General features: G+C 59.6%; 34 protein-coding genes, 9 pseudogenes and 1 riboswitch. Of the genes and pseudogenes, 14 read left to right on the forward strand and 29 right to left on the reverse strand.

The window, feature by feature from the left end; genetic code table 11:
- Positions 1 to 99 precede the first annotated feature (99 nt).
- Positions 100 to 390 (forward strand): annotated as a pseudogene (locus IVA87_RS31855) (IS701 family transposase); the annotation flags it as partial.
- 98 nt (positions 391 to 488) lie between these two features.
- On the opposite strand, the gene ltrA reads toward IVA87_RS31855, so the two are convergent.
- The gene (ltrA, locus tag IVA87_RS31860; protein ID WP_346658386.1) at positions 489 to 1,811 is read right to left on the reverse strand and encodes a group II intron reverse transcriptase/maturase; all 1,323 of its coding nucleotides are present in this window, start codon (positions 1,809 to 1,811) and stop codon (positions 489 to 491) included.
- Positions 1,812 to 2,912: 1,101 nt separating this feature from the next.
- A pseudogene (locus IVA87_RS31865) lies at positions 2,913 to 3,236 on the reverse strand (ISNCY family transposase); the annotation flags it as partial.
- A 243-nt stretch (positions 3,237 to 3,479) separates the two neighbouring features.
- On the opposite strand from IVA87_RS31865, the gene IVA87_RS31870 reads away from it, so the two are divergent.
- Positions 3,480 to 3,776 carry a hypothetical protein gene (locus tag IVA87_RS31870; RefSeq protein ID WP_247336907.1) on the forward strand — a complete coding sequence of 99 codons (297 nt, stop codon included), beginning with the start codon at positions 3,480 to 3,482 and terminating at the stop codon, positions 3,774 to 3,776.
- A gap of 269 nt (positions 3,777 to 4,045) precedes the next feature.
- Here the strand turns inward: IVA87_RS31870 and IVA87_RS31875 are convergent, their stop codons facing one another.
- Complete coding sequence (locus IVA87_RS31875; RefSeq protein ID WP_247336910.1) at positions 4,046 to 4,339, reverse strand: hypothetical protein; 294 nt, start codon at positions 4,337 to 4,339, stop codon at positions 4,046 to 4,048.
- A gap of 2,006 nt (positions 4,340 to 6,345) precedes the next feature.
- On the opposite strand from IVA87_RS31875, the gene IVA87_RS31880 reads away from it, so the two are divergent.
- Positions 6,346 to 7,413: a cytochrome-c peroxidase gene (locus IVA87_RS31880; protein WP_247336913.1), complete on the forward strand. Its 1,068-nt coding sequence runs from the start codon at positions 6,346 to 6,348 to the stop codon at positions 7,411 to 7,413.
- Between the two features lie 248 nt (positions 7,414 to 7,661).
- Here the strand turns inward: IVA87_RS31880 and IVA87_RS31885 are convergent, their stop codons facing one another.
- The gene (locus tag IVA87_RS31885; RefSeq protein ID WP_247336916.1) at positions 7,662 to 8,153 is read right to left on the reverse strand and encodes a transposase; all 492 of its coding nucleotides are present in this window, start codon (positions 8,151 to 8,153) and stop codon (positions 7,662 to 7,664) included.
- Between the two features lie 601 nt (positions 8,154 to 8,754).
- Between IVA87_RS31885 and IVA87_RS31890 the strand changes: the two genes are divergently transcribed.
- Complete coding sequence (locus IVA87_RS31890; protein ID WP_247297495.1) at positions 8,755 to 9,513, forward strand: hypothetical protein; 759 nt, start codon at positions 8,755 to 8,757, stop codon at positions 9,511 to 9,513.
- Between the two features lie 141 nt (positions 9,514 to 9,654).
- Here IVA87_RS31890 and IVA87_RS31895 read toward each other — a convergent pair whose 3' ends face one another.
- Entirely contained in the window at positions 9,655 to 10,044 is a 390-nt protein-coding gene (locus IVA87_RS31895; RefSeq protein ID WP_247336919.1) for a caspase family protein, read from the reverse strand.
- Between the two features lie 588 nt (positions 10,045 to 10,632).
- Here IVA87_RS31895 and IVA87_RS31900 point away from each other — a divergent pair.
- Positions 10,633 to 13,308, forward strand: coding sequence for a PD-(D/E)XK nuclease family protein (locus tag IVA87_RS31900; protein WP_247336922.1), 2,676 nt, complete (start codon positions 10,633 to 10,635; stop codon positions 13,306 to 13,308).
- Entirely contained in the window at positions 13,305 to 16,598 is a 3,294-nt protein-coding gene (locus IVA87_RS31905) for a UvrD-helicase domain-containing protein (protein ID WP_247336925.1), read from the forward strand. The genes IVA87_RS31900 and IVA87_RS31905 overlap by 4 nt, the downstream gene beginning before the upstream one ends.
- A 75-nt stretch (positions 16,599 to 16,673) precedes the next feature.
- Here IVA87_RS31905 and IVA87_RS31910 read toward each other — a convergent pair whose 3' ends face one another.
- From IVA87_RS31910 to IVA87_RS31960, 11 genes are all read right to left on the reverse strand, one after another.
- The gene (locus IVA87_RS31910; protein WP_247336928.1) at positions 16,674 to 18,884 is read right to left on the reverse strand and encodes a restriction endonuclease; all 2,211 of its coding nucleotides are present in this window, start codon (positions 18,882 to 18,884) and stop codon (positions 16,674 to 16,676) included.
- Positions 18,885 to 19,051: 167 nt separating this feature from the next.
- Positions 19,052 to 19,672 carry a hypothetical protein gene (locus tag IVA87_RS31915; protein WP_247336933.1) on the reverse strand — a complete coding sequence of 207 codons (621 nt, stop codon included), beginning with the start codon at positions 19,670 to 19,672 and terminating at the stop codon, positions 19,052 to 19,054.
- A complete protein-coding gene (locus tag IVA87_RS31920) occupies positions 19,650 to 20,810 on the reverse strand; it encodes an XRE family transcriptional regulator (protein WP_247336936.1) in 1,161 nt (386 codons plus the stop codon). Before IVA87_RS31920 ends, IVA87_RS31915 begins: the two co-directional genes overlap by 23 nt.
- Positions 20,811 to 20,814: 4 nt before the next feature.
- Positions 20,815 to 22,197 (reverse strand): 7-cyano-7-deazaguanine synthase, encoded by a 1,383-nt coding sequence (locus IVA87_RS31925; RefSeq protein ID WP_247336939.1) that lies wholly within the window; start codon positions 22,195 to 22,197, stop codon positions 20,815 to 20,817.
- Positions 22,194 to 22,772: a hypothetical protein gene (locus IVA87_RS31930; protein WP_247336943.1), complete on the reverse strand. Its 579-nt coding sequence runs from the start codon at positions 22,770 to 22,772 to the stop codon at positions 22,194 to 22,196. The genes IVA87_RS31925 and IVA87_RS31930 overlap by 4 nt, the downstream gene beginning before the upstream one ends.
- 299 nt (positions 22,773 to 23,071) lie before the next feature.
- Positions 23,072 to 23,698, reverse strand: coding sequence for a hypothetical protein (locus IVA87_RS31935; protein ID WP_247336946.1), 627 nt, complete (start codon positions 23,696 to 23,698; stop codon positions 23,072 to 23,074).
- A 41-nt stretch (positions 23,699 to 23,739) separates the two neighbouring features.
- The gene (locus tag IVA87_RS31940; protein ID WP_247336949.1) at positions 23,740 to 24,087 is read right to left on the reverse strand and encodes a hypothetical protein; all 348 of its coding nucleotides are present in this window, start codon (positions 24,085 to 24,087) and stop codon (positions 23,740 to 23,742) included.
- 19 nt (positions 24,088 to 24,106) lie between these two features.
- Complete coding sequence (locus IVA87_RS31945; RefSeq protein ID WP_247336952.1) at positions 24,107 to 24,667, reverse strand: phage exclusion protein Lit family protein; 561 nt, start codon at positions 24,665 to 24,667, stop codon at positions 24,107 to 24,109.
- Between the two features lie 187 nt (positions 24,668 to 24,854).
- Positions 24,855 to 26,456 carry a DUF6538 domain-containing protein gene (locus IVA87_RS31950; protein ID WP_247336955.1) on the reverse strand — a complete coding sequence of 534 codons (1,602 nt, stop codon included), beginning with the start codon at positions 26,454 to 26,456 and terminating at the stop codon, positions 24,855 to 24,857.
- Between the two features lie 903 nt (positions 26,457 to 27,359).
- The gene (metE, locus tag IVA87_RS31955) at positions 27,360 to 29,675 is read right to left on the reverse strand and encodes a 5-methyltetrahydropteroyltriglutamate--homocysteine S-methyltransferase (protein WP_247336958.1); all 2,316 of its coding nucleotides are present in this window, start codon (positions 29,673 to 29,675) and stop codon (positions 27,360 to 27,362) included.
- Between the two features lie 99 nt (positions 29,676 to 29,774).
- Positions 29,775 to 29,975: riboswitch (cobalamin riboswitch) on the reverse strand.
- Between the two features lie 176 nt (positions 29,976 to 30,151).
- Complete coding sequence (locus IVA87_RS31960) at positions 30,152 to 30,424, reverse strand: hypothetical protein (RefSeq protein ID WP_247336961.1); 273 nt, start codon at positions 30,422 to 30,424, stop codon at positions 30,152 to 30,154.
- A gap of 455 nt (positions 30,425 to 30,879) precedes the next feature.
- Between IVA87_RS31960 and IVA87_RS31965 the strand changes: the two genes are divergently transcribed.
- Positions 30,880 to 31,035, forward strand: coding sequence for a hypothetical protein (locus tag IVA87_RS31965; RefSeq protein WP_247336963.1), 156 nt, complete (start codon positions 30,880 to 30,882; stop codon positions 31,033 to 31,035).
- A gap of 21 nt (positions 31,036 to 31,056) precedes the next feature.
- Here the strand turns inward: IVA87_RS31965 and IVA87_RS31970 are convergent, their stop codons facing one another.
- The 8 genes and pseudogenes from IVA87_RS31970 to IVA87_RS32005 all read right to left on the reverse strand — a co-directional run bounded on the left by IVA87_RS31970 (position 31,057) and on the right by IVA87_RS32005 (position 40,356).
- Positions 31,057 to 31,260 carry a 4Fe-4S binding protein gene (locus IVA87_RS31970; protein ID WP_247297430.1) on the reverse strand — a complete coding sequence of 68 codons (204 nt, stop codon included), beginning with the start codon at positions 31,258 to 31,260 and terminating at the stop codon, positions 31,057 to 31,059.
- 618 nt (positions 31,261 to 31,878) lie between these two features.
- Positions 31,879 to 33,093, reverse strand: a complete 1,215-nt coding sequence (locus tag IVA87_RS31975) for an EAL domain-containing response regulator (protein WP_247336966.1) — start codon at positions 33,091 to 33,093, stop codon at positions 31,879 to 31,881.
- Between the two features lie 1,564 nt (positions 33,094 to 34,657).
- Positions 34,658 to 35,556: pseudogene (locus tag IVA87_RS31980) on the reverse strand (SMP-30/gluconolactonase/LRE family protein).
- Positions 35,553 to 36,380 carry a citryl-CoA lyase gene (locus IVA87_RS31985; RefSeq protein ID WP_247336981.1) on the reverse strand — a complete coding sequence of 276 codons (828 nt, stop codon included), beginning with the start codon at positions 36,378 to 36,380 and terminating at the stop codon, positions 35,553 to 35,555. The pseudogene IVA87_RS31980 and the gene IVA87_RS31985 overlap by 4 nt, the downstream one beginning before the upstream one ends.
- Positions 36,381 to 36,435: 55 nt before the next feature.
- The gene (locus tag IVA87_RS31990) at positions 36,436 to 37,701 is read right to left on the reverse strand and encodes a CoA transferase (protein WP_247336968.1); all 1,266 of its coding nucleotides are present in this window, start codon (positions 37,699 to 37,701) and stop codon (positions 36,436 to 36,438) included.
- 53 nt (positions 37,702 to 37,754) lie between these two features.
- Positions 37,755 to 38,777, reverse strand: a complete 1,023-nt coding sequence (locus IVA87_RS31995; RefSeq protein WP_247336971.1) for an ABC transporter substrate-binding protein — start codon at positions 38,775 to 38,777, stop codon at positions 37,755 to 37,757.
- A gap of 33 nt (positions 38,778 to 38,810) precedes the next feature.
- Positions 38,811 to 39,584 (reverse strand): ABC transporter permease, encoded by a 774-nt coding sequence (locus IVA87_RS32000; RefSeq protein ID WP_247336973.1) that lies wholly within the window; start codon positions 39,582 to 39,584, stop codon positions 38,811 to 38,813.
- Entirely contained in the window at positions 39,568 to 40,356 is a 789-nt protein-coding gene (locus tag IVA87_RS32005) for an ABC transporter ATP-binding protein (protein ID WP_247336976.1), read from the reverse strand. The genes IVA87_RS32000 and IVA87_RS32005 overlap by 17 nt, the downstream gene beginning before the upstream one ends.
- 164 nt (positions 40,357 to 40,520) lie before the next feature.
- Between IVA87_RS32005 and IVA87_RS32010 the strand changes: the two genes are divergently transcribed.
- From IVA87_RS32010 to IVA87_RS32025, 4 genes are all read left to right on the forward strand, one after another.
- Positions 40,521 to 41,210 (forward strand): IclR family transcriptional regulator, encoded by a 690-nt coding sequence (locus IVA87_RS32010; RefSeq protein WP_247297409.1) that lies wholly within the window; start codon positions 40,521 to 40,523, stop codon positions 41,208 to 41,210.
- 142 nt (positions 41,211 to 41,352) lie between these two features.
- A complete protein-coding gene (locus IVA87_RS32015) occupies positions 41,353 to 41,526 on the forward strand; it encodes a recombinase family protein (protein ID WP_247297407.1) in 174 nt (57 codons plus the stop codon).
- Positions 41,527 to 41,637: 111 nt separating this feature from the next.
- Positions 41,638 to 41,802, forward strand: a complete 165-nt coding sequence (locus IVA87_RS32020) for a hypothetical protein (protein WP_247297405.1) — start codon at positions 41,638 to 41,640, stop codon at positions 41,800 to 41,802.
- On the forward strand, positions 41,799 to 42,062 hold the full coding sequence (locus tag IVA87_RS32025; protein ID WP_247297403.1) for a hypothetical protein: 264 nt from the start codon (positions 41,799 to 41,801) through the stop codon (positions 42,060 to 42,062). Before IVA87_RS32020 ends, IVA87_RS32025 begins: the two co-directional genes overlap by 4 nt.
- Positions 42,063 to 42,271: 209 nt before the next feature.
- Here IVA87_RS32025 and IVA87_RS32030 read toward each other — a convergent pair.
- A pseudogene (locus IVA87_RS32030) lies at positions 42,272 to 42,685 on the reverse strand (Glu/Leu/Phe/Val dehydrogenase dimerization domain-containing protein); the annotation flags it as partial.
- Positions 42,686 to 43,297: 612 nt separating this feature from the next.
- The gene (locus IVA87_RS32035; protein ID WP_247336984.1) at positions 43,298 to 44,731 is read right to left on the reverse strand and encodes an MATE family efflux transporter; all 1,434 of its coding nucleotides are present in this window, start codon (positions 44,729 to 44,731) and stop codon (positions 43,298 to 43,300) included.
- A gap of 860 nt (positions 44,732 to 45,591) precedes the next feature.
- On the opposite strand from IVA87_RS32035, the pseudogene IVA87_RS32040 reads away from it, so the two are divergent.
- A pseudogene (locus IVA87_RS32040) lies at positions 45,592 to 45,846 on the forward strand (6-carboxytetrahydropterin synthase).
- Between the two features lie 99 nt (positions 45,847 to 45,945).
- On the opposite strand, the pseudogene istB reads toward IVA87_RS32040, so the two are convergent.
- Positions 45,946 to 46,577: pseudogene (istB, locus tag IVA87_RS32045) on the reverse strand (IS21-like element helper ATPase IstB); the annotation flags it as partial.
- Between the two features lie 26 nt (positions 46,578 to 46,603).
- Between istB and IVA87_RS32050 the strand changes: the two are divergent.
- Both IVA87_RS32050 and IVA87_RS32055 read left to right on the forward strand, forming a co-directional pair.
- Positions 46,604 to 47,704: pseudogene (locus tag IVA87_RS32050) on the forward strand (ABC transporter substrate-binding protein); the annotation flags it as partial.
- Positions 47,705 to 47,807: 103 nt separating this feature from the next.
- Positions 47,808 to 48,235: pseudogene (locus IVA87_RS32055) on the forward strand (ABC transporter permease); the annotation flags it as partial.
- Between the two features lie 95 nt (positions 48,236 to 48,330).
- Here the strand turns inward: IVA87_RS32055 and IVA87_RS35450 are convergent.
- Positions 48,331 to 48,408: pseudogene (locus IVA87_RS35450) on the reverse strand (hypothetical protein); the annotation flags it as partial.
- Between the two features lie 483 nt (positions 48,409 to 48,891).
- Positions 48,892 to 49,387 (reverse strand): efflux RND transporter permease subunit (locus IVA87_RS32060; RefSeq protein ID WP_247336978.1); only part of this gene is annotated, 496 nt, incomplete at its 5' end.

Below are 49,387 nucleotides of genomic sequence, written 5' to 3' on the forward strand. Positions count from 1 at the left end.
CCTGAACTGAGTCGCTGCATAAAACCCCCGTTCTGACCGTGTCGCGAGGGGGTCAATTCCTCGTGTCGTCAGGGGGTCAATTTTCCACGTCGCCCGACAACCATAAAAGCACGATGGATCTGCGAGCAGGCGCATCAGCAGTTGAAAGAGGAGCTTGGACTTGATCACTTCGAAGGGCGATCATGGCAAGGTCTTCATCGTCACGCACTAATGACCATGATCGCCTACGCCTTCTTGCAATACCGTCGCCTCGCACACGCGGGGCGGAAAAAAAAGAATCAACGGGCCTCCGCCTCAGCCAACCATGCCCGCAGTACGTCACGCCATCGCCGATCTCATCCTACGGCGGCCATCGCAGCGATGCCCCTACTGCAGAAGACGTATCCGTGAAAAACTGCAGCACAAACCAATTCTGTTCGCGGTAGGGACACCCATCACTGGGCGCCCCCCGCGCAGATCCCGGCGAGCCCAATTAAGGCACCGGGCTCCTACCTCGGGTGTTTGACGGCGAAGCGCAGCTTCGGCCATGGATGAAGGATGCGAGCCTTGGGGAGCCAGTCGTCGGTGATCTGCGTTATGCGATCCCAGGTCAGACAGTTCCGCTGACTGCGCCGCCGAAGCGTACGCCTCCAGAGGTCGGTCAGATAGAACCGAAACGCATTGAGCGCTCGGCCATTCGTCGGGACAGCAAAGTACGCAAAGTGGCCGGTCACGACCTGCCTGAGCCATCTCCCCTGTGCAGGGATCGGCCAGTGCATTCGGCGCCTCAGCTCCTCCTTGATCTCGCGGAGTTTGGTTCGCATGCGGTCGCTACGGGTCTTCCGTTGAAGCTGGAAGCGCCCTTGGCGTGATTTGCCGCAGATGAATGTGAACCCCATGAACGCAAAGGTTTCCGGCTTTCCGAGTCCGCGCTGCTTACGTTGAACCGCCGCATGGCGACCAAACTCAATCAGGCGGGTCTTGGCCGGATGGAGCGTCAGCTCGAACTCCTCCAGTCTCGCGCGCATCGCATCGAGGAAACGACGTGCGTCGTCCTCGCGCTCAAAGCCGACCACTACATCGTCCGCGTAACGCACGATGATCATGCCGCCGGAGGCCTCGCGTTGTCGCCAGCGCTTGGCCCACAGGTCGAGAGCGTAGTGCAGGTAGATGTTGCCGAGGAGCGGTGAAATCACCGAACCTTGACCCGTTCCCCTGTCATCAGCGGTTACGACGCCGTCTTCGAGAATACCTGCCTTCAGCCATTTCTGGATGAGGCGGATGATGCGCTTGTCGCCGATCCTATGTTCCAAGAAGCGCACCAGCCAAGATTGACTGACTGCGCCAAAGAAATTTTGGATGTCGGCGTCAACGATCCAGTTCACCTGCCGCGTCTCGATCGCTGTGCAGAGCGCGTCCAACGCATCATGTGGCCCTCTGCCGGGCCGAAACCCGTAGGAAAAGCCACAGAAGTCTCCTTCGTAGATGGCGTTGAGCACGATGACGGTGGCGCCCTGGACGATTTTGTCGTCGAGAGCCGCGATCGCTAACGGCCGCTGCTTGCCGTCTGCCTTTGGTATGTACGTCCGGCGAGACGGTTGCGGGCGGTACGTTCCTCGTTGGACCCGTTTGTGCAGATCGGCGAGCTGGGGCTCGAGATCTTCCTCGTAGTCCTGCCACGTCATGCCATCCACTCCGGGAGCGGCCCTGCGCCTGAGCGCAAAGAACGCCGCCCGCAGAGTATCGACATTGATGTGGTGAAGGAGCGCGGTGAACCGGTCCTTCTTCCTCAGCCTTGCGGCTGTCCGTACGCGGTCCAGCGACTGGGTCATGCGAGCCCGGCCCTGTGTCCGGTGTATGCGCTGCTGTTCCGCGTTTCCCTTGGTCCCCAGCCTTGGCTCCACCCACTCCGCCGCCGGTAATCCGGCTTTGTTCGTCGGCTTCTCAGCTACTATGCCAGAGTCAGACTTCTCCGTGTCGTGCATCAGCGGCTACGGCTCCTCGCCTTCCCGCTGCGGACCATATCCTCGGAGGAGGAAGGTGGCCGACCCGGAGATATCCCGGTTCCCGTACAAGGGGCTTCCATGCATGCCAGGGTCTACGACCACGCCGGGCTGGACGGGTGCTCGCGCTTGCGCACTCGCCCATGTTGCCTTCCGCTCTTTGGACAGCGTCGACGCCCGGGATAACACTGTTTCGCGGCTCAATGGCTGGCCTGCATGCTCCCCTACCGACGCTTCGCCGACCCCCTCGCGGAGGCCTGCGCACGGCTCGGGGCCGATGTAGTTCGCTACACCTTCATCGCAATGGACTTTCACCATCTACTCTTGCCGGTCTCCCGGCGCACCCAAAGTAGTGCTAATGTGGCGACACCGATCTCGTGGAGAGCATGTGGGGCTGATCGATTCTCAACCCGCGATAGCCTTAAAGGCGCAAGCTCGTGGCCCTTCGTCGTTCGGGGTAAAGGGGTCGGCGTTCTACAATGGCCCCGTTCTTGTCATTCGGCAGTCCAGTTGCAGCTCGCTTCAGCATCTCGGTCAGACACGCCACGACGCAATTCGGCACTTTGATTGGGCGCGCGTCGACTTTTTCTGTCGCCGCTTGCGGAAGCGTGACACGATGAGCCGAAGCCGGCACCGAGTGCAGCGACAACGAGGGCGGTCTGCTGATGAGCGCGAGGCCCTCCAGACGGACACCGCTAGAGCGGCTCGATCAGTGCGGGCTACCCTCAATTTCGCGTTGAGGGTTCATCGCATATTCTCCGTTCGGCAAATAGTGCCCGTGGATAGCCCACTTTTGTCTATTTCCCGGCGCGAAATTGATGTTTTCCAGCCTTTGGCCAACGCATGGACCAAAACAAACCCGGCCGGGTGGACGGCGGGGGTCTGAAGCGAGCAATGATGGGGGCGAGGTCTACGGAGCGGCTCGCCTGCTCATCGTCCGGCCGATGTTGACGAGGTTGAGATCACGACGAGGACGACCCAGCGCTGCATTCCGGCGTCATCCTTCTGTCAGCATCGATTGAGACCGTTTCGCCGCTTAACCACGCTGATGCGTCCCTCACATCGCGTGCGCCATTTTTGGCCATCGCGGAACCAGCGCTTCTTCTGTTCGCGCTTGCGCTCAGGGCTTTTGCTCGATCGATTGGGAATGCATACCCCTTGACCCCATTGCTCTCGCAGCGGCCTCGTTCCTGGCAGAGTAGAACCCGCCGTCAGTACCATCAGCCGCGGCACGCGCCTCAGCTTGACCTGGTGGTTGCGATCGTGCCGAGCCGACCACGACTGCGGCTCTTCGGGCACCGCTTCGCTAGTGCTTCGCGCACCGCGGCCACGATCTGCTCGTTCGCCAGCATCTGATCGGCGTGCTGTATCCACTCTTCGCGAAGATCACTCACTTGCTAGGCGATCAGCCCATCGCCAAAGCTGAGTTGCGCCCGCCGCATCTCAATCATCTCGCCGCCCCGCGCGCCTTCGATGCGGCTCTGGACGTAGCAGCTCATGATTGAGTTGGCAGATGCCCTCGATCGCCTGCTTCAGCTTCTGATATTTGTCGAGCCAGCGACGAACCTCGGCGACCCGTTCGTGACGTACGCTGAACTGCTGCGTGCGGCCGCCGGCGTATGTCACGGTGAGCACGAACACCTGGTGCCCTTCGCCGCGCGCGCATTTAGAACAGCCTTTGGTATGTCGGACGGTGCGCTCCAGCTACGAACCGCGCAGCAACTCGCCGGTGGCCGGCAGCTTGCCAACGAGCTTGTCGCGCGCTTTAACGGTTCGCTCACGAATGATTCATAGGAATGAATCAATGGCAGCCTAACAAGTCAAGCGCTGATCCGTTCGACCTTGCAGTTTTCCGCCGACCGGCCGACTCTGAATTCAGACTGCGTCGACCTAATGTGCGCTGGGAAGTAGTAAGTGCCTTCGGAGTTTGGGCTCAACCTTTGTTGCGGTGTGCTCGTCTTTGAGGACGGCACACAGGCCGGAGCGGCATTCATCGTGTGGAGTTAAGAGTCGACAGTGGCTCGTCCGCCCGAGCGCTCGCGGAAATCAGCGTGAGACACGAGTCACTTCCAAAAAAGAGATTCTGGCCAATCCGTGAACTCCAATTCGAAGCTACGTAGGCCAGTAAGTTTGGTGGTGAATTTAAGGGTCTTCCCTGAAAGGGCTGCCAATGAGCCAGATGCGAACTTGAATACTGTCGTGCCGGAAGTTGCGACCGCAATGCCTTGCTCGCCTTCCATGCTAGAGAAGCCGGTCGCCTCGGAGAGTTGCCCAATTGCAACTCCCTCCAGCGCGCGGTGCAATTCCAGGGACGCTAGGTACGTTCCTTTATCAGCAGCCCACTCGCTGACCGACACTGCTGTAATCCCCGCGTCCCTCGAGAGACCATCCGCGATCCGGCAGCCATATTGAACCGTGAGAATGACCCGCTCGTTCCGAACTCCGGCCGGCTCCCTACCGGCGGCAGTGATCGTGCACGCGTACCGCCTTGTGTCCGCAACCGCGCCCGTGCTTAGCCCGAGCAACTCGAGAGCGGAACATAATACAAAAGCGATAACGGGTCTTCTCATTCGGCCACACCTAGTCTGGAGTATCGTTCGCGTGCTCTGTACAATCTGACGCTACGGCCGATTCAAGCTTCTTCGATCGCTCTGTCGGATGAAAGCTACTCATGGTGAGCGCGGTTTCGCAGACAACGGCGCAATCGGTGTCCCCCAGCCGTGGTCCTGGATGGGCGGCCCGAACGTTTTCATTATCGACGCTCACGGTGCGCCGCGGGCCAGCACATCGGTGAACCAAGGCCGAGGACCGGCGCATTTCAGTTCAGCGGCGGCCATGATGAGCGCGGCGGTCCGCGGCGACGGAGCCTACGTTTCTGACGCGCATGCGTTCTATGAGCCGACGCCATTTTGCGCGCCAATGACCCGCGGCAGGTCCCGAATTTTGCTTGACAGTGTCAATGCAAAAGGAAACGTGGTCGCTAGGAGCCGTTCAAAGGCAGATTGCCGCTCAAGCAGGCGATCTTCGAGAACCTTACGCTCGAGATCACTTAGCTCGCTTTTAAGCTTTCTTCGACAGCGCCAAATGTCATTCCGCACGTTTCGGATCTCATTCAATCGATCGTCAATTGAAGCCATCACGGACACCATATTTAACTTGAACCAGCCATGGACAATTGGTCAATCACGTCGTTCCCTCGGTAAGATGCCGATGAGATCTCACGACGTGGCCATCTGCGGACATGATGTAAAGATCTCCTACCAACATGTCCTCTTGTACCGAAGTCTTTTCAACGCAAGAGCACGAAGTGACAATTGCTTCTGCAGAAGTTCAGCGATTTTGCGATCAGCGCGCAGGATTTCAAAAGCTGCCACTCGGCCGTGAGTGGGTCGAAATGGTTCTTATCCCAACCCACAGGCGGCCCGATCAGGTGTCAGGCCGGCACTTAAGCTGGTGTCGAATGGGAGTATCCGAGTAAATCGGACGGTCGTACCGTCATACTCTGGGTAACAGTTTTGACACCGGCAACTGCCATGCCAGCGAACCCAGACAAGCCATGTCAGCTTCGGGGCTCGTCTGTTACAAACGAGCGGGATTTCGGCGGCGGCGCGCAAAGAGCCGGCCCGGATATGAGGTCGGAGAGCCTTCAATTGGCAGGGCGAGGCGAAATCGTGAGCGATGCGCACCGCCGGGCGCCTCGGCTCAGTGTCTCGCCGTAGGCCAGCGTAGATCTTTGTACCGCCGTCGCACGTGTGGCCGGCAAGCCTGGCGATTGGATCTCATCACAAAGCTTTCTGTGCGATGATGTCTAGCCGGGACTGGCGTTTGTCGCATCTGTGACACTGTATGTATTCATCAAAACAAGACATCCGACGTTGTTCGGTAGCCCGGATTCGTTTGGTAACTAAATCAGCAGCTTGCATGTCAGATGCAACTGGCATGGGGGTTGCTATTGTCCAGCGGCACCGTGAGCGCTGAGCGCGACCAGCGGTGCAACACGGATAGATCAACTTCGCTGGAGCGTATTGGCCACCCAATCGCTCAATGGAGAACCGATGCGGCCACCGGACAGATTATCCTTTTTCGGCACGCTTGTTGTTGTCAGATCGGCCGTCATTCCGAAGGTTGAGGCGCTAGTCTGATCTACCAAGGTCGTGATCTAAGCTCAAAGCGAACTCGCGAATCAAATAACGGCTTAAAGCCTCTTGGGCGAGCGCCGGCAGCGAGCACCTCGAAATCGAACATTTGATGTAGCCTCGCTTCACAGGATCCGGTGCATGCTGCGCCGGCCCGTTGAGGGAACAGAGTGTGGCGTCGCTTTCGACTGTTTCCTTGATTCAATCAGAACTGATGAGGCGGGTGTATGAACAAATCGATCCGGGAGCTTCGGCTTGTCGCTGAAGCATCTGTTTTGGCGATTGGGCTGCTGATGTCGTCAGGAGCTAGCGCGGACGATGATCTGATGAGAACTGCCAGGCAGATCTTCCATCCGATCCCCTCAGTCATTCCTGCGGTAAAGGACAATCCAGTCACGCATGAAAAGGTCGAGCTTGGCAAGATTCTGTTCTTCGATCCGCGGCTATCGGCAAGCGAGATCATTAGCTGCAATACGTGCCACAATCTCGGCAGCGGCGGAGTCGATGCCGGTCCGACCTCAGTCGGTCACGGCTGGAAGGTCGGCCTACGTCGGGCCCCAACCGTCTACAACGCGGTGTTCAATGCGGCGCAATTCTGGGACGGACGCGCCGCGGACCTCAAGGCGCAAGCAACTGGCCCTGTGCAGGCGAGTGCCGAAATGAATGCGACTCCGGATCATGTGCTCGACACTTTGAACTCAATGGCCAGCTATGTCGTCTTGTTCAAAAATGCTTTCCCGAACGAGGCGAGCCCGGTCAGCTTTGAAAACTTTGCGAAGGCAATCGAGGCTTTTGAAGCCACCCTCATCACACCTGCGGCCCCGTTCGATCAGTATTTGGAGGGCAATACACATGCTCTCGATGATCAGCAGAAGTCAGGGTTGGCGCTGTTTATAGAGAAGGGATGTTCCTCTTGTCACAATGGAATCAATGTCGGTGGACAGGCCTACTTCCAGTTCGGCGTGATGAAGAAGCCGGACGCAACCCTGCTTCCGAAAGCCGATAAGGGCCGATTCGCGGTCACCAAGGCGGTCGGCGACGAATATGTCTTCCGCGCGGCGCCGTTGCGGAACGTTGCTTTGCGAGCCCCTTACTTCCATTCGGGCCAGGTTTGGAGCCTGAAGCAAGCTGTTGCCCTGATGAGTGAAATCCAGCTCGGCGCCAAGCTTAGCGACGGGGAAGAAAACGACATTGTCGCGTTTCTGAATTCGCTTACCGGGCGGCTACCTAAGATCGAGTATCCAATACTACCCACCCGTACAAACACGACGCCAAAGCCTTCAATAGACAGATAGGATTAACAGAGCCGGCCTCATGTCTTGCCGAATACTAACAGATGATTGGCACTTCGAACGACTTGGACGGCTGCGATCGTATGTCCGGCCTTTAGCGCGGATCATATCTCCGCGGGTCCTGATGAAGTCCGACAACCAAGGGTTCACATCAAGGATCCGAGCTTTAGAGCTCACACGACTGGTCGGGTTTTCCTGGTTTTCGGTGGCGACCGTTGTCTTTCATCATGCCTTTCTTGCACTTACCAAGCTTAGAACTCTTTGATTTGGATGCGGCTGGCTGCAATTACCGAGGCAACAAGCTTGCCAACGCCGGGAATTTCTCCGAGCGAACGGCTCGTCTCGCTTCGCGCGTGGGCCTTGGCGATCTCCCTCTCCAAATCATCGAGCGCGCTTCCGAGTGGATCAATTTGCTGACCGAGAACCCTTGCAGCCATGACAGCGGCGTCCGGAAGAGTCGTGTCGGCTTCTGCGAGGTCTAAAAGCTCGTCGACGCGGCCGGTGCCCTTGGCGACGACAAGACCGAATTCGGCTAGGTGGCCGCGTAAAGCGTTCACGCTCATCGTTCGCTGTTTGACGAGCAGCTCGCGCGTCTTGTGCAGCATCAGTGTCGCTTGCTGATCAGCGCTCTTGATCGGCACAAAACGCATGGCAGGTCGCGAGACCGCTTCACAGATGGCCTCCGCATCGACGGCATCGTTCTTACCCCGCTTGACATATGGTTTTGTGTAGGCGGGCGGCATCAGAGACACATCATGTCCCATCGCCTTTAGTTCGCGCGCCCCAATAGTGCGCTGAGCCGCAAGCCTCCATGCCAACGCGGCACGGCTCGATCTTCGAGAAAAACTCGCGCATTGTTCGGCGCGTCAGCTTGCGCTTTACGGCCGGCGCAGCCTCGCTAGATAGCGCGTGAATCTGAAAATAGTTCTTGGTGAGATCAACGCCTACAGGTTTGATCAGGTCATTAGGAAATATACGGGGTGCTATGTCCCCCTCTTAGATCGCTCCAATGGCCATGGCGTCAGCGAAGTGCAAAAAAATCACACTGCGGGCCAACATTATGAGATGTGTTCTTTTCACACTCCCTTACACTTGTGCTTTAAGCGATCATACCCTTAGGTTGCATTCGAGCCTACGCCTGACTACACGCCTTCGGGCATTTGGGGGTGCGACATGAGAATAATTGGGGCTGGCGCCTGCGTGTTTGCACTAGCTGGCTGCACGGCATTTCCGCAGTCAGCTGACCACGCAAAAGTCGAGATAGGCGCAATCGTCGACTCGATCGAATGTGAATTGGCTGCCGTCGCGATGAGCAGGGACCCTGAGGTCCGTAGCCGAGACATCATGAAATGGATCGCTGCGACGGACGTTGATCTGACGTTGGTGAGGTCGATCAGCGCCGACGGTAGTGTCAACGTTGCCGGTCCTTGGGGTCTCGCCACTGTTTCCGGGACACCGAGCGGCAGCATCAGCGATGCGGACACGCGGACCAATTCCATCAAATTCGCAAATTCGTTCCAGAAAGCCGTGGAGCATTTTGGCAACACCTGCTCAGGGCCAGATCCGTCTGAAACGCATATGGGCCTGGCATACTGGTTCGAAGGAAGCGTCAAGGCGATCGACAAAGATTCCTTAGTGAGCCTCAGCTTCACGAAGCAATTCAAGATCGTTGCCACCGCGGGCGCCCGGTTTGGCTACACTTTGATACCTGTTACAAATCCGGTCTCGGCCGGTGCAGGACTCGGCGGATCGTCCGACTACACAAATCGCTTCACCGTTGCCCTTACCCCACCACCGCCACCTGCTCCTCCGCCTAAACCACTGCTGGTCTACGTGACGAATTTTCCCAAAACAGCACCGCCGCCGCCCCCGCCGTCACCTGACGTGGGGCGCAGTGACGAAGGTCGTTTTAAACCTCAAGCGGTTCCTTCCTCGCCCGACGCGGCTGAAACCGCGCCGCGGGTTGTTCGCCGACGGGGGCCGCCCCGAAGCGTGTCTCAACCCGCGCTCACGCCAAGGGAGCGGGTTTTACAGGACCCCGCGCTTAATCAGATGCTGCAGCGGCAATCGCCGGTGATCTTGTCGCCCGGCTCGATTCGTTAGATGGTTTTGACGCCGCCGATGGTAAGACTGCGTGTCTGCCATCCGTGGAACAGCGATCAGCGGCGGCGTCAAACCACTCGATTAGAAACTATGGTCGAGCCGACTTGATAAAGGCCTTGCTGACTTGAAGATTGACCGACCTCAGACTGACTGCTTCGCTCTCAACTCACCGTCCGTTGAAATCAGCCAGTCTTCTCCTCCGGCTTTCATTCCATGGCCGGCATAGAAATCAACCGCCATCACTGAGCCTTCCGCAGAACGGCCAAAATCGACTAGCGCCTTGCGCATGTCGGCAGCGGTCCCATTACTCAGCTGAGTGACCTTGAAGTCTAGGCGTTCCAAAGCACGAGCGATGTCGGTCGCATCTCGTGTCGGGTTCGGGACGGTTGCAGGTACGCGCCATCGCCGATGACCAGCGCGACCCGCTCGGCGGCAAAGTGCGGGCACTCCGGCCAGCTCAGCAACCGTCACGTGCAGACTGGGCAAAACCACGTTCTCAGACACTTCGGACGATTCATCGTGCACGGCCATACGCCCCTAAGAAAAGGCACGCCAGATCTTCGTACGAACCGGGTCAATGTCGACACCGGCGCGGTACTCGGGCTTGCCCTAACCTCCGCAGTATGGGGCGATCGGACCGCCGCGCCGGACCGCTTCCTTTCGGTAACCTCAGATCCGACTTAACTACCTAGCTCATGCGTGCTGGCTCGAGACAATCTCAAGCTCGAGAAGCAGCCGGGGAAATTCTCGTCTTATCATTGCTCTATACGACGCAGACAGTCGGCGCATTGACGCCAGACGTCATCATCGAAAGTGCATTCGGAAAGCAGCTTGAGCGCCTCAAGACCGTGGGCGCGGCCCGCAGATGCGAACGTCGCCAGTACGAATGCGCGACAGATACTCGCGATCATCCGAATCGTTCTAGAATGCTGCATTCAGATCGAGACGAACGCCGGTCCATCAGCCATTTGGCTGTCGACCACTTTAGATTGTCTATAGAGTTAATTGTCCCAGTCTGCGAGACTGGTACCCTGTTTTACGGTCCATCGTCCCGCTAGGCGCCCGCGCGGAAGAGAGATCTGACTTCGCCTTTTTCATCGCCATGATCGACCAGCAACAATGAAACGACGCGTCATCATCGTAGACGGGCCGCTGATCTTCTCGCAGCCTTGCTGTGCGCTGGCGACCCTGGGCATGAGGCGCTTTTGGGCCGCCAAGGCGAACGAGGTGGGCTCCGATATCCTAACGCTGCCTCTGCTGGCCGCTCGGCTGGCCGGAGGCTTCCGCCGCGCCGCCGACAGAGAAATGCTCTCCGCGGCCGTCGCGGCGGCACTTCGCGGCGACGGGTATTTGCAGATCGATAAGGTCAAGGATCTTCCTGGGATGGTCCGGGCCGCAACGCAAACGCTGGAACGCGCATGGGATTCGGATCTGGACCTGACGGCTCTTGCGTCAACATCCGAGCGGCTCGCCGACCTCGCCCTCTTGGAGCACAGAGCAAGCGAAGCGCTGCCTTATGGAGCCATGCTGCCACGCCCATTGCGGAATGCCGCGGTCGAGCGGGTCCGCTTTGCCGCCGCCCTCTTTGGTAGCATCTCGCTGGAGGGTCTCGTCGACGTCGCACCGATATGGCGCCCTCTCCTGGTTGCACTCTCGGCGCATTTGGAGGTTTCGTGGAGTGCGCCGGCGAAACTGGGGCAAGACTGGTCTCCCGGACAGGTATCGGTGGCCACGGCGGAGTCTCCGAAGGTCATCCGCGGCGAGTTGAGTGCAGATCCCAGGGCCGAGGTCGTCGAAGCGCTCAGGTGGGCGCGCCAGCTCCTCAGCCGGGGCGTCAGTGCCAGCGACATTGCCATTACCGCCGCGTCGACACAGACCTGGGACGAGCACATGTTGGTGTTGGCGGGCCACGCCGAATTGCCAATCCATTTCTCGCATGGACTACCCGCGCTCGGCTCCTGGGAGGGACAGTCATGCGCGGCCCTCGCCGACGTACTCGGCAACGGCATCAGCCAAGAGCGCCTCAGGCGGCTGCTCGCGCATTCTTCGTCGACCAAGGCGGCCGCCGTGCCCGCCGACTGGGCCGCTGGCCTTCCGCGCAAAGCCGGACTTTTCAATGTCGACCAATGGCGGCGCGCACTGTGCTACGCGCGAGACCACCGGTCAGATCCGGGCGCAGCCGAGCGAACGCTTCTTCCGTTGCTCGACGCGCTGGCTCCTGGGCTTGCGAATGCAGAACAGGCAGGAAAGGCGTTTCTTGGTGGGGCGAGCCTGGGTCTGTGGCGTGACGCGCTCCGAAATGCACCTGCGGCAGCCGTCGCTCTATCGCTCGACAGCCTGCGCATCCGAGACTCTCGCCATCCGGCAAATAGCGTCGTCTGGTGCCCGGCTTCCCATCTGATCGGTACCCCCCGGCGCTGGATGCGCTTGCTGGGCGTCGCCGGAAGAAGTTGGCCGCGGTCGGACGCGGAAGATCCTATTCTGCCGGACCATGTGCTTCCACGCCGTCGCCTCGTACCCATCTCGACCGCCGAACGAGATCGCTTGTACTTCGAGCTGCTCGTTTCGCGCCCCGCCGAAGAGATCGTCCTCTCGCGCAGTCGTCGCTCGACCGAGGGCGCCCTCCAATCCGCCAGCGCGTTGTGGCCGGCCACTCTTCCGGTCCGGATATGCACACGAAGCCGCATCCCGGAGCATGCCTTCAGCGAAACCGATCGGCTGCTGGCGCGAGCGGTCGAGGCTGGAAGGTCCGAGCGCATCAAGGCCGCCTCGAGTTGTTGGCGCGACTGGAACAGGGAGGACGCGACTGCCCACGACGGTACGGTTCGCCCGGGACATCCAGCGGTCCGTCGCGCGGTGACGCGACTCCATTCGGCGACCTCGCTGAAGCTCATGGTGCGTGATCCACTCGGCTTCCTTTGGAAATACGCCCTGGACATGCGTCCCGTTGCGCTGTCCGAGGTGCCTCTGGCCCTGGATCACCTCGCCTTCGGCGAACTAGTCCACGAATTGCTCGCGCGCACGATCAACGCGCTAGAGCCTGCGCCAGGCTTCGTCCGCGCATCGAGCGACGAAATCGAGCTCGCACTGGCAGCCGCGGTCAACCATGTTTTCCGGCAATGGCCACTGGAACGCCCGGTCCCTCCGGCCCTTCTCTGGAATCATTCGCTGGAGGAGGCCGCCCGACGTAGCCTGCGAGGACTGACGATCGACACGAGCTTCAAGAAAGATACCGCGAGCTGGAGCGAGGTGAGCTTCGGCCTTCCTTCGGCCGACGAAGGAACGCAGTCCCCTTGGCCGTCCGGCGGCGAGATTTTCGTCGGATCCTCAAAATTGAAGCTGACCGGAAGGATAGACCGCGTCGATATCGCTGCCGGCGGCCGCGGCGTGAGGATCTCCGACTACAAGACCGGCGCGACGCCCCGCCGCCCCGATAAGGTCGTGCTCGACCGAGGCAAAGAGTTACAGCGCGTACTGTACGCCATAGCCGTCAAGCAGCTCGTTCCGGACACGTCCCAGATCGTTTCGCGACTCATCTATCTCGACGGCGCATCGCCGCCGCTCGCGCTCAGCCGCGATGCCTTGGAGGCAGCTGCAGACGATGTCGCACGCTTCCTCGACAAAGCCTGCGAACTGCTCGAACGTGGACATGCATGTCCAGGACCGGCCGCACGTGAGCCATACAACGACATGCGTCTTGCTCTGCCGGCCGAACTCGACGCCTATCTCGCACGCAAGGCCAAGGCGTTCGGAATCCTCGCCCGCGATCTGGATCAACTCTGGAGCACGCCATGAAGCTTGCGGATCGCGAGCAACGGCTAAGAGTGTTGACGGATCTCGATACGACGCTGTTGGTCGAGGCGGCGGCAGGCACTGGCAAGACCTCACTCATCGCGGGTCGCGTAGCCATGCTGCTTGCAGGCGGCGCGAAGCCCTCCCAAGTGGCTGCCATCACGTTCACCGAACTCGCGGCGGGCGAGTTGGCGCTCCGCATTCGAGGGTACGTGGCGCGCCTACTCGCGAAGGAAATCCCCGACGTGCTGAAAGACGCACTGCCGGAAGGCTTGAACGAAGCACAGAGGAAGTGTCTGACTTCCGCGGCCAAGCATCTCGACGAGATCAGCACGTCGACTATCCACGGCTTTTGTCAGGAGATAATCCGAAGTTACGCCATCGAGGCGGCCCTCGATCCGGGGTCGCGCGTCATGGATGCGCCAAGCGCCAACGCGATGTTCGAGGGTGTGTTCCGGTCATGGCTTACCGACCGTCTCTCCGGAAAGGTCGGATCGGACGATCCGGTCGTCGTGCTGTCCCGACACAATCCCTTGAATGTCGTCGAACTGATTAAAGGCCTGGCGGATCTCAAGCGTGACCATCCGAGGGCTACCACGAGAAGAGCCGACTTCACACGTCGCACCGACATCGAATTGGCCGAAGCCGTCGACGAATTCGTCCGATGGTTCGCCGCCAATCCGGAAGAGACTCGCACCGCAGCGCTGCTGGCGGATCTTCGATCCCTGTCCGCTTTTTACTTCGACTGCTTCAAGTCCGAACCCACGTTCCGCGATCTGTGGCGACTGGCTCATCCGCCGCGGGTCGATGCCATGGAGAAAAAGAGTTTCAGGCTCCTGTCCTACCGTCGAAAAACCGCTTGGGTCCGGAGCTATGGAGCGGGCCGGGGCGAAGCGCTCAATCGCAAGGCCGAAACTCTCTTCGCCAACGTTGAGCGGACCTATCGCGAGCTGCTGGGTCAAGTCGCGGATGGCCTGGTGAACGCTCTTTCCATCGCGCTCGATGATGTCGTCGCGGCCTACGCACGCCGCAAGCAGGAAGCCGCGGTGCTGGATTTCGACGATCTTCTCGTCATGGCTCACGGGCTGGTCCGACAACATGAGCCCGTACGAGCGGCACTGAGTCGCAGGTTCCAGCACATACTCGTCGACGAATTCCAAGACACCGACAGGATCCAGGCGGCGATCATCTTTTCGATCGCCGCAGAAGATAGACCTCAGCGCTGGCAGGACGCCGCGCTTCGACCCGGCTCGCTATTCCTGGTGGGCGATCCCAAGCAAGCGATCTATAGATTTCGCGGAGCCGACATCGAGGCATACAACGAAGCACGCGCAACGGTGGCTGCCCAGACGGGGGGAGCCATCGTCGAGATCACCGCGAACTTCCGCTCGCAGAAGCGGATCATCGAGCACGTGAACCATTGCTTCGAACCGGTTCTGCAAGCGCGGGGCCAGCCTGGTTACGTAGCTCTCACTTCCACGCTCGGCCCTGCCGAACACGGCCTACCATGTGCGGCGAAAGTAACCGTCGCGCTGCCACAGGCCCCATCCGCCGATAGTCAACGCGATGCGGAGGCCGCCCTCGTCGCGGACATCTGCCGCGGTCTAATCGGCTCGATCAGCGTGAAGCGAGCGGATGGATCGATCACGCTTCTCGAGGCCGGAGACATCGGACTCCTGGCGCCGACTGGCAAGGACCTGTGGCGATATGAAAGGGCGCTCGAAGCGCAAGGACTGACCGTCGCCTCGCAGGCGGGTAAGACGCTGCTGTTGCAGCAGGAGACGCAAGACATCCTTGCATTGCTTCGTACGCTCGCCGATCCACGCGACACGCTTGCGTTCGGCGCATTCATGCGCGGGCCCATGGTCGGACTGACCGACGAGGAATTGCTGGATATCGCCGAAGAAGTCCTAGCCGCCGAGGACGGAGTCGGCATGGCCAACTTCGACGTCAGGACACCACTGGACCGGATCTCGAAGTCGGTCGCGAGGAAAGTGCAGGAGGTCCTTCAGCATCTTCGGCGTCGCGCAGCCAGGACCACCCCGCGCATACTGCTTTCCGAGGCGATCGAGCGCCTGCAACTCCGCGTCGTTCTCGCCGCCAGGCATCGAAGTCGCAGCGCACGGGCGCTCGCCAATCTCGACGCCCTGATCGAGATGGCACGCCCCTACAATGTGTCGGGTCTTCAGGCCTTCATCAGGGACCTTCAGTCGGATTGGGAGACCCGCGAGCAACGCTCTGAGGGCCGCATCGACGCGTCGAACGAGGCGGTGGAGCTGGTCACGATCCATTCCTCGAAGGGGCTGGAATGGCCGGTCGTGATTCCGATCAACACGTCCACGGAATTTCCGCCGCCGCCGCGCTTCATCCATCGCCGGTCCGACGACACGCTGCATTGGGTTCTCGGGGGTGTGATGCCGCCGGAGCTTGCTGCCGCCCGAGACGAGGAAAGGCGGGAGCAGACGCTGGAACATCAACGCATGTGGTACGTAGCGTGCACGCGGGCGCGCGACCTGCTCATCATTCCACACTTGCCCGAGGCTTCGGCACAATCGTGGTCCAAAATCGTGGATCTGAGCCACGGCTCGCTGCCTGAAATTGACCTGACGGCCCTCTCGCCGTCGACTTCACCGAAGGAAATCCAGCCGCGGGACGCGTTCGAGAAAGAAGCAAGGGCCGTCGCGACAGCGTCGCCGCCATTGTCTTGGAGAACTCCGAGCACTCATGATCGCGATCGAACGGAGGCCTTGGCGGCCGTCGAGCGCAGCCTGGACGATACATTCCAATTCGTCCCACCGATCGCCGGCGGTCGCATTCGCGGCATCGTTCTGCACAAGCTGATGGAGGAGTTCCTGACGGGAGAACTGGGCGACGAGGATATTGGCGTAGTCGAGGCCCGTGCGGCGGACCTGCTCCTAGAACTCAAGAGTATGGAAGAGCCGACATCCTCGCCAGATCCGGATCCTGTAGAGATGGCGCGGACGGCAATCCGTACGCTCAAGCTTGATGATGTCGCGGCATTAAGGCAGCATCTAGTTCCCGAGATCTCCCTCTGGTCTGATTCAGGCGATGGTCAGTTGGTTGCCGGGCGCGCGGATGCTGTAGCGGTACGAAGCGACGAACCTTTCGCTATCCTGGACTGGAAGAGCGATGTAACTCCGGGTCGCCAGGACAGATCCGACCACATCGCCCAATTGTCCGACTACGTCGCCGCGATTGGCGTCTCAAGGGGCGCTATCGTCTACATGACCCTTGGCGAAATCGTATGGGTGGAGCGCCGCTCAGCGCACTGAGCAATGCCGAGGACCTAGCGCAATTGATCGCGAGACTCATCAGTCTTATCCGATTCAGATCGGCGTCGCTTGCGGCTAGTGAGAGAGGCCGCTGAACATCGATCTGATCTCATCGTCCGAAACATCCGGTTCATCATCAGATTGATCATGCCTTCCATAATGAGAGCCGGAGCGCCGTACCTCGCCTTCGTAGATAGCCCGTCTTCGATACTCTATATCTCGAACGACGCGAACGTCCTCGTATCCGAACTTCGTCATGAGCGCCTTGAGGTCTTTCTCAAAGTCGTCAAGTTCGTCCGGATCGTCTATATCTCCCAAAGACTCATCAATTCGATCGATGAACTCCTTTAGTGCCATTCGAACGTTTGCAACGGCGTCCGACGGCAACGTGCCGAACTCCCGCAGCGATTCTGCTGCCGCATCGAGGTCCTCCAGGGGCATGTAGCCGCCCCAATAGCCCAATACGCGCCCCATAGCCTGCGAAACCGCGTCGCGTACTTCCTGTTTTTGGGCGTCCGGCAGCGCCGAATGAAGCGCTCCTTCGAGCAATGACCGGCATAAATCGGCATCGTCCTGATCCAGATCGGCATCGCACAGATCGGCTGCCGCCGCCGTTACATGCGGAAGCAAACCCGCGCTCCCAAGCGTTTCAAACGACTCCTTGACTAATGCGAGACGCTGAAGTTCGTTTCCCGTGCCGCTTTGGACCATGCGCGACATCGCATCCGACCAGACCTGCGCGAAAGCAGGGCCTGCACGTTCCGGCCCACGGCCGTATAGGCTCCAGCATTGCTTCAGCTCGGTATAATCGGTCAGCACGCCCGCCGCCGCCAGCAAGAAGCGATCCTCGGCGATGGCGCGATCAAGAAAGTCCCTGACGCCGGGGTTGGAGAACCGTATCTTGCGATCCTGTATCGCCAGCACCGAGCCCTCCAACTCTTTGAGTGCCATGCGAAATGCGGCGGGCCGTTCCGCTGCCGAGAGGCCACCGCCGAGCGCATCAAGCATTCTCCCAAATGTTCGCTCCAAATCCGGAAACTCGGTCAGCGGTTCGTTGAAGTACAGCGCCAGCATGAGCGCTCGAGCTTCTCGCCCGAGTTGCGTGCGATAAGGTCGCTCCCAGAGTTCCGACGGATTGTCCAGAACTGACTGGATCATAGCCTGCGTCGGCTTGGCGATGGCGAGATAATCGGGCGATGTGAGAAGATCGATGAGGCGCGGATTGAAATTGCGATGGTCGATGACCTTGAGGAAGAAATCCTGACCCAGCATCGTCTTGAGGTCTGCCCTGCTCATCTCCGAAAAATAGAGATGATTGTACAACATCTTCGCCCTGACCGACCTCGTATAGCGACCGACATCGAGAACGAACTCGCTGGTGTTGATCGCCGGCTCCGCGAGGCGGCCGGAAACCGCTTGCGCTTGCCTCAAGATGTAATTCCGCGTGGTCAGGACGAAGCGAAGATTGTCATGCGATCGCACTTTCTGCAGGAACGGCGGAAAGCGTTGATCGGTGCTTCGCACAAGGTCGCTCGAAAGTGCGACTTGTCCGAGGAAGTCGTCGAAGAAAACAAGTCGCTTCGTTTCATCGAGCGGGATCTCGAAAGCCTCCCGGATGTCGTCAATCACCGAGATATTCCATCCCTGCTCCGCGTGAAGCCAAACAAGCATCCGCGCAAGGGTGGTTTTGCCGACCCCCGGTTCTCCGGAGACAATCAATGATCCGGCCCTGGCCAGTATTGCTTCGGCCGCCGGAACGCTTTCGTTGTGGACGAACTTTTGCGTCATATTCTTTATGAGCGCCATCTCGGTTTCGGTGCGATTATAGACGCCGCTATGCAAGAGGCGTTCGAGCACCGCCGAGCTGGCGAGCCATAGCTTGAAATGTTTGCGTTCAATCTGCGGATGGCGACCCAAGAAATTGTTAAGGTCTTCAGGGCCGAGCACATCGGCATCAGCTAAAGGTGCCGATGGCATTGCCGCCCTTATTTTCGACTTCTGAGACAATGACAACGGCACAGAAGTGGCCAACAGATAGCGGCGAGGACGAATCTTGGCGACCTTCGCATCCTCCGCCTTGCATGCTCGAATCAGGGCCGGAAACGTACTGCCAACGAGGTGCTTGGCCTGAATAACGGCATGACCGGCGCCGCTGGCGAACCTGAAGTCGACACCTTGATCTTTTCCGGGCTTGAAGCTTTCGAACCTGACGCCGAGTTCGGCCTGCAGCAGATCGCGCGTAAGCTCTTCGAAGTCTATCGGGGAAAGTGTTTTGAAGTCGTACACGTAGGAGCCAATCCAATTTGTCACAGGTCAACGGTGATCGACGCTCGAGAAGCGCAGATTAAATTGGTTAAGATCTACGCCACTATCACGAGATGCTCGACCAGGTCGTGACACAATCCGATCCGCGGAAGCGGCACGACGTCGATTGGCTTCCATTCGAATCGCTCCTAACCTGTGCTGGCGCTCGCTCTGAACGCCAACGGGATGGAATCACAGCGCGCTGCACGTTCTGGCCCGATCAATCGAAGCACCCAATCCATTGCCGAGCGAGGGACCCGCATCCGGGCAAAGCGAAGAGCGTTGAAGACGGCGTCGCCTGTTCCATCATGGCCCAGCTCCCCAAGGACAGCGCTGTGAGCGAGCACGTCGAAGGAATTGCCGACGAGGAGCTCCGGATACTGCTCGCCACATATTCTCCCTGCCTTTCTTTCATCGATCAACGCGACCGCCCTTTTCTCGACGCCAAAGGCAATCGTAGCAGCCTCTCCGTCATCGAGGGTCGCGTTCCCTCGACCGATGACCAGATCCGCAAAATGCATCTCGGAAAGCTCATCGAGCTTCGCGACGGATAACAGGCCCTCCGAAATGAGCTCAGCTACGAGGCGCCCGTCTTGTCGGCCATTTCGCCGGTCTTCGCGCAACTCCTCTAGCACGACGTCCATAACGACGAAGGGATTCGGAATCGCTCTCAGAATCCGCGGTCCGAAGGCCGTGGCGTTCAGATTGATGACGGTGCTCGCATCGAGAACGACCGGTGCCGTGGGGTCAATCAGGCATGAGAGCCCCATCGGACTCGCTCCCTTCAATTTCCAGGCCGTCGAACATACGCCGGAGTTCGACGCGATCCAGATGGAGCATCCGTGCGAGCTGGCCTTCGCTCAGAACCCCGCGTCGCCATGCTTCCCCCGCCAGGAGCCCGAGCCTAAGCGTGGTAGGTCGGTCCGCATCAGCGCGATGTAGATCCGCACTGTTCAGGTCTCCCAGCACCTGGGCCGCCTGCTGATCGGTGATGCCTCCGTTCGCCTGAAACCAATCCCACGTTCCGGATTTCGCCAGCTTTAGCTCCTCCAACCGCCGGACGATGGCCTCGCGCGAGACGCCAAAGAAATGCGCAAGCACGATAACGTGCCGTCGGGTCAGCTTTTCCGATCCGAGAGTGACCTCCTTGAGTTTTTGCATCACCGCGCGCGCAGGAGTCATAAATGCTCTACCGAACGTGTTCGCGTAGCGCTCCTCGCGCGAGTTTTCAGTGATGCCTTCTTCCAAGACCTCTGGTTCACGCCGCGTTGACACGAGATGACCCAATTCATGGGCTGCAGTTTGCGCGCGGCGATCGCGGGGGTGATTCCCGTTGAGGAGAATGCATGCTCCTAGCGCGTCGTCGTACGCGAACAGACCTGAAATTCCGCCATCGATGCGACGGATGTAGACCCGCACACCAAGCTCGAGCTCCAACAGCGTCACAATGTCGGAGATCGGACCGAGGCCCAATCCCAGTCTTTGTCGAAGTTCGAGCGCATCTTGTTCCGCCTGCGCCCTGACATCGCCCGGAAGAATCGGACGTTCTGGCGGATAGTTGCGTGGCGGCTGGATGCCGAGGAGCTGTTCCAACTCCGCCTCGGCCTTCGCCAAGCCCTCGAGTTGTTTTACGGCACGTTCGACCGCATCATCTTCCTGTTGGAACAGTTTGCGAAACTTCGGAGTGAGGTTCGCGTGGATCGCCTCCTGCCGCATCAATTCGTTGATAGACATTCGGTAGAGACTAGCGAGGTCGCGCAGCTCATTGATGCGCACGCGCCGCTGGCCTTGCTCGATCGCGACCAGCGTGGTCCGCGAGAGCCCAACCGACTCCGCTGCGTCAGCTTGCTTGAGCTTAACGCGCTCGCGCGCCTCGCGGAGACGTTCGCCGACTTCCGTCAGCGACATGGTATCAAGTAGGCTGACCATTGGCGGCCCACTGAGCAACGAATGACTGTGGTCCCAGTGAATCCATGAAAGATTTCCATTCCTTTTGATGTTGGGACAGCAGCCTGTCCAATTTCGGTCGAACGACTGCTTCCGGCTCCTCTAGCGCGCGCGCCAGATGAAAGACAGCAAGGTTGAGCGGACGCTCTGCCGTGCCCGATTGTCTTAAAGATGCAAGATGATCGAGGTGCAACGAACCGGCGATTGCATATTGTTTGTGCGAGTTCTTGGGCCCATCGAACCCTTCTGCGACGGCGTCGTTGAAATTATTCGCCGAAAGATTCGGCCAAAGATAGGCGTCGTCACGCTCCCGGAGATCTGCCGCATGCACACTCAAGCGGCGGAGCATGCAAGCCGCACAGATTCCACACTGACGACGAAGACCATCGACGGACGCGTGACGATTGTCCCGCCAGCACGATCTCGTTTCCGACCATTCCGTGTCCTTGTCACCGGTCAATTTGACGTACGCCGCAAGGGTCTCGCCCTTGGTGAACCACAGGCGCGGGAATATGAAGTCGATATCAACGCCAAGGAGCGAGCCGAAGAACTTCGTCATCTGCTTCATGAAGCGTGGATGATTGCGATAGTCCTCGTACGCCTGCCCGACCGGGACAAGCGTCGGGCCGATGGCGCCTTGCCCGCTCTCCGGCACGATGACCTTGCGCGCTTTGGCGAAGTATGCTGCCGCGCCGCTCAGCACGGCGAATTTGAACCCACGCGATCGCGCACTCGATTCGATGAAGCGGGAGCCGCCCGGCTTCACTTGATACGGTAGAGTCATAAAGGGCTGCTTTCGGCCCGCCGAATCTTTCGGCTGATCCTTCTTTTTCGAGCCGAGCCGCACACGTATCAACCGGCCGCCGTACTCTTCCGCCATCAGAGCACCAACCGCGCGCGAATCGAGGCCGTCGCTGAAGGGAATAACGGCCTCGGCTCCCGTATCCAGACGGAACAGCCGCTGCACCGGTTGGTCGGCCGGGATTCTGCGCCTCTTAAAGGTGACTCTCCACCGATCGCCCGTCAGCAGCTCGAGCGCTTCATGCAGGTGGTCCGATACGTCCTTTCGGCTCCAGACGTCGGGGTCATGCACCGGGACACGCAGCTCGAAGGCGCGGCCCCAGGCTAACCCCGGACGGCGCTTTATGCGATCACAGAATTCGATGGACGCCGCGAGCAGCATCAGATCGAAGACGATCGGCTCCCAAGTCGTGAAAAAATAGGCCGCAAGATCGTGCGTCTTGAAGATGAGGTTGGTTTCGATTTCGCACGAAACCCGTCCGACGCGGGCGCGTCCGCCAGCTTCATGCACATCGACCTTCATTCCAGTGGGGTCATCATCGTTCATGGAAGCATCACGCCATCTTCGAGGCCCTGTTGCTTACCCAGCACCGATTGAGAGGGAGCGTCGAGGCCCGACAGGCGGCGCGCAAGCGCCGCAATCGGGGCGCTCGCGATGGCGTCATCCATGCGAAGTCTGACGCGGGTCGCCTCTGCATCGGGACTTTGCTTGCGCAAATAGTGCTCTTCCACTTGTCTGCTGCCGCGAGCTGCGCGGTCGCGCAGGGCGCTTTCGACGCCTTCAGATACCGGGTCGACGCCAGGCTGTGGATTGGAGACCGATTGCGTTACGTGATCGAATAAGAGGCGACGCATCGGACTTCCGGCCGAAAGCTCCCTGCGCACAGCTTCGAGTTCGGCCGATTTGTCGTTGCCAAACATATCGATCTGTCGCGGGTCGCCTAGGATTTGGCGAATGGCCCGAACGACTTCGCTGCAGCCCTCCTCACGCCACGTCTCTTCCAAGGCAGGAACAACACGTCCGGCAACTTCGAGGGGCTCAAACGCCGCCTTGTGCGCCCACTCTGCCAATTTCTTCCAAGCCGCCGTCATACTGAGGCTTTTGTACGGACCATCACTCACGGGCGATCCTCCATGTCAGAAATAATTGCAAAAAAATCTGACAATGTCAAATATGGGAACGTCACGTTTGCTGCTGCCTCCGAGGGCGTGGAAAATCCGTCGATTTGCGATTTCCGCTATTTTTGCCGCCCCGTCGCTGAAAAGAACGACTGACGACCTCGCAGAGACGCGTTGGCCGGCCGCAGGGAAGCTTATCTCGACGTTGCGCCGCCAATCACGAGCATCCGCTTACTTCCTATCGGCTCGATGTTCATTCGCCGGCGTCAGCGCCGCATACGAAACCCGGCGCACGATTCTGACTAGCCGTCCGTCGCGCCAGTCGGAGCAGCCTGGAAGATGGCCTGCAAGACTTCTTCGACCGAACCGGCCGCACAAAAAATATCGCCGGTTACGCGATGCGCATGGCCGCTGATTTCTTCGAAGCGATAGCTCGCTTCGAAATCCTCGTAAGATTCCGACTTCGGCCTCAGATCAGCCGATGCGACCGCCTCAAATACGTCGACCGCGCCATTGAAAACACAGGGCTGAATGTTCACGACTTTTCCGTACCATTTGAAAGCACCTCTTATCGCGTCCTGTTGCTCGGCCTTTTCTCGTGACACCGTCCGGTTCACGACAGCGCCATCGACAAGGCACACGACGCCGAGATCCGTCACGATTTGCGGCATCCTGGTCGTCGGAATTATTTTGATCTCGTGCAACAATTCCGTTTCGTGGTGAAACAAATTGCGAAGCGCCTTGAGCGCCATAAAATTGGAGGAGCCGAACAGGCTCCCCTTTCCGGCCTTCCTCAGTTTGTCGTTGAAGCTATGAAGCGCATCGAGGAGATTGAAGAGCGAGTCCTCGTCGGGCTCTACGCAATGGCGAGCGTAAGCCCGAAAAAACCTATCGGCTGCGGCGTCAATCGTCTGGAGAGAACTCGTCATTTCCAACCTGATAGGATAGATCGACCAAGCGTGCACGCTCCTTAGCTGCTTCCTGATTCACTTTCGTCGAACAATTTCACCAAGCTAAGGGCGAGCTCACGAATGGATCCGAATTCGATCGGTTCCGTTATGAGGCCGTAATGGCGCGCGAAGACTGCGAGCAGTCCCGCGCAGACCCCCCACAAGCCCGGCGGTGCGTCGTCGTCGATTTCCATGATCAGTTCCCGAATGCGGTCTCCGACCGAAGGATGGTCATCCGATGACGCCCAAATCGGCTTCGGCGTGATTGCGACGATGACCAGCTTCGCGAAAAGTATTCCGATGATCCGCTTTGCCCTCACGAGCGGGTGGCCCGCGACTTCCGCGTACTCGGCCACCTTTCCGAGCATCGTTTCGCGTGCGTATGCATCAGGCCTTCTCCTCGGCGATCGGATCGAGTCCATCGCATTCCGGGTCGGCCTGGATCAGCCCGTGCTTGATCTCGTGAAGGATGACGTAGGCCCCGGCGAAGCATACGAAGTCGAAAGCGAACTTCTGGTTCAGGTCCGTAAACCTCGCACCGAAATCGGGGGCGGGAATGTTCGACGGCCAATCGAATTCCGAAATCGTCAGCGCCTCGTTCAGCCGCCGGACCCGCTGCAAGGCTTCGGCGAATTCTCCATCATATGCGCCCTGTCCGGGGATGCTGTCGAGCAGCTCAAGATCGAACGGCTTGCGCGCGGCCAGAAGCGCCGGAATTGCGTCGCTGTAGGCCTCCAGCGCCTTCCAAGCCGCGAAGCCCACCAGCCAGATCGACTTGAGCGCTGTTTCGTTGACCTGGATGGTGCCGTAGTTCTGCTGGAGCTTGAAGCCCTGTCCGTCCTGAAGACGGACGCGGTCCCGCTGCTCACCCCAGGCCTGTTTGAGTTCCTGCGTTCGCTCCGGAACGGCCCCCTCGAGCAAGAGATCGGCTTCCCGCGAGATATCCATCGATCGACTCCGCTATCGGCCACGCATCCGGTGGATGCTTCTCATGCTTACCCCGCGCTTACTTTTAGAAGATCGCGGTAAGCGAAGCAGGGGAAATACCAACTAAGGAATTGAAAATACCGGGGCGCCCGGAACGATTCGAACGTCCGACCCTCAGATTCGTAGCCTGAATCCGTCGGTTGAAGTGCTAGCCGACGTCGATGTTTGGAAATCGCCCGACGGCCTTAGCCTTTGCAGTGATTGTTACATCTCCGTAGTCCTCAGAAGCGTTGCGCGGCGCGTGCCCCTGGATAGCATCGAGCACACGCATGGCCACCTCCTGTTCAATGCCAACAGTCTTGAAGCGATGACGCCAGCCGTGGCTCGGGTCTACGTTCGGGTCCTTCACGACCTCTCGCACGAAAGCATTGACCTTATTTCGCGCGGTCTTCACCGCCTTGCGGACGCCAAGGTCGCCGGCTTTGGGGTCTATGAAGAGATAGCCACTCTTTGACTCCTCAAAGAACTCCGAAAAGCCCTCTTCTATGATTTGCCGGTGCAGAACGACGTCTCTGGCTTCATCGGTCTTCACGGGGCCAGCTTCGGGCGTTACGTGCACGACCCAATGCTTGCCTTCGCGTCGGACATCCTCCTTGCGAAGCTGAAGCATCTCGCCAACCCGCGCCCCCGTGAAGGCGCACAACCATGGCACCCACCGTTTGGCTGCCGTCAGCTTCGGCGCCTCCCTGCCCGCCGCCAAACTCCGGGCGTGTTTGAGAATGGCGGATGCCTCCTGGTCGTAGAAGCCCTTCGACCTGAGCTTGCGTGACTTGCCCACCTTGATGGTGAGTCCTTCGGCAGGATTGCTGGCCATCCGTCGATTCATGACTGCCCAGCCGAAGACCGTCTTTAGCCCCGCGAGGTCACTGTCCTTTACCGTCTTCGCGCTGGCGCCACCCTGAAACCTGTGATCCTTGTACCGAACAATGTCCTGCGGCGTCACGCGGCTCGCTTGGTCATGCTTCAGGAACCCCACAAGCTTTGCCACAGTGTTGCGATAGCTCTCGTAGGTGCTCTGCTTGCGACCAGCAGCCTTCGCCTCCTTCCACCAATGCTCGACCAGTGCCGATAGTGAATCGGCGGAGGCGCCGCCCTTGGCATCATTCTTCGCTTGCTCTGCGCGAGGGGGCCATTCCGGGAACCGAATCGCCTGGGGTTCGGGCAAGTCTTGGCCTTGCCCTCTTACGAGTTTCGCCAAAGTCAAACTTGCACGTTGTATGGCCGCGCCCAGGGCACGGGCCATGGTTCGGCGGTTCTGATCGTCTATGACAATCCCATTGGTCGTCAGATAGCCGTTTGCAGCGTCCAAACACGCTTGCTCCATCCGGAAAATCTTGTCCTCTGGCAGCTCTGGGGCACCATCTAACGCCCGCTGAGAGGCAGCCAGGATCTCTTTCCTGGTCTGCGGGGGACCAAATAGGCGATCGCCAGCCACGGTATCCCAGTTGGTCTGCTGGCTTGGATTGTCCCTGTACTGCTCTAGCCATTGATCGTGGGCGACCGTGGCGAAACGGTGCGCTTCTCGCTCGGTCAGGGGTACCGGGCCCGCGCGCAAATTCGCCCAGCGAGCCTCTAGCTCGGCGAGCGCGTTCGCATGCCGCACCTTTGCCTCCGCAGGATCGCGGGTCTGGAGGCTTACCTTTTCCTCGCGCTTGCCAACAAGCTTACGCAGATCCTCCGGAACGGCTTTCCGGAGCTGATAGATTCCAGTTTTGGGGTGCTTCCACGGACGCGACATGGCTAACGGCATTGTACCACTCTTCTGTACCACTGAGGAGCGGGTAAGCCGTTGAATTTGCTGAATTGCTTTGGATATCAGGCTCTTAAAAGAGCGGTGGTGCCCAGGAAAGGACTCTGACCTCCAAGTCAGGACCGGAAACTACTCCGGTCGAATCGCGCCAGTCACGCGGTCCGCGCCATGCCTGGCGCACCAAAAAAAGCCCGGCCTCCTCCGGAGGCCGGGCGAAAGTCACGCAGGAACGACGCTGCTTTATGCATCGCACCAGCTTTCGTCGGTAGGGAGGACTTACCGGCGATCGATTTCGGCGAGGGCATTCGCCGTCAAAAAAGGAGAAACGGATATCACTCCGCGCGAAATCTGGAGCCGCTTGCCTTCCGCTCCTGTCGGAAACTTCACGACTTGTCCACCACTCGCCCGCTGTCCGGTTGGGACGTCAGTGCCTTGATCGAGCTGGGATCCTTCGCGCAAGCGGTTTGGCTGCCGTGCCCTGAAACACAAGCGGCAGTTTGCCGTCGCGCAGCAGCATTTGGCACGCCCCCCAAAAACCAACAACGCTCGATTACCTTTCCCGGAGCGCGTGCCAGGACGCGAATTTCGTATGACGTTCCGTAAGGACGGTAAAATAGATTGTTGTGATGGGACGCATCCACGCGATGGATAAATGAAAAAGTAGGGCTGTGCTTCGCGTGGAGCGTTAATGACGTCGCAATATGTGACCTGATCGGACGTCGCCGGCATGCTGTCGGCCGCCGGGTCGAGAATCGAGCTTGTCGCCGGCTGTATGCGACCGCCTCCGCCGACGCCCGGCGGCATTCCGAGGCGCTGGGAACTTTGGGAGCTCGCAAGGACATCGTAAGCCCCCAAAGCGCGTGCATCTTGTTCACAAACGCGTTTGCGAAACGCTCCGCACCATCATGGCTCAGCCCGCAACTCGCGTGCGGCGGCCACCATATTGACGAGCGCGGGACGCACCTCCTCCCAGCTTCGAGTTTTCAGTCCGCAGTCGGGATTGATCCAGAGCTGCCGATCGGAAACTCGCTGCCGCGCCAACACAATCAGCTGTTTGATTTCCGCCGCTGCGGGAATGCGCGGTGAATGAATGTCATAGACGCCGGGCCCGATCTCGTTGGGATATTTGTAGCTCTTGAAGGCCTCGAGCAATTCCATCTTAGAACGCGACGTCTCGATTGAAATGACGTCAGCATCCATTGCTGCGATCGCATCGATGATTTCGTTGAACTCGGAATAGCACATGTGGGTATGGATCTGAGTTCCGTCGGCGACAGCGGACGAGCAAACGCGGAAGCTGTCCACTGCCCAATCGAGATAGTTCCTCCACTGCGATTTGCGTAGCGGCAATCCCTCCCGCAACGCAGCCTCGTCGATCTGGATCATAGTCGCTCCAACCGCCTCAAGATCGATCACCTCATCTCGGATCGCAAGAGCGATCTGACGGCATGTCTCGCTCCGCGAGATGTCGTCGCGGACAAACGACCAGTTCAGGATCGTCACCGGTCCGGTCAGCATAGCCTTGACGGGTTTCTTGGTCAGAGACTGCGCGTAGCGCCACCATTCAACGGTCATCGGCTTCGGCCGGGAGACATCTCCGAACAGGATAGGCGGACGAACGTACCGCGACCCATAAGACTGAACCCAGCCGTGCTTGGTGAAAGCGAATCCCAACAGCTGCTCGGCAAAGTATTGAACCATGTCATTGCGCTCGAACTCACCGTGTACGAGCACGTCCAGGCCGATATCTTCCTGCCACTGCACGGTACGGGCTGTCTCCGCTTTCAGAAGCTGCTCGTACTGCGCGTCATTCAGCGCTCCCCGCGCATGAGCCGCACGCGCATTCCGGACGTCGACCGTTTGCGGGAAGGATCCGATGGTTGTCGTTGGAAACATCGGCAATGCGAACGCGGCCCGCTGGACGTCGGCACGCTCGGTGAACGCACTGCGACGGCGACGCATGCTATCGTCGATCGCGGCCATTCGTCCGGCGACATTCGCATTGTGGATCTCGGGCGATGTTTCGCGGGTCACGGCGGCGTCCTCGGAAAGCGCAAGTTCATCGGCCACCTCGGCAGCATGGCCGGCCAGCGCTTTGCCCAATATCGAAAGTTCCTTGATCTTCTGAACTGAGAACGCCAGCCACGTCTTCAGATTGGGATCGAGATCGGTCTCTAGCTCAATGTCGATCGGAACATGAAGCAGCGAGCAGGAAGGAGCAATCTGAACACGGTCCCTACCCAGCTTTTTGACCAAAGGGGCAAGTTGGTCGAGCAGCGCCGCAAGATTGGAGCGCCAGACGTTGCGACCATCAACGACGCCTAGCGAGACCACGAGATCTCTGCGGGCTGTGGCGACAATTGCGTCCAATTGGTCGGGTGCCCGAACCAGATCGACATGAAGCCCGGCAACGGGCAAGGCAAGGGCTGTTTCAAGATTGTCGCCGATAGCCCCGAAATAAGTGGCCAACATGATTTTAAGGGCCGGCACAAGCTTTGCGAAATGAGCATAGGCCCGGCGGACGGCCGCCCGCGACGCTTCGTCGACGTCCATCACCAGGCATGGCTCGTCGAGCTGAACCCATTCCGCACCGCGCGAGGCTAGTTCGCGGAGAACATCGACATAGACTGGGAGGAGCCTATCAAGCAGCGACAGCGGATTGAATGCGGGATTTGCGCTTTTGCCGAGCTTCAGGAAAGTGACTGGGCCAACTAAGACGGGGCGCGTTTGGTAGCCGAGGCTTTTTGCCTCCTCATATTCCTCGATCGGCTTTCGAGAGGAATACTTAAAGATCTGATCCTGGTGAAATTCCGGCACCATGTAGTGGTAGTTGGTATCGAACCACTTCGTCATTTCCTGTGCTGCTACGCCAGGCCCATGCTGAGTGTGATCACCGTCCTGAGCGCCACGTGCCATGGCGAAGTAGGTCTTGAGCGACACAGGACCTTCGGTCCAGCCGTAGACGTCGGGAATGGCTCCGACCATTACGCTGGTATCGAGCACCTGGTCGTAGAGCGAGAAGTCATTGGAAGGAATGACCGTCACACCGCAGGATTTCTGCCGTGCCCAATTAGCGGCACGAAGTCCACTCCCCGCCTCGAGGAGCTCGGCTTCGCTGGAGTTTCCCGCCCAGTAGCTCTCGAGCGCGAACTTGAGTTCGCGTCGTGGGCCGATGCGTGACGTCCCCAATGTGGCAACGGGAAGCGAAAGAATAGACATAGATCAGACCCCATAATTGGGGCAAAGGCCATGGCGGACGCGTGCAGCGAATATCGCGTGAGCGACAGCTGCTTGGCGCACACCGGGACACCCCGCCCGTGGACGATATATTGTCGAGGCAGGTCTCCTGGCTCGCGGGTCGTCGCTGCTGTCCGGCCTTCCCAAAGCCGCATGGCTTCAGTGACTTCGTTGGACATCGGCTCGCCGCTTACAGTTGCGGGGGCAGCGCCGGCATTGCACCGGCTTCCCTCTTAGCTCCGGATCAAACGAAATCCGAAGACCACGACGGCTGGCATTAGACGCACGAGGATCGATCCGTCAACCTACTAAGTGTTGCCGCGATATTGCCCAAGCGATTGCCAGCTGTACCAGGTAGGGCACAACGGTCTTACTCCCGGCCTGGTAAAAACGCGTGGATCTGTGAAGCCTCCGCTTATGAATGCGTCCGCTCAACGCCCTCTTGGCGTAGTCGTGAGCTAACGCGAGCAGAACGAATGCGCTGGGCGCTTCGACATCTGCGTGATCGCGACAAGCCTGCTCTTTTCCGTCAGCAGCTTCTCGAACTCGCCCGTGAGGAAGTTGCGATCATGCTCGGCCGACATCCGCTTGAACACAGCGCCATGAGGCTCCTTAGGAATTGCCAAGGCCGGGATTGCTCCAGGATCGCACGGATGATCAGGTCGGACTGCCTGTGTACGGCGGACCCCGCGCCGAGCCGCGAGCTCGATCGCCTCCATGGCGTTGGTCAAGATGATCTCCTCGGTGCGCCAAGCACTTACGTGCTGAGCGACTTTGGCGCGCCTTCGTTGTTTCCGTCGCCGCTGGCGAGTAGTGCAGCCTGGACGTTGGCATGCGCGACATCGCGGGAACAGTTCCGGACCTCAGGATGCACGCTGACTTGCGAAACTGGAGTAAGCGGCGAGAGCGCGGGCGGCGGGGATCTGCTATGACCCTAGGCTCCATGCACTCGTGCATGGTGCGCGGATGCCGAGCTTCTCGTATGTCTTCAAGATCTCCGGACCGATCTCGTCGCGCGTGGAGACCGTCTCTTCGGCTTCGGCCGTGACGTAGCTTTAGATATCCTGCAAGTCGATCTTGGGATGTCGACGCCCGTCCACCTCGCCTCGTCTCCTCAGCCAGCGACGATAAGCCCCAACGCGGCGACTGGAGCATCGAGGCGGCTTTGTCCTTATTCGAGACAAATTTGACGGTGTTCTCTGACAGAGCCCTTCGATGGTTTCTCGGAGTCGATCAGCGCCTTAAACTCATAACGATGTTGATCGAACTCGATGCGCCGCACGCGGTCGGCGGCCTTCTCAAGCGCGACATCTATTACTTCGTTCGCAAAATCGAGCGGTGAAGCCTTCTGGACGCGGGCTGCTTATGCTGTCTTAGACTGGACACAGGTGTCAGGCACCGGACAGACCACCGCGCATTGCGGCGTGTCGGAATGGCCCTCGCACTCCGTACACTTTTTGGCATCGATAACGTAAATGTCGCGCTTGAGGCTGATCGCCGCGTTGGGACACTCGAACTCACATGCCCCACAAACGGTGCATTGCGAAGCGACGATCTTGTAAGCCATGCCTTCCGACTCCTTAGGCGAGCGATGCCATTGGCGATCCCTTTCAAATGCCGTGCCAAGGACAGACGCGCTCAATGATGGTCAATTTGCCCAGGGGTGCTGTCCCGGGTCTGAGACCATGTTGCATCTGCGACAGCAACGGGCCACTTCAATTTCAAGCTATGCGAGCCCTCAGGCCCTACTCCGAGAGTCACTCGCGACTCGACCGCTGGGCGCTTCCGTCGTTTGTCTTGCATGGCAGCGCGGGGCCAAGCGACGCTCGACGATTCCGAAACCGGCGGCGCGACTAAAAGCCGCGAGCCGACGCACGTCTACACCGGATCTCGGCAAACCTCCGGTCACACGCCCTGACTGGAGGTTTTGTGCAAGCCTCGCTCACGGCTGCAACGTTAACTCCGCGGATTGACTCGCTGGAGGCCTGATAAAAAGGGTTTGTGCTACAATAACTTTCGGCATCGCTTCGGAGGGAAATGAAGTTCCGCCGGGAGAAGCGTTACTGGCTTTGCAAAGTGACCGATTTAATTGCAGTCAGCCGCATGCCTGGTGCCGAGTAGGCATGGCGGCGCGGGCGAGCGCTGGTACGTTTTGCCTGGCTCTGCTCAGCCACTCCTCATGCAACTATTTTGGACGAAGTGGAACAGGGCTGAAAGATGACTGTGCAAATTGCTTCAGCCGCATGGCCTTTCCGAACAGATGGCCCTGCGCAAGGTCGAATCCGAGTTCGGTCACAGCGATCAGGTCGGCGTGGCTCTCCACACCTGCGGCGACGGTGCGCACGCTGTACTCTTTGGCTAGATCGACGATATGGCGGCACACCGTTCGCTTCAGGGGTCCATTTCCGCAACCGGCGACGTACTGCCGGTCCACTTTTAATTTCATGAACGGGAATTTTTCCATCCCCATCAGCTGCGGCCAATTGGCGCCGACATTGTCGATTGCAAGGCCAATGTTGTGAAAGCGAACCTCACGTGCGACCTCGATCAGGAGATCTAGGTTCTGGATCGCTTCCTCGCTATCGATTTCAATCGTCAAGCCGCCGAAAGCGGGGTGCGAGGGCATGCGCTGACAGAGATCGCGTACCGCTTGCGGGTCAATCAGGAATGCTGCCGGGAGATTGATGGAGAGATCGATCGAAGTTTGCTGCTCCAGAAGATACTGCCAATCTTTGATCGCGCGGTCGATCACGAACTGCGACAACTCCCTGAAATGCGGATCGTGAGCCTCCGCGATGAAATAGGCCGGTGGAACAACGCCCCAGGTCGGGTGCCGCATTCGCACAAGCGCCTCGGCGCCGCGGCGGCTGAGGGTACACGCGTCAAACTTCGGCTCATACCAGAGCTCAAGCCAGCCAGCGTGTAAGGCTTCCCCGACATGGACCGCGGGACGGGGCGCCGGCTCTCTGGGCAAGAGCATGGCGACCCGATCGCGCAGCGTCTCGGCTGCAAACGGCGTCCTCAGCGGCGGCAGCATATCAAGTCCATATTCGCCCCCGACCTGCTGCACTGCCGTCATGATGATCGACTCGCGGGCGCCGAACGCCAGCACTCCGCCTGCAAATCCTTCGCGTACGAGTATCTCGAGCAATCGTCCAGGCTCGATGCGATCCGAGCCAATGCCGAGCAGGATCAGATCAGGGAAGTCCGTGCCGAGTACGTGCGACAGCTCGTCAGCAGTCCCGCATTCGCTGATAACAAACCCCATATCCTCCAGCACATCCCGAAGAAAGGCGCGCAGATGCCGCTTGCCGACGGCCACGCACGCTCGCGGCCGCACCTTACGCTGTCCGAAGATTACAGGTTTTCCTCCGACTAGTTCGGCCTGCCCATGCTCCATTGCAACCACTCCCGTTCCGTGACGGTCCCTTAAACGAGGAGGGAAGGTAAACAAGCTGTGCTTGCCATTATCTTTCGATTCTTCGAGGTAAGCTTAAGATAGTGCATTAGCGTGCAAAATCTTTCGCGATGTTGTTCAGACGATTTTGTCGGGCGCACGCGTATGATACCTCTCCCGCCTCGCGCAACCTTGTACGAGTGACGCACACGAGTGTGGGGAATCTCACCTTCGGACGCGCGGAGCTGATGCGCCCTATGGCACGGCAATTACCATGCCGCAAGATCTACTGAATCGAGTCGCTCGTGGGTGATGATCGGAAATCACTCTTAAGAAATGTTTGATCTTCATGGCCGGCCTGCCCACGCGCGAATGTGCCGTCTCGTGGATTTCCTTTCCAATCGAAGGAAGTCCATCATGAGTTCGCAGCAGGTCAAGCCGCAGTCGATTCTGAGAACGGCAACAGCTTGCACTTACCTCACCTCTGTTGCTGTAGCGAGTGCGGACGTCCTATTCCCTATCGAGCTTGATAGTTGCTCTCAGTTGCGTTTTCTGTATCCTTCTGAAGCATGGATATCCTCATCTAACTAACGGGTGTTCGTGTTGGCGCTGAAGCGCAAGGCCTGCCCCACGGGGCACGGCTTTGCGCAAAGGCGTGCCAGGAGATGAGAACGCGATCGCAGAAGCCGTCGGAAAGCTACTTTCTGAATTAGGTGGCCCCGGACCAGAGTTCAGCCTTGAAGGCGCGAAGCAGGCTGCTTTGCGCCTGATTCAGGATTCCGAAGAGGCTTCATTTTTGTCGTCGAGGAACAAGCCACCCGGCAGATTGTAGGGGTCGCTGCCAGCCACCTCGGCCGTACAGGCCGTGAGAGCAGCCGGAGCGTACGGTGTGCTTCAGGAGCTATGGATTCTCGCGACTTCCGAAGCTCTGACCACGGTCGGCATCTGCTCGAGGCGGTACATTCGGAGGCGAAGCGCCGAGGCTGGCAGATGATTGAGGTTGCGTTGCCCCCGGATGGCTATCCAGCTTTACAACGGGTACGTCGTTTCTACGAGGAGAGGGGATATCGGGTTGGAGGATTGCGCGCGCGCAAGAGGCTATGACAGTGCGTCGCGGCCGAGGATGATCGAGAACCTCGACGCTGATGCGGTGCTTACTCCTACTGCGAGCGGATTACCTCTTCGACCTTCTTGGCGGGTATCAGCGATCAAATCGTTCTTCATGGTGCGAAGCGATACCATGGTCTTCTCAAGGCTCGTGGACCGCGAGCCGAAACCTGCCCGGCTAAAAGGCGCGGAGCCAGGTCGGCGGCGACCCGTTCGGGGGCGAAGCCCGACCCCAGCCTTACAAACGATGGCCGAGTCGTTCTTTCGTGCTTCCCACACAATGCGACTTACTGACGCCGGTTTCGGATCACCGCACACAAACGCGATCCATTCGTCGCCAAGTACAATGCCTCGGCAACTGGCAAGCCAATCATCTACCGGGCTCCTTCCTGCATCTTGATTCGGTGGACCGTCGCGTAAAAGGATTCGGTACCACCTTGTCACTCCTGCTGGCGAACGTTCAAGGAAAGTGAGCGAGATCAGCCATCAACACTGATCCGGTAGAGGATTCCGTAATGAGCAATGTGCCGTTTGCCGCCTCCAATAGGAGGTTCGTGCAGGTCGCGCCAGCGCAGGACTTGATGCGGGCGATCGTTTCGCCGTTCGGCGCCATGACGAAGACGTGGCCGAGGGAGGCGTGCGCGACAAAGAGCCGCCCTTTTTGATCCATCGTCAGCCCGTCAGGATCGCTGTTCCCGAAGAACAGGCTGAACCGTCCCACCTTCCCAACCCCACCGTCACGCATCAGCGGCACGCGCCAGATGCTGTTGTCGCGCGTCATTGCAACGAGCAACACGGCCTCGTCGGGACTGAGCACCAGCCCGTTCGGGCTTGACCCGTTCGAAATCAGGCAATCGAGCCGGCCGTCAGAACACAGTCGGAACACCCGGCCGGTCGGATCGTGCAATCCAGTTTGCCCCTGATCGGTGAAATAGATGTCGCCGCTGGTCGCGATATGCAGGTCGTTGCAGCCTCTGAAGGACTCGGAATTGCGGTGCCCCAGAAGCGGGCTGATAGTATCCCGCTGCGGATCGAGCTCCATGGGGCCGTTCATTTAATCGGCCACCAGCTCCCGGCCATCAGGTGCGATCTTCAGACCATTCGGCCAGCCGTCATATTCGATTATCAGAGACCAGATGCCGCCGGGCGAAATCCGGAAAAATGCGGCCGCGGGATATCGACGACGTAGAGATTCCCGGCCTTGTCGAACGACGGCCCCTCGATGAAACAATCCACCGGATGGCCCCCGCGGTTGGCATCCGCCCATTTCTAGGAAACACCAGGGCGACGAAATTCCGCCGGCATCGACGAGAACACGCGGGTTTCAACCAGCTGAGGCGGCTTGTCGAGATACATCATGACGCGCCTCCCAGCGTGCGGCGCGGCTGTCCCTCATATTTGTAGCCAAACTGCTTGGGCATCGGCCCCTTGTTACGATCCTTGCGCCTGGTCTGTTCCCAGGCGTGGGCCAGGATTCCGACCGCGCGCGACAGGCAGAAGACGCCGCGCGCCAGCGGAGGCGCGAAGCCGAGCTCGCCATAAATGACCGCGGTCGCGCCATCAATGTTCACTGGGATGAGTTTGCCCTTGCGCTGCTGCATTACGCGCTCGATCGCGCGGGCGGCCTTGGCATAGTCGCCGCTGACACTGCCCTCAGCACCTGCGTCTTCCACCAGCGCCAATAGCGGTGCCGCGCGCGGGTCGACCGGATGAAACCGGTGGCCGAAGCCGGGCAGATATTTGCCGCGCCTTGCGGTGAAATGGTCGATTGCGGCGGCCGCGGCCTCGCCTATCTCTAGGCCATCGCGCCTCCGCAGCACATCTTCGTAGAGTTCGACCGCCTGCTCCCCTGCTCCGCCGTGCACGTCATCGAGTGTATTGATCGCCGAGGCCATCGCACCGTTCAGGGGCAGCCCGCAGCTCACCGCCATTTGCGCAATTGCGATGGAGGGCGCGTGCGGACCATGGTCAACGGACGCGACCAGCGCAGCTTGCAGCAGCCGCTCCTGCGCTGGCGTCGGCAGATCGCCGCGCAACATCAGCCAGATCATGGCGGGAAAGGAAATCCGGCCGATCAAATCTTCGATTGGATAACCCCGATAGGCGATGCGACCGGGCGCGATGTCGCAGATGGAGGTTCGCCACCAACGGGCCGCTTGCTGTCGCAATTCTTCTTCGCTCATTTCCGGTTCCGCCCCTTCAACCTGCCGATTGCCAACCGCCGCAAGCCGTCGAATATCATGATATTGGTCCGTCCGCGGCCACGCAGACGGGCCGGAAATCAGCCCCTCCTTGCTTTGGTGTCCCGACGGCCCGGCTTGAGACCAGTTGCTCGACCTCCGCATACGAATAGCCGAGCCGCTGCAACCATCGCTCGGTGTCTGCTCCGAGCCTCGCAGGTGGTGAAGGCACCGAAAACTCCTCATCCAGCCGGAAGCCCGGCCGCGTGATTCGTAACGGCTGCGCACCGTCTTGTTCTGGGGCCAAAGTCTCGACGAATCCGCGCTCGAGGAGCTGTGGCTGCTGCAAAACCTGCGAGACCGTCAGCACGCAGCCTGCGGGGACTCCAGCCAGATTCATTTGGGCCTCCCATTCGTCAGCGGGCTTGCAACCCAACGCCTTGTTCAACTCCGTGTTCAGCGCTGCGCGATTGACCTTGCGCATCTCGCGCCCAGCAAAGCGTGGATCCGTCTTCAGGTCCGGTCGGCCAATCAGGTCGCATAGGGCTTGGTACTGCTTCTGCTCGTTGGCGGAAATGTTCAGCGGGCCTGTTGCGGTGCGGAACGTGCCGGAGGGAGCCGCGGTGAAGTTCTCGTTGCCGATGGGTTGCGGCTCGACACCAGCGTTCAGGTGGTTGGAGACGACCCATCCCATCGCTGCGACGGTGGCTTCGAGCAGGGACACGTCAATGAACCGACCGCGGCCGCTATACCGCTGGTCGACCAGAGCCGCGGCGATGGCAAAGGCAGCAGTCAGTCCCGCAATCGTGTCGGAGATCGGAAAGCCCGTGCGCAGGGGAGCCGAGGCCATATCGCCAGTGACGCTCATGGCACCAGACAGACCCTGAACGATCTGGTCATAGGCAGGACGGGCGGACCACGGCCCGCTCTGCCCAAAGCCGGAGATCGCGCAGTACACCAGACGCGGGTTCTGCCTGCTGAGCACATCAAAGCCTAGGCTAAGCCGTTCCATCACCTTCGGCCGGAAGTTTTCGAGCACCACATCTGCTTCCTTGACGAGCCGCAAGAATACCTCGCGGCCCGATTCCGACTTCAAGTCCAGCGCCACGGATTGCTTGCCGGCGTTCACCGCGACAAAAGAGAGGCCCTGCAGGCGCTCTGCCCTTTGCGGATCGGCGCCGAGGCGCCGCGCGAGGTCGCCGCCGTTCGGATTTTCGACTTTGATGACCTCCGCGCCAAGACGCGCGAGATGATAACCGCAGAACGGACCGGCCAACACGTTCGACAGGTCCAGGACGCGGATGCCGGTGAGCGGCAGAGACATCTGAAGAAGCCTTCCTTAGGTGATCCGATGGTGAGGGCTTGGTGTGCGAGCAGCTATTTCAGTTGTTGAGCGGCGCGTTCCGCGAAGCGATTGGTGAAGGTTTTGTTCAAGTCGATCTTTGCGGCAGCGATTTTTGGATCAGAGTCGCTCAGGACAGCCAGCGGGACCTTGGCCGCCTCAATGTCCATCTGCCCGGTCGGCGAGAACAGCGCTTTCGATGCGTTCATGATTTCGATATTCACCTCGCGATTGTCAGTCTTGTAACCAGGAGGAATCGTATCGACGAGCTGCTCCGTCGGGGTTGCGTTGATCCAGCGGTGAGTTTTGAGCAAGGCGTTGACCAGGCGCTGGACCGTTTCGGGATTTTTATCGATGAAGGACTGCTGAAGGTAGAGACACGCGGTCGGATAGGATCCGCCGAAGGCCTGCTTTGAGCCTTCGATCGTGCGCGCATCGAACAGCGCTGTCGCGCTCTTCTTGCGCGCGAGAAGCGTCGCGATGGGATCGAAATAGACCAAGGCATCGACGTTCATGGCCTCAAGCGCCACCATGCCCGGTGCGCCGCTGCCGACGGCAATGATGTTGACATCGCGTGGACCCAATCCTGATCTCTTGATGTAGTAACGCGCCATAGTCTCCGTCGATGACCCCGGCGCCGTGATCCCGAGCCTGAGACCCTTCAGGTCGGCGGCGGTTCTGACCTTGTCGGCGAGGTCGTTGCGGACACCGAGCAGGACGCCGGGAATGTCGTTCAGCAGGAACACGCAGGAAATTTGTTTACCCTGCGCCTGCATCTGAATGGTGTGATCGTAAAAGCCGATAGTCCCGTCGACGGAGCCGCCGATCAGGGCCTGCAGAGCCTTTGAGCCACCGGCCTGGAAGTTCTCGACGGTAACGTCAAGGCCTTCTTCCTTAAAGGAGCCAAGCTTCACTCCAACTTCGACAGGCATATAGTTGAGGATCTGTGACCCCACGGCGATCTTCAATTTTGTTTTCTCGGGCTCGGTGGCATGCGCCAAAATGACCGAGAATGCGGCCAGCGCCACGACCGGCGTCAGTCTTATGGAAACGTGCATGCGAACCTCCATGATTGATGGGAGAGCGTACGATCAGCTTTCGTGCGCAGGCGCCGGCCGCCAGACCAGGAGCCGCTTTTCCGCGCAGTCGACGATGGCATCGAGGACAACGACGAAGGCGGCGAGAACGACAATTCCTGCGAACACTCCGGTCGCATCGAGGACGCCTTCGGCCTGCGCAATTAAGTGCCCCAATCCTGCGGACGAGCCGAGATATTCGGCGACCACGGCTCCCATCACGGCCATGCCGACTGACACCCGCAGGCTCGACAAAATCCACGTCGTGGCGGACGGCAGGTAGACGTGCCGTAGCAGGGAGGACTTCGATGCACGTAGCAGGCGGGCATTCGCCAGCACGACCGGATTGACCTCGCGGACGCCCTGGAAGGTGTTGAAGAATGCGACGAATAGAACCAGCGTGACGCCGAGCGCAACCTTGGAGGTGAGGCCCAATCCGAACCAGATGACGAAAATGGGTCCAAGCAAGATCCGCGGGATTGCATTGAACATCTTGATAAAGGGCTGAACGACTTCGGCAGCAAACGGGCTTAAGCCCAGCCAGATACCAAGTGCTGTGCCGATCCCGATGCCAGCCAGGAACGACAGGACCGTCTCCAGCAATGTTATGCCAATATCGGTCCAAAAGTCCGCCATCGACATCCACTCCCCGATCCTTACGACAAGTGTCGACGGTGCCGGAAAGAAGAAGGGATCGATCAGTCCGGCCCACACGCCCAATTCCCAGATCAGGATCAGGCCAAGGAGGATGGCGAACTGCGTGAGAGCGACCCTACCCCTGCGTGACATAGCTTTTCTCCACTTCGGCGCCGAGCAGCGACCAGATTTCACGATAGAGCGCGACGAATTCGTCGGTGGTCTGCAGCGCAGAAACATCGCGCGGACGAGGCAGCGTGATCCTGACGTCGGCAACCATGCGGCTGGCGGGACCGGCAGACATCACAACGACGCGGTCCGCTAGCGTGATCGCCTCATCGAGATCATGGGTGATGAAGATGAGCGAGCGCCGGTCCGCCTGCCAGAGGTCGAGCAGGATGCGGTGCATGAGTCGGCGTGTGTGAACGTCCAGCGCGGAGAACGGCTCGTCCATGAGAACGATTTTGGGCTCCATGATCAGCGTTTGTGCCATCGCAACGCGCTTGCGCTGGCCGCCGGACAATTGATGCGGATAGCGCTTCTCGAATCCCTTCAATCCGACCTTGGCGAGCCAGGGCCGTGCCTGCTCGCGCGCTTTCGGGATCGAGCTGCCCTGAAAGACGAGCCCGAGGCCGACATTGTCCTGGGCGGTCTTCCAGGGCAGCAGCCCTTCCTGTTGAAGCATGTAGCCGGACTGACCGTTCAGGCCCGTAAGAGACTTGCCGAAAATGCGAACGTCGCCGGCGGCGGGCTTCAGCAGTCCGGTGACAGTGTTGAGAATGGTGGATTTTCCGCAGCCGGTCGGCCCCACCACTGCAACGAATTCAGTCTCGGCCACCTGGAGGTTCATGCTTTTGACGGCCGTGAAGTCGCCAAAGCGAATCATGACTTCGTGCAAGTCCACGGCAAGTCCCGGCTGCCCCATTGTTTCGCTCCATAGAACTTGTTCTGGCACCTGGAACCGAGTAGCTCGCGTTCTCACGAGGAGTCAATCGGTATTCTGATGTGCAGAATGGCCCTCGCGCTAACTGGGTGGACTCCTGGCGTCATTCTGACTATTGGTTCTGCACAGCAGAACCAGAGGTATCGATGGTAAGAACAGGGGTTGATGCGGTCGCGCGGGCACTGGCAATCCTTAAGGCGTTCGACCCGGAGCGCGCCGCGATGACGCTGACGGAGATTGCGGATGCGACTGACCTGTACAAGAGCACAGTCCTTCGCCTTGCCGCATCTCTGGAGGCGGATGGCTTCCTGGTGCGGGGTACGGACCGGCTATTTCGACCCGGACCGGAGCTATGGCGCCTTGGGGCGCTCTATCAGCGCGGGCTCGACCTCGGTGACCTGATCAGACCCTCGCTCCATCGTCTGGTCGAGGCAACCGGAGAGACCGCATCCTTCTACATCGCGGACGGCGACGAGCGCATCTGCCTTTATCGCGTCAATTCTCCGCGTTCGGTCCGGCATCACCTCGAAGAGGGTCAGCGATTGCCGATTGACCGCGGCGCTGCCGGCCGTGTTCTTACCGCCTACCGCGATTCTGCATCAGCCGATGGAAAGAAGGTCAGAGATCGTGGCTCCTACGTCTCGATCGGCGAGCGGGATCCTGAGGTCGCGGCCGCAGCTGTGCCTGTGATCGACGTTCATGGCCAATTGCGCGGCGCCCTCTCGGTCTCCGCCATTCGGACGCGCTTTGATGCAGATGCTCGGAAGGCTGCGATTGTAGTTCTGAAGTCCGAGGCTAAAGCGCTGATCGGTCTGCTGCCTGCAAGCGAGCGCTGAGCTACAATGGCAGCGTTCCGTTTATGACGCACAGCTCAGCGGGTGCCGCAAGGGCCTCTCCTGAGCGCAGTTTTCCTTGGTAAGTTGGTGCGGTTTGCGCCCTCGAGGTCTCGCGCTTCGCTCGCAATCCTGCACGCGCTCGATGACGATCTTCAGTCGGGATTGGCAGCAACTCATCGAGATGTGCCGCGTGGTTGATACCGAGACCATCTACGCATCGACGCATGGAAACGACCGCCTGCTGCTCGGGCTCAAGGGCAGCCTCAACGAGTACGAACCGGATCTGTTGCGCCAGCCCTCGCTCTCGGCACGCTAATAGAAGGCGCGCCGCGGGCGAGTTGGTTGTGGCAGCGCCCGTCGGCTTCATGAAGGCCGGCGACCGCTATGTGAAAGACCCGGATCGGCGTGTCCAGGAAGCGATCAAGATGTGTTCGACAAGGTCGAGGAACTGGGCGGCGCGCGACAGGCGCTTTGCTGGCCCCACGAGTACAATGTCGATCTGCCGGTGAAGCAGACCAACGGGGACACGGCCCGGCGGCGACCACACTACTCCGCCATCGGCGGGCTTAAACACCGGGATGTGGTTGTTTGAGCGCATTGATGTGGCGCGCTCGCGGGTACGCGATTGCCGTTGCCGGTGTTGAGGCCATTGCGATTGAGGAGGCCAGCAATGAGATCGTCGCTGGCGATCAGCACCAGTTGGCGCACGGCTGGATGACGTCGGCGGAGAGCATCACGCACCTGATCTTGGCGGCCGCGATTGTAGCGGCGATCGCCCCGGGACAGATGACGCCGAGCAGCGCTTCCTCGATCACCGCGCTGAACGATGCGGAGTTGAATGCCCTACATTAACGCGCGTTCCGCGTACTGAGGGGCGATGGGACAACTGTTCGAAGCGCAACGTCCTGTCGGACGATAGCAGCGCAGACTGTCAGTCTCGAGCAAATGTCAGCAACTTGACGCTACACACCTTACGGAGTGCCTGCAGAGCCTCGAACTCTCTTCGGCACGAGGTTTGCGTTGGTCCCGTCATCATTACCAATCGCAGTGCGATGGTCTTCGAGAAACGGGATCATTTCCAGCATATACGCACATACCGGCGCGACAGAGTCTGAAGCTCACGGTTCGACAAGCTAGAAGGGTCGACGTTAATTCCGCCCTTGGCGCCGCCATATGGCAATCCGACCAGGGCACACTTCCAGCTCATCCAGATCGCAAGCGCTGCAACTTCGCCAAGGTCGACGGTTGGCCCGAATCTGGTGCCCCTTAGTAGGGCCAAGTGTAAGGTGCTGCACCCGAGAGCCTTCAAAAACCGCCGTTGTGCCGTCATCACGGTGAATTGGGCACGACACCGTGACAGATCGCTTCGGGCATCGGCAGGCGGGTCTGACGTCGTCTGGTATCCCCAGATAATTCGCGATCAGTTCGAATTGCCTTACGGCCATCTCAAACACTGGCCCAGTGTAGATAGTCACGATAGCTCATGAGGCTGGATATGAAACATCGGACTGCTTGTGCTTCAGAGCACCGAGCTCCCTAGTGCGTGTTGCGCGTTTCAGATGTGGGCGAGACAACTAATCCAATCAGCAAGATTGCGTCTCGCGGTCACGCCAAAAATATGACCAATGCGATGAAAGCGAGATTGACCGAGGCGGCCACGACGGCCCAACAGCGAATCGTGGCAGGCGAAAATTCAAGAGCATCCTGCGAAGTGTCGACCCATAGCGGCGGCATTCAAGTCAGCTCCAAAGACCCGGGTTAAGAGACAAACCTGCATAAGCGCAGAAACCACCCACTCTGCTAAAGCCGAGCCTTTCGCGCGTAGAACCCTTGCCGTCCCGCCAACCGAGCTCGCAAAAAGGCACCCCGCCTGGCGAGCGGGAGCACATCGGCTATCGCTCGCCGAACTGCCCGATCCGTCCGCTAGGCGAGCCGGTGCGATCCGCGAGTGCGAGGAGCACCGATGGAAAGGACCGTGCCGATCGCACGCCCGCGAGCCCGCAAAATCCGTGCCCACTGGCAGCGCATCTTGCCGCGAGCTTGTCAGGAGGCTTGCGCCCAATGCTCTGGGCTCGATGACATCCGTTCTAAGGCCAACCCGCTATCCCGATCGCTTTTGAACCACGGTGCTGGAGCGCTCGTCTGAGCTCACCGAACTGGTGGAACATGACGAACAGAGCGATCATTCCGGCGCCCAGCTCAGCGATTGCTTGACTAGCTAACAGTCCATCGAAACCCGCAACCACCGGGAATAACAGTACGGCCGGTATGAAGAGATAGCCCTGCCTCGCCAGGGCCACAGTTGCACTGAGGCGTGCTCTCCCAAACGCCTGGAGCATTGCCGTCACGAAACTCTGAACCCCAAACAGTCCAAAGAAGAGATGAAACACGATGCAGGACGAGACGGCTATTTCCGCGACATTCTCGTTATCGCTAAATAGGGTCACCAAAGGCCTTGCAAAAACCACAACGGCCGCAGAATACGCGATGGAGAATGCGACCGTCACGAAGAGCATGAACTTCGCAGCCTTCAGAATACGAACATAGTCGCGTGCGCCCCAAGCGAAACCCAGGACAGCTTGAGCGCCTATGCAGAACCCGGTGATAGGCAGTGCGCCGACCATCAAGATTCGCACAGCTATTCCAACTGCGGCGATGGAATCATCGCCGAACGGTGCAGCAGCTCCGTACAAGAGCATAACCGCAAGTGCCGATAAGATACTCGTCATTGTCGCTGGCGCGCCCACCGACACGAGCTGTCTGATGCGATCTGCTCGCAATGACATATGAGATATCCTGACGAGAACTGTCCCGCCAAGCTTCGTAAAATACGCGATATAGAGTCCGATAGCAGCGATCTGCGATACCAGCGTGGCGAGGGCTGCGCCACGCACACCAAGGTCAAACAAGAATATGAAGACGGGGTCAAGCACAGCGTTCAGTAGAAACCCGGTAAGCATTGCCCACATGCTGAATCGCGTATCGCCTTCGGCTCTGACAATGAATCCGCTGACGATGTTTAGAAGCATCAGGGTGTTCCCGAACAAAAGCGTTCCCGCGTAGTCGAGCGCCACGGGCATGATGCTTGGAGTCGCTCCGAAGGTTGCGAATATCGCTGGCAGACTTGGAAGCAGAGCGACGGTAACTATGATACCAGTCGGAGCGGTGAGCGCGAGAGCTGTACTTGCGCCTCGACTCGCCTCTAGGTACTCACGAGCGCCCAGATGACGAGATATGAAGGACGCCGTTCCAACACCGATCCCCTGTCCGGCTGCCGCGAGCAGGACCATGATCGGCAAGGTCATGCTCACAGCTGCGATCGCCTGCGCGCCAAGTGCGCCAACAAAGATCGCATTGACGACCTGCTGTAACGCATGGATCGATAACCCAACAACAGATGGAATGGCGAGCCGCAGGATAAGGCTTGAGAGATTCGGGTCCGATAGATCGATGTGCTGTTTCTTCTGTGGCATCAAATTTCGCTCGCTCTCGAGCGCGAATTCTGTATCCGGCTCATTCATGGATGAACGTGTCGCGAGCTTTTCCAAATTCGCTGATCGCGTACTCAGCGCAACCCCCGCCGGAGCTGCTCTTGCACAGTGGTACATAAGTTTATCTGCGCCCATCGATCGCCGTGATCGCGTGGATCCATTTGACGTTTCACAAGCTGATTTTTGCGTTGGTCGATTTTCCCCTAGGCATATGCCTCTCGCCAATCGTAGCCTTCTGCGGCTCTTGAGTCAGAACAACGAGGATCCTGATTGAGGTGTTCGTGGGTAGCCACCCAGGTTCTGCCAGTCATAGTGTGCCGTTCTGCCCTTTGTTGACTTCTCATGGTTTCGTTCATTTCTTTTCCTCGATGATGATCGGCGGGGAACGCGGCCGGACCCTAGGGCGACAAGTTGGCTTTGGCATCTACCGGATCTTGTAGTAGACGCTCCATCGTCTGCATGGCACACGGAAGGAACGTGCCCAGAACCACAGTTGTGGTTCGGCGACGATCCACGGCAGGCTGCTGGTCCCGGCCGGCGTGGTAATTGGATTTGCGTCAGCAAATCGCGCCGCGCTGGCCATCACCCGCGGACACGAACTCAAAATTCGTGTAGCCGCAGCCGGAAGCTATGCCGGCGGTTCGATGAGAGGGAGCTCGGACGATTTCTGCTTCGGCCCACGAGACGGCCCTGACGCCGTCGACCCCATGCGGCAAGCCGTCGCGTAATGCCTCGCTCATCGGAAATGTCGAATCAGCGTGCAATCCCACGTCCCGGCATCAGATGAAGATATCTCAGGTATTTAAGTTCGAGGCAGCGCACCGATTTCCAAACGTCCCGCAGACACATCGTGTCATCGGACGCACGGTCATTCCTATCGCGTCGAGATCGTGCTGAACGGGCCCGTCGATCCGCGCACCGGGTTCGTAATGGATTTCTTCAACATGGAAGAAGCGTTCGGCCTTCTTTCTAAAGACTCGATCACCATTGCCTGAATGAAGTCCCGGGACTGGGAAAATCAGACGGTGGAAAATATCGCCATCTGGATCTGGCAGCACGCGAAACCGCGCCTTGTGCAACTCTCGAGCGTGAGGGTGTACGAGACGACCGATTGTTGGGCGGAATATGACGGGCCGGATCGGTGAATTCAGCGCTCGTTGGGACTGTGTCGATGCGGCGCGCCTGTCAAACGCCATTCGGAACTGCCCCCTTTGCGTCATGCAGAACTGCCCCCACCCTCGCGTTCATGATGTCGATTGAAGGTTGGCTCCGCCGGTGACGGGCGGAGGGAGGCGGAGCCGACCGGAGGGCCGTCAGCGGGCGCTCTTTCGCTTGGCGCGGAGCCGGTAGCTGTCGCCGCGGATGTTCGGCACGTGGCTGTGGTGCAAGAGCCGGTCGAGGATGGCGGTGGCGACCACGGGATCGACGAACAGGGTGCCCCATTCGGCAACGCTGCGGTTCGACGTGATCAGCATGGCGCCGGTTTCGTAGCGGCGGCTAACCTAACTAGCTGGAAGAACAGATGCGCCGCCTCGGGCTCCAGCGGCAGGTAACCGAGTTCGACGACGATCAGCAGCTTTGGCTTCGACAACGCGAGCAGTTTCTCGTCCAGGCGTCGCTCGCAGTGCGCCTTGGCGAGGCCAGCGACCAGCGTCGTCACCGTGGTGACCTGCACCGTATACCCGACCAGGATTGCCTCTCGCCCGAGTGCAATGGACAGGTGCGTCTTACCGACGCCGCGCGGCCCGAGCAGCAGTACGTTCTCGCCGTCGGTGATCTATCGTGACGCGGCCAGGTCACGGATCTGCTTTGGATCGATCGACGGCTGCGCCTCGAAGTCGAAGCTCGCAAGCTCCTTCACGGCCGGGAAGTGTGCGGTGTCCGCGCCACCTCGATGCGGCGTACACTGTCGATTTCATCCTACCCTCGCCCAATCCCATCCTGAATTCGGCATGGGATGTCTGGTACATTCTGGACAACAAATAATGGGCGGAGGAGAACAAGGCCGTCGAGCCGACGCCGGTGTCCGCGACCTCGCCGAGCTACGCCTCGCTACACGAGAATGGTACCGGTCCGTTCATCATCGAACATCAGCCCGGCGTGAAGAAGGTGTTCAAGGCCAACCCCAATTACTGGGGCAAGATGGAAGGTAACCTGAAGGAGATCATCTTCACCCCGATGGCCTCCGACGCGACCCGTGTCGCCGCGTTGCTCTCGGGCGAGGTCGACGCCATCGACCCGGTGCCGATCCAGGACATCTCCCGCGTCGATTCCAGCCCAAATGCCCAGGTGCTGAAGGCCCCGGAGCTGCGCACCATCTTCATCGGCTTCGATCAGACCCGCGACGAGCTGCTCTACTCCAACATCAAGGGCAGGAATCCCTTCGACGCCGTCCGCGTTGATGATCGCGCCGGAGCTGTTCGCACGGTCCAAGGATTTTACGCCGCCGAAATTCGATCTGGACGGCGCCAAGAAGCTCCTGACCGAGGCCGGCTACCCCGACGGCTTCGAGGTCACCATGGATTGTCCGAACGATCGCTATGTCAACGATGCCGCGATCTGCCAGGCCGTGGTCGGCATGCTTGCCCGCATCGGCGTCAAAATCAATCTGCTGGCACAGCCCAAGGCGCAGTACTTCGCCAAGGTGCTGAAGCAAGGTGGCTACCAGACCTCGTTCTTCATGCTGGGCTGGACGCCGAGCACGATGGATTCCCACAATGTGCTGAATGACACATGGGGTGCCGTGACGATGCGAAATCCTCGCGTGGCGAGGCCAATCTTGGTGCATTGCAAGGAGTTCGACGCCATCACAAGGTGCTGGTCGAAACCGACACCGCCAAACGCAATCAACTGATCAAGCAGGCGTATGAGATCAGCATCAAGGACTGAGCCTACATCCCCCTGCACCAGCAGGCGCTGGCCTGGGGCGTATCGAAAAAGGTCAACCTGCCGCAGCACGCGGACAACCTCGTCATGTTCCACTGGGCGACCAAGCAGGAATAGCGCCAGTTGAACCCAGGGTCCCGGCAGCGTCAGGCTTCCGGGACCTTTCCTTTTCCGGCTGACAAAGACGTCAGCCAGACACACACCCAGGAAGGTGGAAGGAATGCTCGCTTTCACTCTTCGCCGCGCCGTTCAGGCCATCGGCGTCATGTTCGCCGTCGGCATCATCGCGTTCTCGACGTTCCGCTTCGCCGGCGACCCCGTCAACCAGATCGTCTCGATCGATACGTCGGCGGCCGAACGCGAAGCCGTGCGCAAATCGCTCGGTCTCGATGACCCCGTTCCAGTGCAGTCCATGCGCTATTTCGGCAATGCCGCGCAGTTCAAGTTCGGCGTCTCCTATCAGTTCCGCCAGCCGGTCTCGACGCTATTTATGGAGCGTATGCCTGCAACACTGGAACTTGCGATCTGGGCGACCGTATTTGCAATGGTTTTCGGCATCCTGATGGGCGTCTATTCGGCGCTCAAGCGCGGCACCGTGCTGGCCAAATTATTCCAGGCGGTTTCGCTATCGGTATCTCACTGCCGACTTCCTGATCGGCAGGACGAACACCCCAATCGGTAAGCCCCTCTCGGAGCAGAGGCACCCCAAGCATCGTACGTGGGTTAGAACGCCTTCGCGCGGACGAGGGCGCAAATTCGGGGTCGGCCTGCACATCCGGGACGTGGACCGTCTTGCCATCGAGCAATGTACGCCCAACCACGCTTCCCCGTTCAAGGACGGAAGCGACCGCTGGCCGTCACGGTGGGAATGCCCGCCGCTTTGGCAGCCATTGCGGTCAGCTAGCCGATCGATGGCATCAGCGTGGTGCGTCTTCAGTTCGGCAACCAGCCCGGGAAGCTTTGCGACATCGCTCATCGCCCCGCGCGGCTCGAAGGTCAGGTTTTGACCGAGGACGAAACCGCGCTGGCCCAACACCTTGATCAGGATTTGGCCCGCCGGGCTGGTTTCGGTGGCCGGGGCGTTCAGCGTCACTGTCGCGAGCCGATAGACCTTGCCCGCCTGCGCTGCTGCCGCAAACGGCCGCCGCAGCGTGACAGAACCGAGCCCGCCCAGGAATTCGCGGCGCCTCATCATGATGTCCGTGCCGGGGCACAACGACACCCGGCGGGAGACTAGCACGGCATAACAAAAAAGCGGCAACAGCGATTGCCATTGCCGCTTTTCGGCTTCGATTGAACCCGCCTCAGGTCGGCCGCAAGGCCTTGGAGCCAAGATCGAGCTCGTTGACCTGCTTGTTCCGCTCTGAATCGGCCGCCGCGCGATGGTCGGTCGCCAGCACCACATAGACCGCCGGCAGCACGAACAGCGTGAACAGCGTGCCGATCGACATGCCCGCGACGACCACGAGGCCGATCGAGAAGCGGCTGGCCGCGCCCGCGCCGGTCGCGGTCAGGAGCGGGATCAGACCCGTCACCATCGCGGCCGTGGTCATCAGGATCGGGCGCAGGCGAATGCGCGCCGACATCTCGATGGCCGAGCGGCGGTCGAGCCGCTCGCTGACCTGGAGCTCATTGGCGAACTCCACCATCAGGATGCCGTGCTTGGTGATCAGGCCGACCAGGGTGAGCAGGCCGACCTGCGTGTAGATGTTCATCGTCGCCACGCCGAAGAACAGCGGGATCAGCGCGCCGACAATCGCCATCGGCACCGAGATCATGATCACCAGCGGGTCGCGCAAG

The sequence above is a fragment of the Bradyrhizobium sp. 147 genome (assembly GCF_023073935.1).
In the GTDB taxonomy this organism is placed as follows: domain Bacteria; phylum Pseudomonadota; class Alphaproteobacteria; order Rhizobiales; family Xanthobacteraceae; genus Bradyrhizobium.

What these genes read in the sequence shown, in the direction of transcription:
- IVA87_RS31990 (WP_247336968.1), bottom strand. Translation starts at nt 37,701, where the DNA reads ATGTCTCTGCCGCTCACCGGCATCCGCGTCCTGGACCTGTCGAACGTG.
- IVA87_RS31895 (WP_247336919.1), bottom strand. Translation starts at nt 10,044, where the DNA reads ATGGCCGTGCACGATGAATCGTCCGAAGTGTCTGAGAACGTGGTTTTG.
- IVA87_RS31885 (WP_247336916.1), bottom strand. Translation starts at nt 8,153, where the DNA reads ATGCCGCCCGCCTACACAAAACCATATGTCAAGCGGGGTAAGAACGAT.
- IVA87_RS31940 (WP_247336949.1), bottom strand. Translation starts at nt 24,087, where the DNA reads ATGCTCGGAAAGGTGGCCGAGTACGCGGAAGTCGCGGGCCACCCGCTC.
- IVA87_RS31920 (WP_247336936.1), bottom strand. Translation starts at nt 20,810, where the DNA reads ATGTCGCTGACGGAAGTCGGCGAACGTCTCCGCGAGGCGCGCGAGCGC.
- IVA87_RS31915 (WP_247336933.1), bottom strand. Translation starts at nt 19,672, where the DNA reads ATGGGGCTCTCATGCCTGATTGACCCCACGGCACCGGTCGTTCTCGAT.
- IVA87_RS31870 (WP_247336907.1), top strand. Translation starts at nt 3,480, where the DNA reads ATGATTGAGTTGGCAGATGCCCTCGATCGCCTGCTTCAGCTTCTGATA.
- IVA87_RS31975 (WP_247336966.1), bottom strand. Translation starts at nt 33,093, where the DNA reads ATGGAGCATGGGCAGGCCGAACTAGTCGGAGGAAAACCTGTAATCTTC.
- IVA87_RS32010 (WP_247297409.1), top strand. Translation starts at nt 40,521, where the DNA reads ATGGTAAGAACAGGGGTTGATGCGGTCGCGCGGGCACTGGCAATCCTT.
- ltrA (WP_346658386.1), bottom strand. Translation starts at nt 1,811, where the DNA reads ATGACCCAGTCGCTGGACCGCGTACGGACAGCCGCAAGGCTGAGGAAG.
- IVA87_RS32035 (WP_247336984.1), bottom strand. Translation starts at nt 44,731, where the DNA reads ATGAATGAGCCGGATACAGAATTCGCGCTCGAGAGCGAGCGAAATTTG.
- IVA87_RS31905 (WP_247336925.1), top strand. Translation starts at nt 13,305, where the DNA reads ATGAAGCTTGCGGATCGCGAGCAACGGCTAAGAGTGTTGACGGATCTC.
- IVA87_RS31985 (WP_247336981.1), bottom strand. Translation starts at nt 36,380, where the DNA reads ATGAGCGAAGAAGAATTGCGACAGCAAGCGGCCCGTTGGTGGCGAACC.
- IVA87_RS31900 (WP_247336922.1), top strand. Translation starts at nt 10,633, where the DNA reads ATGAAACGACGCGTCATCATCGTAGACGGGCCGCTGATCTTCTCGCAG.
- IVA87_RS31880 (WP_247336913.1), top strand. Translation starts at nt 6,346, where the DNA reads ATGAACAAATCGATCCGGGAGCTTCGGCTTGTCGCTGAAGCATCTGTT.
- IVA87_RS31950 (WP_247336955.1), bottom strand. Translation starts at nt 26,456, where the DNA reads ATGCCGTTAGCCATGTCGCGTCCGTGGAAGCACCCCAAAACTGGAATC.
- IVA87_RS31945 (WP_247336952.1), bottom strand. Translation starts at nt 24,667, where the DNA reads ATGGATATCTCGCGGGAAGCCGATCTCTTGCTCGAGGGGGCCGTTCCG.
- IVA87_RS32015 (WP_247297407.1), top strand. Translation starts at nt 41,353, where the DNA reads ATGACGATCTTCAGTCGGGATTGGCAGCAACTCATCGAGATGTGCCGC.
- metE (WP_247336958.1), bottom strand. Translation starts at nt 29,675, where the DNA reads ATGTCTATTCTTTCGCTTCCCGTTGCCACATTGGGGACGTCACGCATC.
- IVA87_RS32005 (WP_247336976.1), bottom strand. Translation starts at nt 40,356, where the DNA reads ATGGGGCAGCCGGGACTTGCCGTGGACTTGCACGAAGTCATGATTCGC.
- IVA87_RS31890 (WP_247297495.1), top strand. Translation starts at nt 8,755, where the DNA reads ATGAAATGGATCGCTGCGACGGACGTTGATCTGACGTTGGTGAGGTCG.
- IVA87_RS31995 (WP_247336971.1), bottom strand. Translation starts at nt 38,777, where the DNA reads ATGCACGTTTCCATAAGACTGACGCCGGTCGTGGCGCTGGCCGCATTC.
- IVA87_RS31970 (WP_247297430.1), bottom strand. Translation starts at nt 31,260, where the DNA reads ATGGCTTACAAGATCGTCGCTTCGCAATGCACCGTTTGTGGGGCATGT.
- IVA87_RS31935 (WP_247336946.1), bottom strand. Translation starts at nt 23,698, where the DNA reads ATGACGAGTTCTCTCCAGACGATTGACGCCGCAGCCGATAGGTTTTTT.
- IVA87_RS31925 (WP_247336939.1), bottom strand. Translation starts at nt 22,197, where the DNA reads ATGAACGATGATGACCCCACTGGAATGAAGGTCGATGTGCATGAAGCT.
- IVA87_RS32000 (WP_247336973.1), bottom strand. Translation starts at nt 39,584, where the DNA reads ATGTCACGCAGGGGTAGGGTCGCTCTCACGCAGTTCGCCATCCTCCTT.